The organism is Sphingomonas spermidinifaciens (genome assembly GCF_002351485.1).
GTDB lineage: Bacteria > Pseudomonadota > Alphaproteobacteria > Sphingomonadales > Sphingomonadaceae > Sphingomonas > Sphingomonas spermidinifaciens.
This window is the reverse complement of record NZ_NWMW01000001.1, coordinates 1-55,279: the sequence shown is the minus strand read 5'-3', so window position 1 is coordinate 55,279 and position 55,279 is coordinate 1. Positions and strand designations below refer to the sequence as shown.

General features: G+C 68.4%; 56 protein-coding genes and 1 tRNA gene (1 of these 57 cut by a window edge). 37 read left to right on the top strand and 20 right to left on the bottom strand.

The window, feature by feature from the left end; genetic code table 11:
- From COC42_RS00280 to COC42_RS17320, 3 genes are all read left to right on the top strand, one after another.
- Window positions 1-972, top strand: the 3' portion of a protein-coding gene (locus COC42_RS00280) for a pseudouridine synthase (RefSeq protein WP_281253060.1). Its footprint begins 378 nt before the window's first position; only the last 972 of its 1,350 coding nucleotides appear in the window; the start codon falls outside the window, past its left edge; its stop codon occupies window positions 970-972.
- Window positions 972-1,508, top strand: coding sequence for a 16S rRNA (guanine(966)-N(2))-methyltransferase RsmD (gene rsmD / locus COC42_RS00275; RefSeq protein WP_096341322.1), 537 nt, complete (start codon window positions 972-974; stop codon window positions 1,506-1,508). Before COC42_RS00280 ends, rsmD begins: the two co-directional genes overlap by 1 nt.
- Before the next feature lie 67 nt (window positions 1,509-1,575).
- The gene (locus COC42_RS17320) at window positions 1,576-1,800 is read left to right on the top strand and encodes a hypothetical protein (RefSeq protein ID WP_141395749.1); all 225 of its coding nucleotides are present in this window, start codon (window positions 1,576-1,578) and stop codon (window positions 1,798-1,800) included.
- Here the strand turns inward: COC42_RS17320 and COC42_RS00270 are convergent.
- Entirely contained in the window at window positions 1,755-3,407 is a 1,653-nt protein-coding gene (locus COC42_RS00270; RefSeq protein ID WP_096341321.1) for an inorganic phosphate transporter, read from the bottom strand. The genes COC42_RS17320 and COC42_RS00270 overlap by 46 nt on opposite strands.
- Window positions 3,408-3,579: 172 nt before the next feature.
- Between COC42_RS00270 and COC42_RS00265 the strand changes: the two genes are divergently transcribed.
- The 11 genes from COC42_RS00265 to cysS all read left to right on the top strand — a co-directional run bounded on the left by COC42_RS00265 (window position 3,580) and on the right by cysS (window position 14,068).
- Window positions 3,580-4,467: a PAS domain-containing protein gene (locus COC42_RS00265; RefSeq protein WP_096341320.1), complete on the top strand. Its 888-nt coding sequence runs from the start codon at window positions 3,580-3,582 to the stop codon at window positions 4,465-4,467.
- A gap of 107 nt (window positions 4,468-4,574) precedes the next feature.
- On the top strand, window positions 4,575-5,240 hold the full coding sequence (locus COC42_RS00260; RefSeq protein WP_096341319.1) for a DUF6975 family protein: 666 nt from the start codon (window positions 4,575-4,577) through the stop codon (window positions 5,238-5,240).
- Between the two features lie 69 nt (window positions 5,241-5,309).
- Window positions 5,310-6,152: an AAA family ATPase gene (locus tag COC42_RS00255; RefSeq protein ID WP_096341318.1), complete on the top strand. Its 843-nt coding sequence runs from the start codon at window positions 5,310-5,312 to the stop codon at window positions 6,150-6,152.
- A 71-nt stretch (window positions 6,153-6,223) separates the two neighbouring features.
- On the top strand, window positions 6,224-7,219 hold the full coding sequence (locus COC42_RS00250; RefSeq protein WP_141395748.1) for a hypothetical protein: 996 nt from the start codon (window positions 6,224-6,226) through the stop codon (window positions 7,217-7,219).
- Window positions 7,220-7,321: 102 nt separating this feature from the next.
- Window positions 7,322-7,879 carry a CHAP domain-containing protein gene (locus tag COC42_RS00245; RefSeq protein WP_096341316.1) on the top strand — a complete coding sequence of 186 codons (558 nt, stop codon included), beginning with the start codon at window positions 7,322-7,324 and terminating at the stop codon, window positions 7,877-7,879.
- 93 nt (window positions 7,880-7,972) lie between these two features.
- On the top strand, window positions 7,973-9,307 hold the full coding sequence (locus tag COC42_RS00240) for a glycosyltransferase family 39 protein (protein WP_096341315.1): 1,335 nt from the start codon (window positions 7,973-7,975) through the stop codon (window positions 9,305-9,307).
- Window positions 9,308-9,327: 20 nt separating this feature from the next.
- Window positions 9,328-10,503: a vWA domain-containing protein gene (locus tag COC42_RS00235; RefSeq protein ID WP_096341314.1), complete on the top strand. Its 1,176-nt coding sequence runs from the start codon at window positions 9,328-9,330 to the stop codon at window positions 10,501-10,503.
- A 45-nt stretch (window positions 10,504-10,548) separates the two neighbouring features.
- Window positions 10,549-10,622: transfer RNA gene (locus COC42_RS00230), tRNA-Cys, on the top strand.
- 143 nt (window positions 10,623-10,765) lie between these two features.
- Window positions 10,766-10,993, top strand: coding sequence for a hypothetical protein (locus COC42_RS00225; protein WP_096341313.1), 228 nt, complete (start codon window positions 10,766-10,768; stop codon window positions 10,991-10,993).
- A 36-nt stretch (window positions 10,994-11,029) separates the two neighbouring features.
- On the top strand, window positions 11,030-12,622 hold the full coding sequence (locus tag COC42_RS00220; protein ID WP_096341312.1) for a phytoene desaturase family protein: 1,593 nt from the start codon (window positions 11,030-11,032) through the stop codon (window positions 12,620-12,622).
- A gap of 9 nt (window positions 12,623-12,631) precedes the next feature.
- A complete protein-coding gene (gene cysS, locus COC42_RS00215; RefSeq protein ID WP_096341311.1) occupies window positions 12,632-14,068 on the top strand; it encodes a cysteine--tRNA ligase in 1,437 nt (478 codons plus the stop codon).
- A gap of 51 nt (window positions 14,069-14,119) precedes the next feature.
- Here the strand turns inward: cysS and COC42_RS00210 are convergent, their stop codons facing one another.
- The 6 genes from COC42_RS00210 to eno all read right to left on the bottom strand — a co-directional run bounded on the left by COC42_RS00210 (window position 14,120) and on the right by eno (window position 21,751).
- Entirely contained in the window at window positions 14,120-14,725 is a 606-nt protein-coding gene (locus COC42_RS00210) for a redoxin domain-containing protein (RefSeq protein ID WP_096341310.1), read from the bottom strand.
- A gap of 11 nt (window positions 14,726-14,736) precedes the next feature.
- Window positions 14,737-16,773 (bottom strand): protein-disulfide reductase DsbD family protein, encoded by a 2,037-nt coding sequence (locus COC42_RS00205; RefSeq protein WP_096341309.1) that lies wholly within the window; start codon window positions 16,771-16,773, stop codon window positions 14,737-14,739.
- 174 nt (window positions 16,774-16,947) lie between these two features.
- Entirely contained in the window at window positions 16,948-19,677 is a 2,730-nt protein-coding gene (gene secA, locus COC42_RS00200; RefSeq protein ID WP_096341308.1) for a preprotein translocase subunit SecA, read from the bottom strand.
- A 116-nt stretch (window positions 19,678-19,793) separates the two neighbouring features.
- Entirely contained in the window at window positions 19,794-20,060 is a 267-nt protein-coding gene (locus tag COC42_RS00195; protein ID WP_141395747.1) for a hypothetical protein, read from the bottom strand.
- Between the two features lie 58 nt (window positions 20,061-20,118).
- Window positions 20,119-20,439 (bottom strand): FtsB family cell division protein, encoded by a 321-nt coding sequence (locus COC42_RS00190; protein WP_245843742.1) that lies wholly within the window; start codon window positions 20,437-20,439, stop codon window positions 20,119-20,121.
- Between the two features lie 31 nt (window positions 20,440-20,470).
- Window positions 20,471-21,751, bottom strand: coding sequence for a phosphopyruvate hydratase (gene eno, locus COC42_RS00185; protein ID WP_096341306.1), 1,281 nt, complete (start codon window positions 21,749-21,751; stop codon window positions 20,471-20,473).
- Between the two features lie 145 nt (window positions 21,752-21,896).
- On the opposite strand from eno, the gene COC42_RS00180 reads away from it, so the two are divergent.
- The 6 genes from COC42_RS00180 (at window position 21,897) to COC42_RS00155 (ending at window position 24,703) form a co-directional block, all read left to right on the top strand.
- A complete protein-coding gene (locus tag COC42_RS00180; RefSeq protein WP_096341305.1) occupies window positions 21,897-22,409 on the top strand; it encodes a hypothetical protein in 513 nt (170 codons plus the stop codon).
- An 8-nt stretch (window positions 22,410-22,417) separates the two neighbouring features.
- The gene (locus COC42_RS00175; protein ID WP_096341304.1) at window positions 22,418-22,759 is read left to right on the top strand and encodes a phage holin family protein; all 342 of its coding nucleotides are present in this window, start codon (window positions 22,418-22,420) and stop codon (window positions 22,757-22,759) included.
- Window positions 22,756-23,073, top strand: a complete 318-nt coding sequence (locus COC42_RS00170) for a DUF3618 domain-containing protein (RefSeq protein ID WP_096341303.1) — start codon at window positions 22,756-22,758, stop codon at window positions 23,071-23,073. Before COC42_RS00175 ends, COC42_RS00170 begins: the two co-directional genes overlap by 4 nt.
- Window positions 23,070-23,501: a hypothetical protein gene (locus COC42_RS17830; RefSeq protein WP_245843741.1), complete on the top strand. Its 432-nt coding sequence runs from the start codon at window positions 23,070-23,072 to the stop codon at window positions 23,499-23,501. The genes COC42_RS00170 and COC42_RS17830 overlap by 4 nt, the downstream gene beginning before the upstream one ends.
- 151 nt (window positions 23,502-23,652) lie before the next feature.
- Window positions 23,653-23,883 (top strand): DUF4170 domain-containing protein, encoded by a 231-nt coding sequence (locus COC42_RS00160; protein ID WP_096341302.1) that lies wholly within the window; start codon window positions 23,653-23,655, stop codon window positions 23,881-23,883.
- A 67-nt stretch (window positions 23,884-23,950) separates the two neighbouring features.
- Window positions 23,951-24,703, top strand: a complete 753-nt coding sequence (locus COC42_RS00155; protein WP_176484519.1) for a helix-turn-helix domain-containing protein — start codon at window positions 23,951-23,953, stop codon at window positions 24,701-24,703.
- Window positions 24,704-24,824: 121 nt separating this feature from the next.
- Here COC42_RS00155 and pheT read toward each other — a convergent pair whose 3' ends face one another.
- Together pheT and pheS are read right to left on the bottom strand one after the other, a co-directional pair.
- Window positions 24,825-27,191: a phenylalanine--tRNA ligase subunit beta gene (gene pheT, locus COC42_RS00150; RefSeq protein WP_096341300.1), complete on the bottom strand. Its 2,367-nt coding sequence runs from the start codon at window positions 27,189-27,191 to the stop codon at window positions 24,825-24,827.
- Window positions 27,192-27,292: 101 nt separating this feature from the next.
- Window positions 27,293-28,372 carry a phenylalanine--tRNA ligase subunit alpha gene (pheS, locus tag COC42_RS00145; protein ID WP_096342972.1) on the bottom strand — a complete coding sequence of 360 codons (1,080 nt, stop codon included), beginning with the start codon at window positions 28,370-28,372 and terminating at the stop codon, window positions 27,293-27,295.
- 108 nt (window positions 28,373-28,480) lie between these two features.
- Here pheS and COC42_RS00140 point away from each other — a divergent pair, with 108 nt between their 5' ends.
- Window positions 28,481-29,476 (top strand): quinone-dependent dihydroorotate dehydrogenase, encoded by a 996-nt coding sequence (locus tag COC42_RS00140; protein ID WP_096341299.1) that lies wholly within the window; start codon window positions 28,481-28,483, stop codon window positions 29,474-29,476.
- Here the strand turns inward: COC42_RS00140 and COC42_RS00135 are convergent.
- From COC42_RS00135 to hppD, 3 genes are all read right to left on the bottom strand, one after another.
- Entirely contained in the window at window positions 29,466-29,837 is a 372-nt protein-coding gene (locus tag COC42_RS00135; RefSeq protein WP_096341298.1) for a Rieske (2Fe-2S) protein, read from the bottom strand. The genes COC42_RS00140 and COC42_RS00135 overlap by 11 nt on opposite strands.
- Complete coding sequence (gene hmgA / locus COC42_RS00130) at window positions 29,834-31,114, bottom strand: homogentisate 1,2-dioxygenase (RefSeq protein WP_096341297.1); 1,281 nt, start codon at window positions 31,112-31,114, stop codon at window positions 29,834-29,836. The genes COC42_RS00135 and hmgA overlap by 4 nt, the downstream gene beginning before the upstream one ends.
- A gap of 169 nt (window positions 31,115-31,283) precedes the next feature.
- Window positions 31,284-32,342: a 4-hydroxyphenylpyruvate dioxygenase gene (hppD, locus tag COC42_RS00125; RefSeq protein WP_096342971.1), complete on the bottom strand. Its 1,059-nt coding sequence runs from the start codon at window positions 32,340-32,342 to the stop codon at window positions 31,284-31,286.
- Window positions 32,343-32,473: 131 nt separating this feature from the next.
- Between hppD and COC42_RS00120 the strand changes: the two genes are divergently transcribed.
- The 10 genes from COC42_RS00120 (at window position 32,474) to COC42_RS00075 (ending at window position 40,289) form a co-directional block, all read left to right on the top strand.
- Window positions 32,474-32,992 carry a superoxide dismutase family protein gene (locus COC42_RS00120; protein ID WP_096342970.1) on the top strand — a complete coding sequence of 173 codons (519 nt, stop codon included), beginning with the start codon at window positions 32,474-32,476 and terminating at the stop codon, window positions 32,990-32,992.
- Window positions 32,993-33,318: 326 nt separating this feature from the next.
- A complete protein-coding gene (locus COC42_RS00115) occupies window positions 33,319-34,146 on the top strand; it encodes a DUF6597 domain-containing transcriptional factor (RefSeq protein ID WP_096341296.1) in 828 nt (275 codons plus the stop codon).
- 57 nt (window positions 34,147-34,203) lie between these two features.
- Window positions 34,204-34,638 (top strand): SUF system Fe-S cluster assembly regulator, encoded by a 435-nt coding sequence (locus COC42_RS00110; RefSeq protein ID WP_096342969.1) that lies wholly within the window; start codon window positions 34,204-34,206, stop codon window positions 34,636-34,638.
- The gene (sufB, locus tag COC42_RS00105) at window positions 34,635-36,113 is read left to right on the top strand and encodes a Fe-S cluster assembly protein SufB (RefSeq protein ID WP_096341295.1); all 1,479 of its coding nucleotides are present in this window, start codon (window positions 34,635-34,637) and stop codon (window positions 36,111-36,113) included. The genes COC42_RS00110 and sufB overlap by 4 nt, the downstream gene beginning before the upstream one ends.
- Complete coding sequence (locus tag COC42_RS00100; RefSeq protein ID WP_096341294.1) at window positions 36,110-36,412, top strand: hypothetical protein; 303 nt, start codon at window positions 36,110-36,112, stop codon at window positions 36,410-36,412. The genes sufB and COC42_RS00100 overlap by 4 nt, the downstream gene beginning before the upstream one ends.
- Window positions 36,413-36,442: 30 nt before the next feature.
- Window positions 36,443-37,186 (top strand): Fe-S cluster assembly ATPase SufC, encoded by a 744-nt coding sequence (sufC, locus tag COC42_RS00095; protein ID WP_096341293.1) that lies wholly within the window; start codon window positions 36,443-36,445, stop codon window positions 37,184-37,186.
- Window positions 37,183-38,256: a SufB/SufD family protein gene (locus COC42_RS00090; RefSeq protein WP_342747268.1), complete on the top strand. Its 1,074-nt coding sequence runs from the start codon at window positions 37,183-37,185 to the stop codon at window positions 38,254-38,256. Before sufC ends, COC42_RS00090 begins: the two co-directional genes overlap by 4 nt.
- Window positions 38,253-39,467 (top strand): aminotransferase class V-fold PLP-dependent enzyme, encoded by a 1,215-nt coding sequence (locus tag COC42_RS00085; protein WP_096341291.1) that lies wholly within the window; start codon window positions 38,253-38,255, stop codon window positions 39,465-39,467. The genes COC42_RS00090 and COC42_RS00085 overlap by 4 nt, the downstream gene beginning before the upstream one ends.
- Window positions 39,467-39,934 carry an SUF system Fe-S cluster assembly protein gene (locus COC42_RS00080; protein WP_096341290.1) on the top strand — a complete coding sequence of 156 codons (468 nt, stop codon included), beginning with the start codon at window positions 39,467-39,469 and terminating at the stop codon, window positions 39,932-39,934. The genes COC42_RS00085 and COC42_RS00080 overlap by 1 nt, the downstream gene beginning before the upstream one ends.
- A gap of 1 nt (window position 39,935) precedes the next feature.
- Window positions 39,936-40,289 (top strand): HesB/IscA family protein, encoded by a 354-nt coding sequence (locus COC42_RS00075; protein WP_096341289.1) that lies wholly within the window; start codon window positions 39,936-39,938, stop codon window positions 40,287-40,289.
- A gap of 110 nt (window positions 40,290-40,399) precedes the next feature.
- On the opposite strand, the gene COC42_RS00070 is transcribed toward COC42_RS00075, so the two are convergent.
- Window positions 40,400-40,813, bottom strand: a complete 414-nt coding sequence (locus COC42_RS00070; RefSeq protein ID WP_096341288.1) for a DUF2147 domain-containing protein — start codon at window positions 40,811-40,813, stop codon at window positions 40,400-40,402.
- A 53-nt stretch (window positions 40,814-40,866) separates the two neighbouring features.
- On the opposite strand from COC42_RS00070, the gene COC42_RS00065 reads away from it, so the two are divergent.
- The gene (locus COC42_RS00065) at window positions 40,867-41,751 is read left to right on the top strand and encodes an S-methyl-5'-thioadenosine phosphorylase (RefSeq protein ID WP_096341287.1); all 885 of its coding nucleotides are present in this window, start codon (window positions 40,867-40,869) and stop codon (window positions 41,749-41,751) included.
- Here the strand turns inward: COC42_RS00065 and COC42_RS00060 are convergent.
- The 6 genes from COC42_RS00060 to COC42_RS00035 form a co-directional block, all read right to left on the bottom strand.
- Window positions 41,737-42,354 carry a hypothetical protein gene (locus COC42_RS00060; RefSeq protein WP_245843740.1) on the bottom strand — a complete coding sequence of 206 codons (618 nt, stop codon included), beginning with the start codon at window positions 42,352-42,354 and terminating at the stop codon, window positions 41,737-41,739. The two genes, COC42_RS00065 and COC42_RS00060, sit on opposite strands and share 15 nt — an antisense overlap.
- 125 nt (window positions 42,355-42,479) lie before the next feature.
- Window positions 42,480-42,887, bottom strand: coding sequence for a DUF3617 domain-containing protein (locus tag COC42_RS00055; protein ID WP_245843739.1), 408 nt, complete (start codon window positions 42,885-42,887; stop codon window positions 42,480-42,482).
- A 107-nt stretch (window positions 42,888-42,994) separates the two neighbouring features.
- Window positions 42,995-43,915, bottom strand: a complete 921-nt coding sequence (hslO, locus tag COC42_RS00050) for an Hsp33 family molecular chaperone HslO (protein WP_096341285.1) — start codon at window positions 43,913-43,915, stop codon at window positions 42,995-42,997.
- 257 nt (window positions 43,916-44,172) lie between these two features.
- Complete coding sequence (argF, locus tag COC42_RS00045) at window positions 44,173-45,090, bottom strand: ornithine carbamoyltransferase (protein ID WP_096341284.1); 918 nt, start codon at window positions 45,088-45,090, stop codon at window positions 44,173-44,175.
- Between the two features lie 133 nt (window positions 45,091-45,223).
- The gene (locus COC42_RS00040) at window positions 45,224-46,420 is read right to left on the bottom strand and encodes an aspartate aminotransferase family protein (RefSeq protein WP_096341283.1); all 1,197 of its coding nucleotides are present in this window, start codon (window positions 46,418-46,420) and stop codon (window positions 45,224-45,226) included.
- Window positions 46,421-46,649: 229 nt separating this feature from the next.
- Entirely contained in the window at window positions 46,650-47,450 is an 801-nt protein-coding gene (locus COC42_RS00035) for an ABC transporter permease (protein ID WP_096342967.1), read from the bottom strand.
- A gap of 121 nt (window positions 47,451-47,571) precedes the next feature.
- Here COC42_RS00035 and COC42_RS00030 point away from each other — a divergent pair, with 121 nt between their 5' ends.
- From COC42_RS00030 to fdxA, 4 genes are all read left to right on the top strand, one after another.
- The gene (locus COC42_RS00030) at window positions 47,572-48,261 is read left to right on the top strand and encodes a GcrA family cell cycle regulator (protein WP_096341282.1); all 690 of its coding nucleotides are present in this window, start codon (window positions 47,572-47,574) and stop codon (window positions 48,259-48,261) included.
- A 152-nt stretch (window positions 48,262-48,413) separates the two neighbouring features.
- Window positions 48,414-50,939 (top strand): helicase-related protein, encoded by a 2,526-nt coding sequence (locus COC42_RS00025; RefSeq protein WP_096341281.1) that lies wholly within the window; start codon window positions 48,414-48,416, stop codon window positions 50,937-50,939.
- Window positions 50,896-51,234 carry an RNA-binding S4 domain-containing protein gene (locus COC42_RS00020; RefSeq protein ID WP_096341280.1) on the top strand — a complete coding sequence of 113 codons (339 nt, stop codon included), beginning with the start codon at window positions 50,896-50,898 and terminating at the stop codon, window positions 51,232-51,234. Before COC42_RS00025 ends, COC42_RS00020 begins: the two co-directional genes overlap by 44 nt.
- A gap of 36 nt (window positions 51,235-51,270) precedes the next feature.
- A complete protein-coding gene (gene fdxA / locus COC42_RS00015; RefSeq protein ID WP_096341279.1) occupies window positions 51,271-51,612 on the top strand; it encodes a ferredoxin FdxA in 342 nt (113 codons plus the stop codon).
- A gap of 164 nt (window positions 51,613-51,776) precedes the next feature.
- Here fdxA and alaS read toward each other — a convergent pair whose 3' ends face one another.
- Entirely contained in the window at window positions 51,777-54,422 is a 2,646-nt protein-coding gene (gene alaS, locus COC42_RS00010; protein ID WP_096341278.1) for an alanine--tRNA ligase, read from the bottom strand.
- Between the two features lie 114 nt (window positions 54,423-54,536).
- Here alaS and COC42_RS00005 point away from each other — a divergent pair.
- A partial coding sequence (locus tag COC42_RS00005) for a dicarboxylate/amino acid:cation symporter (protein WP_141395746.1) occupies window positions 54,537-55,279 on the top strand: 743 nt, incomplete at its 3' end.

Sequence of the window (55,279 nt, the reverse complement as noted above, 5' to 3'; positions counted from 1 at the left end):
GCGCTCGAGCTGCCCGCGACAAAGGTCAAGCGCACCTACCGCGCGCGCGCCTTTGGCGAGATCAGCCAGGCGCAGCTCGAGGATCTGATCGAGGGGATCGAGATCGAGGGCGTGCGCTACGGCTCGATCGACGCAAATCTGGAGCGGCGTACCGGCGCGAACGTCTGGGTCGAGATGACGCTCACGGAGGGCAAGAACCGCGAGGTGCGCCGCGTGCTCGAGCATCTGGGGCTGCGCGTCAGCCGCCTCATCCGCACGAGCTACGGCCCGGTTCCGCTGGCCGACATGCCGGTGGGCGCAGTGGACGAGGTGCGCCAGCACGACCTCATCCAGTTCCGCCGCGAATTGAAGCTGCCCGCTGACAAGCGCAGCGACACGCCCCTCGTCACAAGCGCGCGCCCGGTCAAGGCCGAGCGCGACGAGGAGGCGCCCGTCGAGCGCACGCCGCGCCGTCCGAGTGCCGCGCCTGCCGAGCGGGGGCCGCGACGCGCCCCTGGGGCCGCGCGCCCCGCGGCCGTCCGCAAGCGCGAACAACCGGAGAGGCTGGAGACCGACCGCCGTCGCCTGCCCGGGCGCGACGCGCAGCGCGGTCGGCCGAGCCGCGACGACGTGTCCCCGGATGCGGCCACGCCGGTCCGCAACCAGCGCGGCAAGCCCCGGCGCACCAGCGACAGCAAGTTCGGCGCTGAAAAGCCACGCGTAGAGCGGCCGCGCCATCCCGGCGAACGAACGGCGCGCGGCACGGCGACGGATCGCGGGGCCGGGACGCTAAGCCCGCGCGCCGAAGGCGACCGCGCCGCGCGCACCGAGCGCCCGGCCAAGCCGCGCACCGGTTCCTCGCGTTCACCCCGTGACGAAGCTGCACGCCCCCCACGCGGCGAACGGCCCGCCGGGGGCCGCCCGCCGCGCGGGGACGGATCGCCGCGCCGGCCGGGCAGTCGCCCCGGCGGCCCGCGCAAGGGGCCGCGCTGATGCGCATCATCGCCGGCACCGACCGCGGCCGTCCGCTGATCGCGCCCAAGGGCGATGCCACCCGCCCGACCGCTGACCGCGTGCGCGAGGCGCTGTTCTCGATGCTGCTCAGTCGCGTCGGCAGCTTCGAGGGGCTCGCGGTCGCCGACCTGTTCGCCGGTTCGGGCGCGCTGGGTCTGGAGGCGCTGTCGCGAGGCGCCGCCACCTGCGTTTTCGTCGAGCAGGATCGCGCCGCGCTCGACGCGCTGAAGGCGAACGGCGCGAAGCTCGGACGAAAGCTCGACATCCGCGCGCAGTCGGTGCTGGCGCTCGGGCCGGTCGCGCAGCCGCTCGACCTCATTCTGATGGACCCGCCATACGGCACCGGCGCCGGTTCGGTCGCGCTCGACCGGCTGGGCCGCCTCGGCTGGGTCGGGCCGGCCACCTGGGTGAGCATAGAGACGGCGAAGGACGAAACGCCCGAGGTGAAGGGCTTCGCGATCGATACCTCCCGCGTGCATGGCAAGGCGCGGCTGACGCTGCTCCGCGAAGGCTAAGGGCCGTTCAGCTAAGGCTCACGAACCGCAAACTAGCCCGACGCTCCGACAGCGAAGGGAGAGAGAGATGCGCGACAATCGCCGCACCGGTCGTCTGGCTTTGGCCGTCGCCGCCGCTATGTTTGCCGGCCTGCTGACCGCCTGGGCCGAACCCTCGGCACACAATCTCGACACCATCGAGCGCGAGATCGCCTTGATCGTCCGCGACGTGCGCAGCGATGCCGCGCCTCCGCTGACGGTGGTGGATCAGGCGTTGCCCGTCGCGCGCACGATTGTCAGCAAGAGCCAGTAGAGCCCGCCCGACAGCGCCATCGCAACCGGAAGCGTCAGGCACCAGGCGAGCGCCATGTTGCGGATCGTCCGCGCCTGAAGCCCCTGCCCGTTGGCGACCGCGGCGCCGGCAACGCCCGACGACAGGATGTGCGTCGTCGATACGGGCAGGCCGAAACGGTCGGCGGCGAGGATGGTGCAGGCGGCGACCAGTTCGGCCGAGGCGCCCATGCCATAGGTCAGATGCTGCTTGCCGATCTTTTCGCCCACGGTGACGACGATCCGACGCCAGCCGACCATCGTACCGAGGCCGAGCGCCAGCGCGACGGCGATCTTGACCCAGAGCGGAATGAAGCGCGTGCCCTGCTCTAGCTGCTTGGCATAACTGTCGAGCGCACCGATCTCCGCCGCGGAGAAGCGACGCTCGACGGCCTTGTCCTTCAGCGCAAGCTTGGTCGAATCAAGGACGAGGTACATGTCGGCGCGCAGATTGGGCGTTGCCGCTGCAGGGACCTTTGCCAGCGCGCCGTAGCTGCCGACGCGACCGGCGACATCACGCGACAGCGTGGCGATCGAGGCGTAGGCGTCGGGCGTGTCGACGCGCCGCGCCTGCAGCGCACCGGTCAGGATCGTCCGCGCATTTTCGACCGGCAACGGCGCCGGGCCACCCTTCGCTGCGAACACCGCGGCGGCGCGATCGGCCGACTGGACGAAGGCCGGGGTCGCGCTTTCGGGCATCGTCCGGTTGAGCGCATAGGCGGTGGGGGCGCAGCCGATCAGGATGAGCATGATGAGGCCCATACCCTTCTGCCCGTCGTTCGACCCGTGACTGAACGAAACCGCGGTGCAGGTGAAGATCAGCAGCGCACGGATCCCGCGCGGCGGCGCGGCGTCGCGTTTGGGCGCCTCGTAGAGCGCCTTGTTGCGCAGCACGCGGCGCATCGCAAATAGCAGGACGAACGCCGCGACGAAGCCGATCGCCGGGGCGATGGCAAGGCCGGTCAGCACCTTCTGTGCCTGGCTCCAGTCGACGCCCGCCGTCCCCACCTTCGACCCGGCGGCCATCAGCTGGTTGGCGACGCCCACGCCCAGCACCGACCCGATCAGCGTATGGCTCGACGAATTGGGCAGCCCAACATACCAGGTGGCGAGGTTCCACAGCACCGCTGCGAGCAGCAGCGCGAAGATCATCGCATAGCCCGCGCTAGACCCCACGTTGAGGATCAGCTCGACAGGCAGCAGCGTGATGATCGCATAGGCGACCGCGCCCGACGACAGCATCACGCCCAGGAAGTTGAAGAAGCCCGACCAGACCACCGCGAAATGAGCGGGCATCGAGTTGGTATAGATCACCGTCGCGACCGCATTGGCGGTGTCGTGAAAGCCGTTCACGAACTCGAAGCCGAGCGCGATGACCAATGCGAGCGCAAGGAAGGCGAACACGCCGAGCGCCAGCTGCTCGCCGACCTGCTGCGTGTCGATCAGGACACTGGCACAGGCAAAGACGAACCCGCCGATGAGTAGCCCCATGAACAGCATGCGGGCGACGGGATGGTGGCGGCGATCGAGATCGGGGCCTCCGCCGATAGGACTGAGCGGATCGGCGGGCTCTAGAGCGGCGGTGGCCATGGCTCTCGCCCCTGTCGCACGATGATGACCGATTTATGACAGGGCGTCGATCGATCGGCTCGGCGGCCGATCGGATCCAACCCGGATCGAATGCGCCGCCAATGGCGCCAGACCGCTCCGGAACGGAGGTGCCCCGTTCCTCGTCGCGGCAGGATGCTGCATTTTCCAGGCCATGAGCGATGTCGATCAACTGGCCGTTGGCCCCGACGCCTGCGTCACTGCCTCCGAACTCGTGCGGCAGTTCGGCCTGTGGCAGGAGCGCGCGCTTCAGCAGCCGGTGTTCGTGCTGCGGCGCGGGCGGCCCAGCCTGGTTCTGACGTCGCTCGACCTGATGCGCCGCTTATGCCTCCCGCACGAGACCGCGCCCGACGCGACGATGGCGACGCTGCTGATGGATGCCATGCGCGAGAGCGTGATCGTCGTCGATCCGGGCGGGCGGGTGCGCGAGGTCAACCGCGCCGCGCGGGTCGCGTTCGGTGCGGGCGGCGCCGGACAGCCGATCGCGCGCCTTTTCGGCGAGGCGGTGGGCCGCTTTCTCCTCGACCTCGCCGATCGGGCGCGGCGCGTCGGCACGTCCGAACAGGCCGAAATCGCGCTGCGCGAACGGCGCTACCGCATCGTCATCGTGCCGCATGGTGAGGATGCGCTGATGATCGTCGACGACGTCAGCGCCGATGACGAGGGCCAGGCGAGCGCGCATCGTCTTTCGGCGCTGGAGGCGGCGTTCGACGCGCTGGCGGGGACGGCATGGGTGCGCGTCAATTTGCGCGGCTATGTCGATGCGGTCAGCGCGTCGATGACCCCGTTGGTCGGGATCGAACGGACGACGCTGATGGCGGTCCGCTTCGTCACGCTGCTCGACGCCGCCGACCGCCACGCCGTTGCGGAGGCAATCGAGGCGGTGATCGGTGACGGTGCCCCCCGCCATGCCGCCGCACGCCTGCAACGACGGGACGGCGGGGCGGTCGCCGCAGACCTCTCCCTCGCCGCCGAGCGCACGCGGGTGGGCGTCGAGCACGTCACCATCGCGATCCGGGTCGTCCACGATCTCCACAATTGATGAACGTCGGATCAACCAGGTCTTTACGCCTCTCGGTATAGGTCCTCGGGGTACGCCAGCGCACCGCCATGTGGCGGACGTGACCAAGCAGTCGAAAAGGGGCGAAAATGTCGGCGGAGACGATTCGGGCGGATGGGTCGCGCGGCATCGCGGGGGTCATCGCTGCACTGGTCGCCGCGGACGGGACGGCGGCACATCCGCATGCCCGCACGCTGCTGTCGCCGGCGGCGCCGATGCGCGACGTCGCCGATGCGGTACACATCATCTGCATCCTGCACGGCCGCTATCCCGGTGTGCACGATCAAGCACTGGCGCACGGCCAGCCCGAGGCGGTCGTGCCCTGGCTGGAGGATGCAGCAGCCGCCTTCGTCGCCGAGCGCGAGCGGATCGCCGCGTTGGTTTCCGCCGCCGGGCCGCTCCCCAGCACGCCGGGTCAGGCCGAAAGCGAGGCCGCGGTTTCGGGCCAGCGGCATGCGCTCGACACGTTGGTGCGGTCGGACCGGGTGGGCTGCGCAATCGGCGCCGCGGCGGCGCTGGTGTTCGATTGGGCCGTGATCCGCGACGTCCTCGACGGCGCGGCCGGGCGGCTGGGGCTCGACCCTTCGCCCGCCAGTCTGCCCGACCCGGTCGCGACCGTCACCGCTCTCGACAGCGTCGCCAGCGGCCCCGCGGGCGAGCGCGCCGCGCTGTTCGGCGCGCAGCAGCTCCTCGCCCAGCAGCGCGGCTTGTGGGACTTGCTCGAGGCGCGGGCCAGCGCGCGCAACGCCGGCTGACGGCCACGCGGGCGCTTGCCGCCCGCCGCGCGCCGCCATAACCGGTCCTTTGACGATGAAAGGACCGCCATGCGTTTCGAGGGTACCAGCGATTACGTCGCCACCGACGACCTGAAGGTCGCGGTCAACGCCGCGGTGAAGCTGCGTCGCCCGCTCTTGGTCAAGGGCGAGCCGGGCACCGGCAAGACGGTGCTGGCGCACGAGATCGCCCGCGCGGTCGGCGCGCCGCTCATCGAATGGCACATCAAGTCGACGACGAAGGCGCAGCAGGGCCTGTACGAATACGACGCGGTGGCACGCCTGCGCGACGGCCAGCTCGGCGACCCGCGCGTCCACGACATCGGCAATTACATCCGCCGCGGCAAATTGTGGGACGCCTTTACCAGCCCCGCTCTGCCCGTCCTGCTGATCGACGAGATCGACAAGGCCGATATCGAGTTCCCCAACGACCTGCTCCAGGAACTCGATCGCATGAGCTTCGACGTCTACGAGACGGGCGAGCGCGTGACCGCGGCCGAGCGGCCGATCGTCGTAATCACCTCGAACAACGAGAAGGAGCTGCCCGACGCCTTTCTGCGGCGCTGCTTCTTCCACTATATTCGCTTTCCCGACCGCGAGACGATGCAGGCGATCCTCGACGTTCATTTTCCCGGCATTCAGAAGATCCTTGTCAGCCGTGCGCTCGACATCTTCTACGAACTCCGCGAGGTGCCGGGTCTCAAGAAGAAGCCGTCGACCAGCGAACTCATCGACTGGCTGAAGCTTCTGCTGGCGGAGGACATGCCGCTCGAGGTGCTGCAGTCGCGCGACAGCCGGAGCGCCATTCCCCCGCTCGCCGGCGCGCTCATCAAGAACGAGGCCGATGTGATGCTGTTCGAGCGACTGGCCTTCATGACGCGGCGCGGCGGCTAGACGACTGAAAAAAAGCGCTCGCGCGCCGCACTTTCGCGCATCACGCTGTCGCCGCGTTTGGGGGGATGCAGATGATTCGCATAGGAATGATCGCGGCGGCCTTGGTCGCGGTGCCGGCGACGGCGAAAGCGGACTGGGTCCACAAGCCGACGGGACTTCGTGTGCCCGACGCAATCGGCGACGATTTTCGGAAGGGCGAGACGCGCGACGCGAGCGACGGCAAGCAAGCGAACATCTGGGTCCAGTACGGCACCGACGAGGACGCGGCGACACTCTACGTCTATCGCTCGGCCTATCCCGATGCGGGGCTTTGGTTCCACCGGACCGAGGCGGCGATGCGAGGGAATGTCGGCCTGTCCGGCGACCTGCCGCCACCGTGGGAAGTGACCCTGTTCGGTGCCGCTGCGCCCAACGGCCTGCGCCAGGTCTATACGCTCGACGGCAGGACCAAGGGCTTTCGATCGACCGCACTGCTGATCGTCAATCATGGCGAGTGGCTGATCAAGGTGCGTCTGAGCTCCCGGTCGCTCGACGCGCAGGCGCTGGATGGGCGACTCGATCGCTTCGTCGCGGCGATGCGACTGGGTAAGGCCGACGACAACCCGCTGGCGCACATCGCGGAGTGCGAAGGCGCCGCGCCGCCCGCGACGATCAGCACGCCGGTGACCGACACGGCCGAGCAGATGCGCACGCTGGTCGAGGGTGGCGCGCTGGCGCAGATGGCGGCGCGCGGCGCGAGTGGGCCGGCAAAGGACGATAGCGGCTGGTGCCGCGTGCGCGACGACCGGCTAGCGCCCATCGCCACCGTCTTTCGCGAGCGCGACGGGGCCAACTGGGTGATGCTGATCGGCGACTCGGGTATCGCCGCGGCGACGCGCCCGACCCTGATCGACACCAAGCCCAAACTCAGCGGCCTGTTTCTCCAGACCCATGATCAGACCGCGCTGATCGAAGCCTATGACCGCCCGCCCGCACCCGAGGCTGCAATCAGCGGCGCCCTCGGCCCCGTGCTGTCGGGCCAGCGCAAGCCGATCGCTTCGATCAGCATGGACGACAAGAAGCGGTAGGCGGGTCTCAGAAGTTACCGTTGTTAACCAGAGCGCGAAACCGAATGGCGAGGTCGCTTGCATAAACTGCATGCCGTCCAGGACATCGGGGGGCGGTGAGCGATGCGTATTCTCGCGTTCTTGGTCTGCGTGCTGGCGGCGATGTTTGCCGCGGTGCAGGCGAAGGCAAACATCATCGAGCAGTATAATGGCCAATGCGTGCCCTTTGCCCGCGCGGTATCGGGCATCCAGATCTGGGGCGACGCCTGGACCTGGTGGGATCAGGCCAAGGGCAAGTACCAGCGCGGCCGCCGCCCGCGCGTGGGCGCGGTGCTCGTCTTCGCGCAGAGCAGCCAGCTTCGCCTCGGCCACGTCGCCGTCGTCAGCCGCATCGTCGAGGACCGCGTGGTCATGCTGACCCATGCCAACTGGTCGCGCTTCGCCGGCGAGCGCGGGCGCGCCGAGCAGGACGTGACGCTGTTCGACGTTTCTGACCGCGGCGACTGGAGCCGGGTGCGCGTCTGGTACCGCGACAACAAGGGGCTGGGCGGCAGCACCTATCCCACCTACGGCTTCATCTACCCCGCAGGCGGCGAGGCGCCGGCGGCGCGTGCGCTTCCCGAACTGACCGGGGCCTCGCCCGATTACGTCGGCTCCCTGATCGACGCCTACGCGCGCTGAGGTTTGGAAGAGAGACAGAAGCGGGACCCGGATCGCTCTTCGATCCGCGAAAAGCTAACGCGCATTTAACCGCGCCGGGGTACAGCGGCGAAGATGCCGTTTCCCCGCTCGACCCTGATCGCGATCGTCGCGGCGACGGCTGGCGCGTTGGCGGTGCGTATGGCGGCAGCGCGCGGCGGGCTGTGGCTCGACGAGGCGTGGTCGGCGGTGTTCGCGCGTGACGCGGCCACCGCCATCAGCGCGCTGAGGATCGGCCATGACAACAACCACGTCCTCAACACCTGGTGGCTGCAGCTCGTCGGCTGGCCGGCGTCGCCGATCGCCATGCGAGGTCTCTCGATCCTGAGCGGTACCGCCGCGGTGCCGCTCGCAGCGCTGATCGCCGGGCGCAAGGGACCACTCGCGGCCGCGTTGGCGGCGTGGCTGTTCGCGCTGTCGCCCGCGCTCGTTACCTATGGGTCGGAAGCGCGCGGCTATGCCCCGATGCTGCTCGCGCTGCTTGCCGCGATCCTGATGATCGGGCAGAGCCTCGACGCGCCGGACAAGCCGCCTCCGGTTGTCGGGATTGCCATCGCATTGGCGCTCGGCACGCTGGCCCAGCTGACGATGCTCTTCGCGCTGCCCGCGCTCATCGGCTGGGTGCTGTGGGCGGGCCGATCGCGGCAACCGCTACGGACGACCGCGCGCCTGCTGGGCCCCGGCCTGATCGCCGCCAGCCTCTCCGCGACTGCGGTACTCGCGGGCGGCATGACGATCGGCAGCTATCAACCCTTCACGATCGCCGCCTGGGCCGATGGGCTCGGCGAGCTCGCGCGCTACACGCTGGCGATCGGGTGGCCGCCCAAGGGCTGGCTCCTGGCGCTGACCGCGGCCGGCAGCTTCGCGCTGGTCGTCGCGCGGGCCGAGGATCACCGTGCCGCGCTGACCGCGCTGGCGGTGCTGGCTTTCCCGGTCGCCGTCGCGGCGCTGGGCATCGGCAATAGCGGCCTCCCGCGCTACTACCTCATCGCCGCCGCGGTGCTGCTGCTTGCGATCGCCGAGGCGCCGCGAACCGTCGCGCTGCCACTGTCGATCGTCATCCTCGGCGGCAGCGTCATCGGCGACCTCGACCTCGTACGCAATCTGCGGGCCGATCCGCGTGAAGCGGTGACCGCGATGGCGAACGCACGGCCGCAGGGCGCGACCTATGCCGTCGAGGCGAGCCGCGACGCCGCCGTGATCGAAGTAGCGGCAGCGCAGGCTCGCTACCCGATCCGCTTGGTCGAGGCCCCCTGCCCCGCCGCCGATTTTCTGTTCGTGGCGCGCGACGGCGACGCGCCCTTTCCCGACAGCCCTGCGCGCTGCGGCATCGTCTATGCGCCATTCGCAGGGGCGCGGACCACCGGCCTGTCGGGCAATCACTGGCAGCTCTACTTGCGCGCGCGCTGAAGCGCCGCCACACCGGCCCCATGTTCATCGGTTTCGTCGAGGCGCTGCGCGCCGCGGGGGTGCCCGCCAGCCTCAAGGAGCAACTGCTGCTGCTCGAGGCACTCGAGGCCGAAGTGATCGACCGCAGCCCCGAGCAATTCTACTATCTCGCCCGCGCGATCTTCGTGAAGGATGAGGCGCTGATCGACCGGTTCGACCGCGTTTTCGCGCACGTCTTTCGTGGCCTCACTGCCCCCGTCGACGACCAAGCGACAATTCCAGAGGAATGGCTGCGCGCCGTCGCCGAGAAATATCTGACCCCGGAGGAGATGGCGAAGATCGAGTCGCTGGGCTCCTGGGACGAGATCATGGCGACGCTCAAGCAGCGGCTGGAGGAGCAGGAAGGCCGACATCAGGGCGGCAACAAGTGGATCGGCACCAGCGGCACCAGCCCCTACGGCAACTCAGGCTACAATCCCGAGGGCGTGAGGATAGGCGGCGAGAGCCGGCACAAGCGTGCGATCAAGGTTTGGGAGCAGCGCGAGTTCGCCAATCTCGACAACACGCGCGAGCTCGGCACCCGCAACATCAAGGTGGCGCTCCGGCGCCTCCGCCGCTTCGCACGCGAGGGCGCCGCCGACGAGCTCGACCTCGACGCGACGATCGCCGGCACCGCGCGGCAGGGCTGGCTTGACGTTCGCATGCGGCCCGAGCGGCACAATGCGGTCAAGCTCCTGCTCTTCCTCGACGTCGGTGGGTCGATGGACCCCTTCGTCCGGCTGGTCGAGGAGCTGTTCTCGGCCGCCACCGCCGAGTTCCGGCACCTCGAGTTCTTCTACTTTCACAATTGCGTCTATGAGGGCGTGTGGAAGGACAACCGCCGCCGCTACGCCGAGCGGACGCCGATGCGCGAGATCCTGCACCGCTTCGGCCCCGACTATCGCCTGATCTTCGTCGGCGACGCTTCGATGAGCCCCTATGAGCTGTCCCAGCCGGGCGGTTCGGTCGAGCATTTCAACGAGGAAGCCGGGCTCGTCTGGCTGAAGCGGATGACCGACACCTGGAGCGCGGCGGCCTGGTTCAATCCGGTACCCGAGGCCTATTGGGGTCACACCGCGTCGATCGCCCTCGTCCGCCGCGCCATGGAGGACCGCATGTACCCGCTGACGATCGCCGGGCTGGACGCGGCGATGCGGAGCCTCGCTGCCAAGCGTTGACAGCCGGCCCGCGGCCCTCCAATAGCCCGGGCCTCACCACGCCGAGGCCCGATGGCGGAGTGGTTACGCAGAGGACTGCAAATCCTTGCACGCCGGTTCGATTCCGGCTCGGGCCTCCATTATCGGCGGTGAAGCGTTCCTGATCTGCGATATGTTGCGCACGGGCCACGCCGATTGCTTTTCAAGCAGGACGCGGCTCGGCGGGAACAAAGCACGATTCATCCGTGTTACGGTCTGAAGACCAACCACGGGAAGTCGGGAAATGCAGCTCGGTAACCTACCTGTCAGCCCCGCGGATGCGGGCTATCGCATCGCCTATCACCTCAATGAGGCGAACCATTGCCCCGGCTGCGGCCGCTCGCACTGGCTGGTTGGGCGTCTGACCGCCGAATGCGCCTATTGCGCGACGGCGCTGCCGATCCGCACGGGCCAGATGTCGGGCACCGGCCTGTTCCGCACTCGCGTTCCGTTCGTGCCGCTGGCCGCCTGATTGACGCTTCGCCGCCGGCGGGGCACCACCGGCGGCATGGATCGGTACGACGCGCTCGTCATCGGCGCGGGGCATAACGGGCTCGCCTGCGCCTTCTACCTCGCGCGCGCCGGGCTTCGCGTGAAGATGTTCGAGGCGCGGGACGTGGTCGGCGGCGCGGCCGTCACCGAAAGCTTCCACCCCGGCTTTCGCAACTCGACCGCCAGCTACACCGTCAGCCTGCTGCAACCGCGCGTGATCGCCGATATGCGGCTCCATGAGCGCGGGCTTCGCATCGTCGAGCGGCCACTGTCCAACTTCCTCCCGCTACCCGACGGGCGAAGCCTCAGCCTGGGCGGCGGGTTAGCCGCGACACAGGCCGAGCTCGCAACATTCTCGGTCCACGATGCCAAGCGGCTGCCCGACTATTACGCCGCGGTGGAGCGCGTGGCGGACCTTCTCCGCGACCTGGCCCTCCGTCCCCCAACGGGCGGCAGCTCGATCGGCGAGGCGCTGTCGCTGGCGATGCGCGCGCGGCGGATGGACGCCGCGACGCAGCGCGACGCCCTCGCACTGTTTACCAGAAGCGCGCGCGAGTTCCTGTCGGGCTGGTTCGAGAGCGATCCGGTGCAGGCGGTGTTCGGCTTCGACGCGGTCGTCGGCAATCATGCCGGTCCGGACACGCCGGGCAGCGCCTATGTCCTCCTCCACCACGTCTTCGGCGAGGTGAACGGCAATCGCGGCGCCTGGGGCCATGCGATCGGCGGCATGGGCGCGATCACGCAGGCGATGGCATCGGCGTGCCGCAATGCGGGCGTCGAGATCGAAGTCGGGGCGCCGGTCGCCCGCGTGCTGACCGAGAATGGCCGCGCGGCAGGCCTTCGCCTCGCCGATGGTCGCGAGGTCGCCGCGCCGCGCATCGTCGCCAATCTGGGACCGAAGCCGCTGTTCGAGCGGCTGGTCGATCCCGGCGATCTCGATTCCGATTTCCGCGCGCGCATCGCAAGCTACGCGGTCGGCTCGGGCAGCTTCCGCATGAACCTGGCGCTCAGCGAGCTGCCGCGCTTCACCGCCAAGCCCGAAGCCGGCGCGCATCTGTCGGCGGGCATCATCATGGCCCCCAGCCTCGATTATATGGATCGCGCCTTCGCCGATTCAAAGGCGCTGGGCTGGTCGCGCGAGCCGATCGTCGAAATGCTGATCCCTTCAACGCTCGACGAAACGCTCGCGCCGCCGGGGCAGCATGTGGCGAGCCTGTTCTGCCAGCAGTTCAACCCGGTGCTGCCCAACGACCGAAGCTGGGACGACGCGCGTGAGGCCGCGGCAGACACCATCGTCGATACGATCGAGCGCTATGCCCCCGGTTTTCGCGCCAGTATCCTTGCGCGGCAGATCCACTCACCGCTCGATCTCGAGCGCAAGTTCGGGCTGACAGGCGGCGACATCTTCCACGGGCGCATGTCGCTCGACCAGTTATGGGCTGCGCGGCCGGTGTTGGGGCATGGGCGTTACCGGATGCCGATCGCGGGCCTCTATCTTTGCGGGGCGGGCGCGCATCCGGGGGGCGGCGTGACCAGCGCGCCGGGGCATAATGCGGCGAAGGCGATCCTCGCCGACCGGGGCTTGGCGGGGCGGCTCGGCCTCCGCTAAGCGAGCGCGATGAACGCACCCCTCCGGCTCTACAATTCGCTTACCCGCTCGATTGAGGATTTCCGCCCGATCGACCCGGCGGAGGTGCGCATCTACACCTGCGGGCCGACCGTCTATAACTATCAGCATATCGGCAACATGCGCGCCTTCCTCTTCGCCGACACGCTGGGGCGGGTGATGCGATGGAAGGGCTATGGCCTCCGCCACATCATCAACATCACCGATGTCGGCCATCTGACGAGCGACGCCGATGCCGGCGACGACAAGATGGAAAAGGCGGCTCGGGCGCAGCAAAAGTCGATCTGGGATGTGGCGGCACACTACACGGCGGCTTTCAAGCATGACGTCGAGCGACTGAACATCACACCCCCCGCAAAGTGGACCGTGGCGACCGATTACGTCCCGCAGATGATCGCCTTTGCCGAGACGATCGCGGACAAGCACTGCTACCGCCTCGACAGCGGGCTATATTTCGATGTGTCGACGGTGCCCGATTACGGCCGCCTCGCGCGCGCGGCGACCGATGCCGGCGAGAGCCGGATCGACCCGATCGACGGCAAGCGCAATCCACAGGATTTTGCGATCTGGCGGTCCTCGCCGCCGGGCGAGCAGCGGCAGATGGAATGGGATTCACCCTGGGGCCGGGGGGCGCCGGGCTGGCACCTCGAATGCTCGGTGATGAGCCTTGCCGAGCTCGGCCACCCGTTCGACGTCCACACCGGCGGCATCGACCACCGCGAGATCCACCATCCGAACGAGATCGCGCAGAACCAGGCCCGCTGCGCATGCACCGACGCCGAGCCGGGGTTCACCGGCGCGAAGCTATGGATGCACAACAACTTCCTGGTGGATCGCGGCGGAAAGATGTCGAAGTCGGCGGGCGAGTTCCTGCGCCTCCAGACATTGGTCGATCGCGGCATCCACCCGCTGTCCTATCGGCTAATGTGCCTGTCGGCCCATTACCGAAGCGAGCTCGAGTTCACCTGGGAGAGCGTCATCGCCGCGCAGACGCGGCTGAAGCGGCTGGTGCAGGCGGTGGAGAAGCTGCGCGCCGCGCCCGACAAGCCCTCGCGCGGGACGGCCGATCGCTACAGCGAGGCGTTCGACGCGGCGATCAGCGACGACCTCAACACGCCGCGCGCGCTGCCGGTGCTCGACGAGCTGCTCGCCGACAAGGCGCTGTCGCCGGCGGATCGGCTGACCATGGCGGCGGCCTTCGACCGGGTGCTGGGGCTAGAACTGGCGGCCATCACCCGTGCCGACCTGCGCCTCCGCCCCGCCGACGCCGGGATCGACGAGGCTGCGATCGAGGCGAAGCTCGCCGAACGGCGCGAGGCGCGCGCGGCAAAGGATTTCGCACGGTCCGACGCCCTTCGCGACGAACTGGCCGCGGCAGGCGTCGAGGTCATGGACGGCGATCCGCTAGGCTGGGACTGGCGCCTTTAACCCACCGTCATCCCGGACCTGACCCCGGGGTGACGAAGGTTGGGCTTCCGATCAACTCTCCGCGTACTTCACCGAGCAGCCATAGGGCCGGCTCTCCGCCACCGACACCGGCTTGCCGGCCTTCAACTCGGCGAGCGCGGCGGTCACATGGTTGCGCGCACCTGTAACGTCGGCGGGGTTGGCGGTGGCCTTGTCGTCGATGCCGCCCTGATAGACGAGGCGGCCCGCGGGATCGACGATGTAGAGGTGCGGCGTCGTCTTCGCGCCATAGCCCTTGCCGACCACGCCCTTTGGATCAAGGAGGTAGCGCGTCGCCTTCGACCCGTCCCTGGCATACTGCCCCTTGGCCTCGGCGAGCGACAAATGGCCCTGCTTGCCCGGCGCACCCGAGTTGATCGTCAGCCATACCGCGCCGCCCGCGACAGCCGCCGCCTGCGTGCGCTGCATGTTGCCGCTGTCATAGTGTTTGCGCACGAAGGGGCAGCCGGGATTGTGCCACTCGAGCACGACTGTCTTGCCCTTGTAATCCGACAGCGCGACATTGCGCCCGTCCATGTCGGTCAGGCGGAAATTGCCCGCGGGCTGACCCACAATCTGCTCGGCGACCGCGGGCATCGCCAGCAGCGCCGTCGCCAGTCCCAGCATCACCGTCTTCATCGTCGCTCTCCCTATCCGCCGACTCCTGTCCTGGTCGGAAGCTCGGCCAGCATCGCCGGCGTCAGCACCTGCGGCAGCACGCGCGGCTCGGCGGCGCCAGGCGCGTACCAGAGGTAGAGGGGAACGCCCGCGCGATTGTGCCGCTCGATGAAGCGGCCGAGCGCGGGGTCGCCGTCGGTCCAGTCGCCGACCAGCACCTCGACTCCGCCCCTCTCGAACGCATCGGCGACAGTCGCCGTTTCGATCGCCGCCTTCTCGTTGACCTTGCACGTCACGCACCAGTCGGCGGTGAAATAGGCGAAGACGGGCTTGTTGCCCGCGCGGAGCGATTGCAGCGCATCCTCACTGAACGGCTTGGCGCCGAGGGCCGCGACCTCGGTTGCCGCGGCCGGCTTGCGCTCGACGAGCAGCATCCCACCGAGCGCGAGGACGATGCCGGCGGCCGCCGGCGCCCAGGCGAGGCCCCTGCCCTTCGCCTGCCGCGTACCCGTCCACCAGAGCGCCAGCGCCGCCACGAGCACCGCGCCGAGGCCCAGCACCAGTCCGTCCACCCCCGCCTGCCGCCCCAGCACCCAGGCGAGCGCGAGCGCCGTCAGGAACATCGGCACCGACAGAATGTGGCGGAGCGTCGCCATCCAAGGGCCGGGCTTCGGCAATCGCCGCCGCAGCGCGGGCACGAACCCGATCGCGAGGAACGGCAATGCCAAGCCCAGTCCGAGCCCCGCGAAGATCGTCAGTGCCGCCGCAGTCGGCAGCACCAGCGCCGCGCCCAGCGCCGCCGCCATGAACGGCCCGGTGCAGGGCGTCGCTACGAACGCGGCGAGCGCGCCGGTCATGAACGCGCCGCCCTTGCCGCCCGCCGCCAGCCGGTTGACCGCGCCGGGGGCCGACAGCTCGAACAACCCGGCGAGGTTGAAGGCGATCGCGGTGACGAGGAGGAGCAGCACGAAGATGACGCGCGGGTCCTGAAGCTGGAACGCCCAGCCCACCGTCGCCCCGCCCGCCCGCAGGCCGAGCAGGATGCCGCCGAGCGCGAGGCAGACGGCGATCACGCCCGCCGAGTAAGCCAGTGCCTCGCCCCGCGCCGCGCGTTCGTCGCCGCCGGCGCGCGCGAGGCCGAGCGCCTTGAGGCTGAGGATGGGGAAGACGCACGGCATGACGTTGAGAATCAGCCCGCCCAGCACCGCGCCGGCAAAGGCGACGAGCACCGCGCGCCAGTCGAGCGCCGCCTGCGCCGCCGCAGCGGGTACCGCACCCGGCACCGCTCGCACTTCGAAACCGCGCCCATTATCCAGCGCGAGCACGCCCTCGACCTCTCCCGGTACCTTGCCGCCGCCCTGCGTCTCGATGACGAGGGTATCGCCGGCGCGGCCGACGGTCTGGGGCGCGGCATAGGCGATCGCACCGTCGGTCAGCGGGTAGAAATAGGGGCCGTCCGCCGCCTGGTCCGCAGGCCAGGGCACGCCGATCCGCATCTTTCCGCCCTCGACCGCGAAGGTCGCGGCGCTTCCGAGCGGCTTGGGCATTGCGCGGCGCCACTGGTCGAACTGCGCGCGCCGCTCGGGTGTGATGGAGCCGTCGCCGACGGTCAACACGGTCGATAGCTGCGCGCTTTCGGGCACGCAGATCTCGTTGGTGCAGACGAGATAGTCAGCCTTGACCGCGATCGGCAGACGCGTGCCGGGGGCGAGCCCCGCGGGCAGCTTCAGCCGCACGAATTGCGCAAACGGCCCCTCATAGACGTAATTCATCAGCCCGCCGATCACGAGCCGGTGCGGCACGGGATATTCGAGCGGGCCGGCGGTCACCCCCCCGGGTAGGGTCCAGGCGAGCGTCGTCTCGATCCCCGCGTCGCCGGGGTTTTTCCAGTATCCATGCCAGCCGGGATCGGGCTTCGACGCGAGCGCGAGCGTGACTTCGCCGCCCGGTGCGGGCGAGTCGCTCTCGGCGACAAGTTCGATCGCAAGATGACGCGGCTGCGCGGCAAGTTGCGCCGCCGCGGGGGCGGCGAGGAAACAGGCGGCGAGGAAAGCGAGTAGGCGGCGCATCGCGCGCAACCTACGCCCGCGCGGACGCGAGCGCCACTAGGCCGTTGGTCGCGATGCCGCCGGCACGAGGACAGCAGAAGCGGGACGCCGGGGTCGACGTTGGCATTAAGGGTGACACTATTTCGACGTCATCACCCCGGCCGCCGCCGTGCCGGGGCCCCGCTGCTCTCCGGCTCAGGCCACCAGCGCCCCGTGGCAATGCTTGTACTTGCGGCCCGATCCGCACGGACACGGCGCATTGCGGCTCACCCGGCCTTCCCAGGCGGCGGGATCGTCGCCCAGATCCTCGAGCTCGGGCTGGGGAATCTGGAAGGGAGGAATGACGAGGCCCGACCCGTCCTGATCGTAGGTATCGTCCTCGCCCGTCAGCGGATCGAAGTGATGCGTCAGGAAGTCGGGAAGTTCGGGCAGCGGCGGCGGCGCCTGGAACTGGAACTGGGCATAGGCGAAGGTGCGCGTCACATCCTCGCGAATGCTGTCGAGCATCTTCTCGAACAGGCCGAACGCCTCCTGCTTATATTCGTTGATCGGCGTCTTCTGCGCATAGGCGCGCAGATGGATGATCTGGCGCAGGGCGTCGAGCATCGCCAGATGCTCTTTCCAGTGGTGATCGAGGTTCTGGAGCAGGATCGACTTTTCGATGCCGGCCCAGGTCTCGGGCTCGAGTTCCTTCGCCTTTTCCTCGACCAGCGCGTCGGCGGCCTGGCGGATGCGGTTCTCGATATCCTCGGCTTCAAGCCCGTCCTGCGCGGCGATCCAGTCGGCGACGGGCGCCTCGACATTGAGAACTTCGGCCGCGCGCGCCGTCAGGCCGGCAACGTCCCACTGCTCGGGATAGGTGCCCGGCGGAATGGCCTCGCCAACCAGCGCGTTGACCGTCTCGGCGCGCATGTCGGCGACGACGTCGCCCACCGTCTCGGCATCCATGATGTCGGCGCGCTGCTCGTAGATCACCTTGCGCTGGTCGTTCATCACGTTGTCGTATTCGACGACCTGCTTGCGGATGTCGTAGTTGCGCGCCTCGACCTTCTTCTGCGCGGTCTCGATTGCCTTGGTCAGCCACTTCGATCCGATCGCCTCGCCATCGGCGATGTTCGAGCGCATCATCTTGGCGAACATCGTGTCCGGGCCGAAGATGCGCAGCAGGTCGTCGTCGAGGCTGAGGTAGAAGCGGCTGAGGCCCGGATCGCCCTGACGGCCCGAGCGACCGCGCAGCTGATTGTCGATGCGGCGGCTCTCGTGCCGCTCGGTGCCGAGCACGAACAGGCCGCCGGCGGCGAGCACCTGCTGCTTCTCGGCCTCGATCTCCTCGCGGATGCGCTGGATCGCCGCGTCGCGCTCCGGCCCCTCGGGCACGTCGGCCAGTTCGTCGGCGATGCGGAAGTCGAGATTGCCGCCGAGTTTGATGTCGGTGCCGCGACCCGCCATGTTGGTGGCGATGGTGACCGCGCCCAGTCGGCCCGCCTGGGCCACGATATGCGCCTCGCTTTCGTGATAGCGCGCGTTCAGCACCTTGTGCGGCACGCCCTCGTTCTGGAGATACTCCGAAAGCAGCTCCGACTTCTCGATCGAAACGGTGCCGACCAGCACGGGCTGCCCCTTCTCGCTATGCTCCTTGATCGATCGGGCGATCGCGATGAACTTGTCCTGCAGCGTCTTGTAGAACTGGTCTTCCTCGTCGATGCGCAGCACCGGAACGTTGGTCGGGATCGACACGACGTTCATCTTGTAGATGTCGAAGAACTCGGCCGCCTCGGTCGCGGCGGTACCCGTCATGCCTGAGAGCTTCGGGTACATGCGGAAATAGTTCTGAAAGGTGATCGAGGCGAGCGTCTGATTCTCGGGCTCAATCTGGACGCCTTCCTTGGCCTCGACCGCCTGGTGCAGGCCGTCGGACCAGCGGCGGCCGTCCATCATGCGGCCGGTGAACTCGTCGATGATGACGACCTTCCCGTCCTTCACGATGTAATCGATGTCGCGCTTGAACATCACCACCGCGCGCAGCGCCTGGTTGAGGTGATGGACGACCTGCGTGTTCTCGAAGTCGTAAAGGTTGCTGCCCTGGAGCAGGCCCGCATCCTCGAGCAGCCGCTCGACCTTCTCGGTGCCGTCCTCGGTCAGGACGACCGACTTCTGCTTTTCGTCCTTCTCATAGTCGTCGGGCGTCAGCTGCTTCACGATCGCATCGACGCCGATATAGAGCTCGGACTTGTCGTCGGTCGGGCCGGAGATGATGAGCGGGGTGCGCGCCTCGTCGATCAGCACCGAGTCGACCTCGTCGACGATCGCCATCGAAAAGGGCCGCTGGACCATCGACTCGCGGTCGTACTTCATGTTGTCGCGCAGATAGTCGAAGCCGAACTCGTTGTTCGTGCCATAGGTGATGTCGGCGGCATAGGCGGCGCGGCGCTCGTGATCGGCGAGATTGGGGACGATGACGCCCGTGGTCAGGCCGAGAAAGCCGTAGACGCGCCCCATCTCCTCGGCATCGCGGCGCGCGAGATAGTCGTTGACGGTGATGACGTGGACGCCCTTTTCCGCCAGTGCATTGAGATAGACGGCGAGCGTCGCGACGAGCGTCTTGCCCTCGCCGGTCTTCATCTCGGCAATCTCGCCGCGGTGGAGAACGATGCCGCCGACCAGCTGCACGTCGAAGTGGCGCATGCCGAGCACGCGGACCGACGCCTCGCGCACCGTCGCGAACGCCTCGGGCAGCAGCGCGTCAAGCGTCTCGCCCGCCGCCAGCCGCTCGCGGAAGCGGACGGTCTGTTGCTTGAGCTCGTCATCGCTCATCGCCTGAATGCTCGGCTCGAAGGCGTTGATCTTGTTGACGATGCCGCCGAGCGACTTGACGTAGCGATCGTTCGAGGAGCCGAAAAAGGTCTTGGCAAGGCCGCCGAGCATGGGGATGTCCTGTCTGAAATCTGCGCGCCGCCGGGCGGGATGCGCGCCGGTCGGGGCCGTAACGAAATGGGTAATGCGAAGGGGGCACGCGGGTTCCCGCGGGCGGGCGGGTCAGCCTATTCGCGGCGCCTGACGGGCATGCGCTCGATCGGCAATGCGATGAGGGCGAGGACCTTCGCGACCTGCGTGCGCACCAACGCGGGCGCTGGGCGGATCGCGGCGACCGGATCGCGGCGCTTGGCCGCCTGGACGACCTGCGCGACGCCCGGCCGCGCGATCGTCGCCGCGACGGCGGGCCGCACCGCCCGCACCTCGGCAACGCCGCCGAGCGACAGCCCGGTGAGCGCGGCGAGCAGCGCGTAGAAGATCGGTAACAGGTTCACGCGCCCCATCTATGCGGCGAAAGGCTGAACGTCCACCGAATTGCCGGCGAGGGTGAGCTCAGTTGAGCGGAACGATGATCTCGTCGGGATGCGCGACGTTGAGTTCCTTGCGAACCAGTTCGTCGACCATGTCGGGATTGGCGCCGCGCTTCGGATCGAGCAGCGCGACCTGGTTGCGAAGCGCTGCCCGGCGCTTGTCCAGCTGCGCGAACTCGGCCTCGCGTTTGGCGTAGGCGCGGCTGTATTCGCGGTAGCGCAGCAGGCCGTTCGGCCCCATGACCGCATAATAGCCGAAGAAGCCCATGAAGATGATCGCGAGCGCCGGGATCCCGGCGCTTTGCAACAGGGGCGTCAGGCGGGACTTGGGCGCGCTCGGCATGTTCCGCTTATCATGCCGAACGCGCCGTTAATCAAGCGGTTCGAAGCACGTCCCGCCCGGCATAGCGGCCGACATCGCCCAGTTCCTCCTCGATCCGGATGAGCTGATTATACTTGGCGAGCCGGTCCGAGCGCGCGAGGCTGCCGGTCTTGATCTGACCGCAGTTGGTGGCGACGGCGAGGTCGGCGATCGTCGCGTCCTCGGTCTCGCCCGAACGATGCGACATGACCGCGGTGTAGCGCGAGCGGTGCGCAAGGTTCACCGCTTCCAGCGTCTCGGTCAGCGTGCCGATCTGGTTGACCTTGACGAGCAGCGAGTTGGCGAGCCCGCGCTTAATACCGTCGGCCAGCCGCTCGGGGTTGGTGACGAACAGGTCGTCACCGACCAGCTGCACCTTGTCGCCGATCAGGTCGGTCAGCGCCTTCCACCCCTCGAAATCGTCCTCGCCCATGCCATCCTCGATCGACAGGATCGGGTAGCGCGCGGCAAGGTCGGCGAGATATGCGGCCATTTCGTGCGGCGACAACGTGCGACCCTCGCCCTCAAGATGATAGGCGCCGTCCTTGAAAAACTCGGTCGCGGCGCAGTCTAGCGCGAGCATCACGTCGTCGCCGGGCTTGTACCCGGCCTTCTCGATGCTCGCCATGATGAAGTCGAGCGCATCGGGCGCGCTGGCGAGGTTGGGGGCAAAGCCGCCCTCGTCGCCCACGGCGGTGTTGAGCCCCTTCTCCGACAGGCCCTTCTTCAGCGTGTGGAAGATTTCCGACCCGCAGCGCACCGCCTCCGACAGGCTGTCGGCGCCGACGGGCATGATCATGAATTCCTGGAAATCGATCGGATTGTCGGCGTGCGCGCCGCCGTTGATGATGTTCATCATCGGCACCGGCAGCGTCAGCGCGCCGACCCCGCCGACATAGCGGTAAAGCGGCAGGCCACGCGCGTCCGCCGCCGCCTTGGCGACCGCCAGGCTGACGCCGAGGATCGCATTGGCGCCGAGGCGGCTCTTGTTCGCGGTGCCGTCGAGCTCGATCATCGCCTGATCGACATCGGCCTGATCCTCGGCATCGAGGCCGAGCACCACCTCGGCGATGTCGGTGTTCACTGCCTCGACCGCCTGCGTTACGCCCTTGCCGCCCCAGCGGCTCTTGTCGCCGTCGCGGCGCTCGACCGCCTCGTGCGCGCCGGTCGAAGCGCCCGAGGGGACCGCCGCGCGGCCGAAGCTGCCGTCGTCGAGCAGCACGTCGACCTCGACCGTGGGGTTGCCGCGGCTGTCGAGAATCTGGCGGGCGTGCAGGTCGATGATTGCGGTCACGTAACGGTCTCCCTAAGTTCGGCCGGCGGGTTCGGCGCCGCCCTTAGCCGCCCGACAGCGGGCGCGCAAACGGGGACGGGCGTCGTTTCCGATGGAACCGGCGGCAAGCCGTGCGGTTGTTCGGCAAACGACGGAGGGATTTCAAATGGCTGACACCAACAATGCCGGTTCGCCCGGCGAGCCGACGTTCGAGCCCGCAGTGCCGCTGACCGCCGAAGCCGGCGAGGTCACGTTCGAGCCCGCGACCGCCACCGAGACGCCGAGAACCGCCAAGGACACGATCAAGACCGAGGCGAGCAAGCTCGGCAGCCAGGCAGCCGAGAAGGCGCGCGCCTTTGCCGGCGACGGCAAGGCCAAGGCCTCGGGCGCGCTCAACGACTTCGCCCGCATGATGGAGGATGCCGCCGGTCAGGTCGACAAGAAGCTGGGCGAGCAATATGGCCAGTACGCCCGCTCGGCGGCGCAGTCGCTGGACGGTTTCGCGAGCCAGATCGACGCGAAGGACATCGACGAGCTGCTGGAGGATGTGCGCGGCTTCGTCCGCAAGAGCCCGGCCGTCGCGATCGGCACCGCCGCGGCGCTCGGCTTCGTGCTGGCGCGCGTGGTGAAGGCGGGCATCGAGCCGGCCGACACGACCACCACGACGCCGACCGCCTGACCGGCGTTATGGCCTCGACGCCAACCGACGAACCGGGCATCGCCGCGCTGGCAATGCAGGCGGTCGATGACGCCAAGCGATGGGCGCGCGCCGAAGTCGCCTATGGCAAGGCGCTTGCCGCCGAGCGCGGTAAGGACGCCGGCATCGGCGTCGGCCTTGCGGTTGCTGCGCTGGCCATCGCGCAGGCGGCACTGGCGGCGTTGCTCGTCGGCCTGGTGCTGACGCTGGCGCCGCAGGTCGGCGCCGGCGTCGCGACGCTTATCGTCGTCATCGCGGCACTGATCGTCGTCGCGTTTCTCGGCTGGCTGGGCGTGTCGCGAATCCGGCGAGCCTTTGGCGGTGCGGCATGAGCGCGGCCAAGGCCCGGGCGGAAGCCGACGCGGCGCGCGCCGACCTGCTCGGTGACATCGACCGGCTGAAGGCGCGCCTCTCGCCCGCGACGCTCGTCAATGATGCGGTCGAGAGTGCGCGCGAGAAGGCGATCGATGTCGCCGGACAGACCGTCGAATCCGCGCGGGCGCGGCCCGTGCTCGCCGGATCGGTCGCTGGCGGCGCATTGCTGCTCCTCGCCCGCAAGCCGTTGTTCGCACTCATGCGCAGGCTTTCGCCCGCTCCGCCCCCCGAACCCGACCCCATCGAACTTGTCGAAGGACACCCGTCATGACCGACACCGATCCCAACAAGACCAGCCTGACCGACCGCGCCCGTGAGGCCGCGACCCATGCGGTCGAGGCGACGAAGGAAACGACAACGCACGCGGCCCACGTGACAAAGGAGGCCGCGTCGAAGGCCGCGACCCGCACCGCCGACGGCATCGAGGCGAGCCCACTCGCCGCGCTGCTCGGCGGCGTCGCGATCGGCGTCGCGATCGGCGCGCTCTTGCCGCGCACGCAGCGGGAGGCCGAGGCGCTCGGTCCGCTCGGCAAGCGCCTGACCGACGGGGCCGCCGCCGCTGCTCGTGCCGCGCGCGAGGCGGGCCGGCAGGAGATCGAAGCGCTGATCCCGGATAAGGATGGCGCCAAGGAAAAGGCCACTGCGCTGCTCGGAAACGTCGCCAAGGCGGCGCGCGACGGGGCGAGGTCGGCGGCCTGAGCCCTGGATCTTGCCGTCACCCCGGCATTGAGGCGGGGTGACGGCGAAGGTCGGCACGAACCGGCCTTGAGCCACCGGCCGATTTCGCTATGCGGAGCAGCGAAGCCCGCCGCCAGTGCGGGTACAGCCCCTAGCATCGGAACCTTGGCGCATGAGCAAGCTGCATCTCGTCTTCGGCGGCCGCGTGAGCGATCCGCAGACCCTCGACTTTACCGACCTTAAGGCGCTCGATATCGTCGGCCTGTTTCCCGATTATGCCAGCGCGGAAAAGGCATGGCGCGCCGCCGCGCAGCGGACCGTCGACGATGCCGAGATGAAATATGTCGTCGTCCACCTCCACCGCCTGCTCGAGCCCGATCCGGCGCTCAATCAGGGCGGCTGAGCACGACCCTACAAGGATTTTGGGGTGGCGGGCGGCCCTGCCCGCCTCCTAGTCTCGGGCTATGCAGATGCCGGCTGCCCGCGCCCTCGACACGCTGACCGACAAGGAAAAAGCGACGCTGCGCCTCATCGTGCGCGGCCATGACGCCAAGTCGGCCGCGCGCACGCTCGACCTTTCCGTCCACACAATCAACGAACGGCTGCGCGAGGCGCGTCGCAAGCTCGCCGTGCCCAGCAGCCGCGAGGCCGCGCGCCTGCTGTTCGAGGCCGAGGGCGGCACCCTCGAAAATATAAGGGACAGCGAAATCGGGGAAGGCGCCGAGCTTCCCTCGACCGAAGAAGGCACCGCGCCGACCCGCGGCGCGTCGTGGGCCGGTCGCCCGCGGCTCTTCATCGGAGTGCTCGTCATGACCCTGACTCTCGGCCTGCTCGCCCTGATCGGCCTCTCGCAACCCGCAACCCCGCCGCTGCCCGCGACGCAGCAGGCCACCGCCAACGCCGAGGTCATCGAGGCAGCACAGCGCCTCTTCGCGCTGATCGACGCGAACGACTGGCGCGCGAGCTATCAGCGCTTCGGCGACGACTTTCACAAGCGCAATACCGAACAGGCCTGGACCGCGGCGTCCGAGAAGATGCGCGAGCGCTTCGGCCCGGTGAAATCGCGCAAGTTCGAGTCGTGGGAAGAAGTCCCAGCCCCGCCCGAGGGCTATGAGCTGGTCCGCTTCCGCACGAGCTACGCCAACAAGGCCGACGCGATCGAGCGCGTGGCGTTCGCCCGCGAGGGCGGTACGTGGAAGGTGGTCGGCGTGACGGTGGAATAGGCGTGCTGCGTTAGAGAGGGGCAGCGCTTCGACAGGCTCAGCGCGATCGATTTGGGGCGCGTGGCCCCCACTCCGTTCGGACTGAGCTTGTGGACGTCCTGCACTTCGTCGGCGTTACGCCTCAACCCCGCAGCACCGCCCCCAGCTTGCCCGCCGCGGCGACCACGCGGTCGGCGATGGCCATGAGCTCCGCGTCGGTGAAGCTCTTTTCGCCCGGCTGCAGCACGACCTCGATGGCGAGGCTCTTCATCCCCTCGCCCACGCCCGCGCCCTCGAATACGTCGAACAGACGCGCCTCGACGATCGCCGCCTTGTCCGCGCCGCGCACCGCGCGAACGAGCTGCTCGGCCGACAGCGCCGCCGGTACGACGAAGGCAAAGTCGCGGCGGACCGGCTGAAGCGCCGGCGGGGCATAAGCAAGGCGCATGAAGCCGGAAGAACGCTTGGCCGGAATTGCGTCCGGGTAAAGCTCGACCGCGGCCACCGGCCCGCCGAGGTCGAACGCCTTGGCGACAGAGGGGTGGACGATCCCGAACGCTGCCAGCACCGTCTTCGGGCCCAGCCGCAGCGTGCCCGACTGGCCGGGATGCCAGGCCTCGCCCGCCTCACCCAACACCTGCAGGTTGGCGACCGGCGCGCCAGCTGCCTCAAGCAGCGCCAGCGCCTCCGCCTTGGCGTCGAAGGCATCGAATGCCTTAGCCTTGCCGCCCTGCCAGCCGCGCGGAGTGCGCTCGCCCGCGAGCACCACCGCCAGCGTCGGCCGCTCGGCGTCGGCCAGATAGCGGCGGCCGAACTCGAAGAGCCGAACGCCCGTGGCGCCGCGCGACAGGTTGCGCTGCGCGGCGGCCAGCAGGCCGGGGAGCAGCGACGGGCGCATGACCTTCATGTCCTCGCTGATCGGGTTGGCGAGCGTCCACGCGCCGCCGCCGAAGATGTCGGCCTGAGCCGCGGGCACGAAGCTCCAAGTGACCGCCTCGTTCAGCCCGCGCGCGGCGGCGGCGCGGCGCAGGCGGCGCTCGGTGCGCTGCTCGGGCGTCGCGGTCGGGCGCGCCACGCCCTCGGCGCGGGGGAGCGGCGTCGAGGGCACATTGTCGAGCCCCTCGATCCGGATCACTTCCTCGACGATGTCGGCGGGGCCGTCGACGTCGCGCCGCCACGTGGGCGGCGTCACGTGCCAGTCGTCGGTCACGTCGAAGCCCAGCGCTTCGAGGATCGCGCGCTGGCGCTCCTCAGTGACGTCGAGACCACCAAGCGTCAGGGCGAGCAACGGGTTGTAGACGAAGCTCGCACGCTCGACCGGCGGCTGGCCCGCGCGGGTGACGCCGCTCGCGCGACCGCCGCACAGGTCGAGAACCATCCGCGTAGCGATCGCCAGCCCGTCCCCGAGGAAGGCGGGATCGACGCCGCGCTCGAACCGCGCGCGCGCGTCGCTCGTCAGGTTCAGCGCCTGCCCCGTGCGCGCGATCGCCTCGGGCGTGAAATAGGCGCATTCGATCAGCACGTCGGTCGTCGCCTCGATGACGCCCGAGTCCTCGCCGCCCATGATGCCGCCGATGTCGTGGACATGGGCATCGTCGGCGATGACGGTCATCCCCTCGGCGAGCGTATAGGTCTTGCCGTTGAGCGCGAGCACTTGCTCACCCGCCTTCGCCGCCCGCGCGACGAGACCCCCGGTCAGCTTGGCGCGGTCATAGACGTGAAGCGGGCGGCCGAGGTCGAACATCACATAGTTAGTGATGTCCACTAGCGCGGAGATCGGCTTTTGCCCGATCGCCTTGAGCCGCCGCTGCATCCAGTCGGGCGAGGCGCCGTTGGTCACGCCACTCACATTTTGTGCGAAGAACGCCGGGCAACCCGCGGGATCGTGGGTGCGAACGTCGGGCCCAGCGCCCTCGCCCGCCACCGGCTCAACCGCCAGCGGCTTGAGCGTCCCCAGCCCCGCCGCGGCGAGGTCGCGGGCGATGCCGCGCACGCCCATGCAGTCCTGGCGGTTGGGCGTCACCGCCACCTCGATCACCGGATCGCCAAGCCCGGCATAGTCGGCGAAGGGCGTGCCGACCGGCGCATCCGCCGCCAGCTCGATGATGCCGTCATGATCGTCGCCAAGCTCGAGCTCGCGGCTCGAGCACATCATGCCGTTCGATTCAACGCCGCGGATCGCCGAGACGCGCAGCTGCATCCCGTTGGCCGGCACCACCGCACCGGGCGTGCCGAGCACCCCGACCAGGCCTGCGCGCGCATTGGGTGCGCCGCAGACCACCTGAAGGGCCACGCCATCGCCGGTATCGACCGACAGCACCTGCAGCTTGTCGGCCTGCGGATGCCGCTCCGCCGTCAGCACGCGCGCGACACGGAAACCGGCTAAACGCTCGGCGGGATCGTCGACCCCCTCGACCTCCAGCCCGATGCGCGTCAGCGCAGTCAGGATCGTCGGCAGATCGGCCTCGGTTTCGAGGTGATCCTTGAGCCAGCTCAGCGTGAACTTCATTGTTTCAACCCGTCACCCCAGCAAGGCTGGGGTCTTTCCGTGATAGAGCGTTGCGCGTCGCAACGAGGCGACCCCAGCCTTCGCCGGGGTGACGTGTGTTTTCAGGCCGCCACCCCGACCCCACCCGACAGCGTCGGCACGTCGAGCGCGGCGAAGCCATAATGCCGAAGCCAGCGCAGGTCGCCGTCGAAGAAGGCGCGCAGGTCCTCCATGCCGTATTTGAGCATCGCGAGCCGATCGACGCCGGTGCCGAAGGCGAAGCCCTGCCACTCGTTGGGATCGAGCCCGCACGCCTCAATCACCTTGCGATGGACCATCCCGCTGCCCAGCACCTCGAGCCAGCCCTCGCTGCCGCCGATCACGCGCTTGCCGTTCACCATCGTATAGCCGACATCGACCTCGACCGAGGGCTCGGTGAAGGGGAAGTAGCTGGACCGCAGCCTGAGGACGATGTCGTCGCGCTCGAAAAAAGCCTTGAGGAAGGTCTCGAGCGTCCATTTGAGGTGACCGAGGGTGATGCCGCGATCAATCACCAGCCCCTCGATCTGGTGGAACATCGGCGTGTGCGTCGCATCGCTGTCGCTGCGATAGACGCGGCCCGGCGCGATGATGCGGATCGGCGGCTTGTCCTTGAGCATCGTGCGGATCTGCACCGGCGAAGTGTGCGTGCGCAGCAGCATCCGCTTCTCCCCAGCCTCGGGGAAATAGAAGGTATCGTGCATCGCCCGCGCGGGATGCGTCTCGGGAATGTTGAGCGCCGAGAAATTGTGCCAGTCGTCCTCGATCTCCGGTCCGCTCGCCACCGCGAAGCCCAGGTCGGCGAAAATCTCTGCGAGTTCGTCCATCACCTGACTGACCGGATGGACGCTGCCGGGCGCGATGCGGTCGACAGGCAGCGTCATGTCGAGCGTCTCGGCCGCAAGCTTCCCATCGAGCGCCGCGCGCTCCAGCGCCGCCTTGCGATCGCCGATCGCCCCGGTCACCGCCTCGCGCAGCGCATGGATCGCCGGCCCTTCGACCAGCCGCTCTTCCGGCGTCATGCCGCCCAGCGACTTGAGAAGGGCGGTGACCCGCCCCTGCTTGCCCAGCGCCTCGACACGAATCGCCTCGACCGCCTCGATGCTCGCCGCGCCTTCGACGCGCGCGAGGAGGTCGACCTGAAGGGTTTGAAGCTCGCTCATCATAGTCCTTTGCGGTTCCCAAGCGACCGCTCGCGCCTGCGAAACCCCATGCGGCCGCGCAAATCAACCCTAGCCTGTATCGAGGGGCGCTGGCAGTAGGCTGGGGCCATGGCCGCCCCCCTCTACCGCCCCGCCCTGTTCGCGCTCGATCCCGAAAAGGCGCACCGCCTGACGATCCGGATGCTGTCGGCCTGGGGCACGGCGGGGACGCCCCTCGCGGCGCGTCCGAAGGCGAAGCCGGTCCGCATCGCCGGGCTGGACTTCCCCAACCCCGTCGGCCTCGCTGCAGGCGTGGACAAGGATGCGGAGGCGATCGACGGCTTCCTGGGTCTGGGCTTCGGCTTCGTCGAGGTGGGGACGCTGACCCCGCGGCCGCAGGCGGGCAATCCGCAGCCGCGGCTATTCCGGCTGGTCGAGGACGAGGGCGTCGTCAACCGAATGGGGTTCAACAATGGCGGCATCGACGCCGCCCTGCCCCGCATCCGCGCAGCGCGGCGCAAGGCGGGCATCCTCGGCATCAACGTGGGCGCCAACAAGGACTCGACCGACCGCATCGCCGACTATGCCGCGGCGGTGGCGAAGGTCGCGTCGCTCGCCGACTATGTGACGATCAACATCAGCTCGCCCAACACGCCGGGCCTGCGCGACCTCCAGTCCCAGCCGGAGCTGGGCGAGCTGCTGGCCGCCAGTGACGATGCCCGGCGCGGGGGCGGCGAGCGGGTGCCGCTGTTCCTCAAGATCGCGCCCGACCTCGACTCCTCGGGCCTCGACGTCGTGGTGCGCGCGGCGATCGACCATGGCATCGACGCGCTGATCGTCTCGAACACCACGCTCTCCCGGCCCGACACGCTCCGCTCGGCGAACGCGGCGGAGACCGGCGGGCTTTCGGGCAAGCCGCTCGCCCCACTCGCGCGCCGGATGCTGGCCGACACGGTCGCGGCGACGGGCGGGCAGGTGCCGATCATCTCGGCGGGCGGGATCGATTCGGCGGCGGAGGCGCAGGCGCGGCTCGATGCGGGGGCGTCGCTGGTGCAGCTCTATTCCGCGCTCGTATATCACGGGCCGGGGCTGGCGGCGAAGATCGTGCGCGGGCTCAGGCGGTGACGATTCGCCCGTCCTGAACGGCCACGGGCCACCGCGTCAGCCGCGTGCCGGGGCATGGTCCGCCCAGGCACTCGCCGTCCTCCACCCGGAACACCGCACCGTGCCAGCTGCACACGATGCGATCGCCGCCGGGCGAGAGATAGCCGTCGAGTTGCTGCGCCAGCGGCACGCCCATGTGCGGGCAGCGATCGACATAGCCGATGACGTCATGGCCTCGCCGCACGACGAAGCCGTGAAAGCGCCCGGCGCGCAGCTGGAGCACGAAGTTGCGCGCGGCCCCGTCGTCGATCAGGTCGAGCGGCCCGAGCGTCACCCCCGCGGGGGTCGCGAACACACGCGCGCCGGCGGGCGCCTCACTCATCCGGGCAGCTTCGCCTTGGGAAACGGCGCCCAGGCCGCGTCATAGTCGGGCTGCGCGGTAGCCAGCGCATGCGGCGTCGGGCGATAGGGCCAGCAGCTTTCGACCATGAATGCCATGGTGCCATCGATCCGGTGCGGCTTCAGGTCGGCGGCGCTCGCCTTTTCCCACGTCGCCACGTCGGGACCGTGCCCGGCCATCAGGTTGTGGAGACTGAGGCCACCGGGCCGAAAGCCCTCCGCCTTGGCGTCGTAGGCACCGTGGATCAGGCCCATCGCCTCCGACATCACGTTGCGGTGGAACCAGGGCGGGCGGAACGTGTCCTCCGCCACCATCCAGCGCGGCGGGAAGATCACGAAGTCGGCATTCGCACGGCCGGGCACGTCGCTGGGGCTGGTCAGCACGGTGAAGATCGACGGATCGGGATGGTCGAAGCTGACGGTGTTGATCGTGTTGAACCGCGCTAGATCATAGCGATAGGGCGCGCAGTTTCCATGCCATGCAACAACGTCGAGCGGGCTGTGGTCGAGCGTGGTCATCCAGAGCGCGCCCATGAACTTCTGGATGACCTCGAATGGCTCGTCGCGATCCTCGAACCAGGCGACGGGCGTCACGAAATCGCGAGGGTTGGCAAGGCCGTTGGCGCCGATCGGACCGAGATCGGGCAGCCGGAACAGCGCGCCGTGGTTCTCGGCGACATAGCCGCGCGCCGTGCCGTCGGGCAGCAGCGCGCGGAAACGCACGCCGCGCGGCACGACGGCGATCTGGCCCGGCGACAGGTCGATGCGCCCCATTTCGGTCAGCAGTGTCAGCCGGCCCTGCTCGGGGATGAAGAGCAATTCGCCGTCCGCATTCTGGAACACGCGCGCATCCATGTCGCGATCGGCAGCATAGATGTGGAGCGCAACGCCCTCCAGATCGGCGGGCGGCCGATTGGTCAGCATCGTCGTCATGCCGTCGATGAGATCGACGTCGGTCGCCATCGGCTGCGGGTCCCAGCGCAGGCGGTTGGGGGCGAGCCGCGTATCGCCGGACTCAGGCGCAAACTTCCGGGCACGCTCATAGCGAATGAACGGCGGATGCTCGGCGGTCGGGCGCAGGCGGTAGAGCCATGAGCGCCGGTTCTCATGCCGGGGGGCGGTGAAGGCGGTGCCGGAGAGTTGCTCGGCATAGAGGCCGAAGGCAGGCCGCTGCGGCGAGTTGCGCCCGATCGGCAGCGCACCGGGCACCGCCTCGGTCGAGACGTGGTTGCCGAAGCCGGGGATGTAATCTTCGCTCATCGTGTGCCTCTCCCCTTCTGCGCATCCTCAGGCCCGCAGGGGCTTGGTCGGAACTGGGTGAGGGTAAGCGCCCGCGATGCTAGCGCATAATCCCTCACCCAAGCGACGCTATCTCGCTTTCGCGGCGGAGCATCGGTATCCCTCTCCCGCAACGGGAAAAGGCTTGGGTTCACGCATCAACGGTGATGACCCCGCGGCGGATCTGATCCAGCTCGATCGATTCGTACAGCGCCTGGAAATTGCCGTTGCCGAAGCCCTCATTACCCTTGCGCTGGATGATCTCGAAGAAGATCGGGCCAAACTGGTTCTCGGTGAAGATTTGGAGGAGGATGCCCTCTTTGCCCGCATCGCCATCGATCAGGATGCGGTTCCGCTTGAGGCGCTCCAGATCCTCGCCATGCCCCGGCACGCGCTTGTCGACGAGCTCGTAATAGGTCTCGATCGTGTCCTGAAGCTTGACGCCGCGCGCCCGCAGCTTCTCGACCGTCGTGTAGATATCGTCGGTGGTGAAGGCGAGGTGCTGGATTCCCTCGCCATTGTAATCGCGGATGAACTCCTCGATCTGGCTCTTGTCGTCCTGGCTTTCGTTCAGCGGGATGCGGATCGCCTTATCGGGGGCGATCATCGCCTGGCTGAACAGGCCGGTCGCCTTGCCCTTGATATCGAAATACTTCTGCTCTTCGAAATTGAAGATCCGGTTGTAGAACTCGGACCAGACGCGCATCTGGCCGCGCTTCACATTATGGGTCAGGTGGTCGAGCAGGTCGAGGCCGACCGAATTGCGCGCTTCGGCTTCCTCGGCGCCCTCGATCGGCGTCCAGTCGTCGTAGAGGCCGCCTGCCGCGCCGTGACGATCGACGAGGTACAGCATCGAACCGCCGATCCCCTCGAGCGCATAGCCCTCGCCCAGCGCGCCGCGGCTTGCGTCGGCGGGCGTCGCGCCGCGCCCTACGGCGTTGTCGAAAGCCGCCTTGGCGTCGGCGACCCGGAACGCCATGCCCGCCGCCGACGGGCCATGCGCGGCACGGAAGTCGGCGGCATGCCCTTCGGACATCCGGTTGAGAAGAAGGTTGATGCGTCCCTGTTTGAACCGGACCACGTCACGCGCCGGGTGGTTCGAGAAGGCAGTGAAGCCCATCGCCTCCAGCTGTTCCGCCATCCGGTCGGGATCGGCCGAGGTGAACTCGCAGAACTCAAACCCGTCGAGCCCCAGCGGATTGACGTCCATATGCGCCACGGCACTCTCCATAGATGGTATCAGTTGATACGAATATCGCGCGATTGCCACTGTCGGTCAAGCTAAACGGAACCGCGCACCTTCCCGCGCATTCGCAAGCCGACAACAGGCAGGAGGATTGCATGCGGAGCGGAATGACAGCGGTACTGGCGGGCGTTGCGCTCGCGGCCTGTACGATGAACGGCGGCGGCGGCGGCGCGGAGCCGACGGCTGTGGCTGACCTCATCACCGCCAATGGACAATCGGTCGGCCGCGCGACAGCAACCGCGATGACCGACGGCATCCAGATCGTCGTCGAGGGCCGCGCTATGCCGCCCGGTGCGCATGGCGCGCATGTCCACACCGTCGGACGCTGCGATGCGCCGACGTTCGAGACGGCGGGCGGTCACTGGAACCCGATGGCCAAGAAGCACGGCATGGAGAATCCCGCCGGTCCGCACGCGGGTGACATGCCCAATCTCGACGTCGGCTCGGATGGCGGCGGCGTGCTGACCGTCACGCTGCCCGGCGGCACGTTCGACGGGCTGTTCGACGGCGACGGATCGGCGATGATGATCCATAGCGGTCCCGACGACATGCGCACCGATCCGGCGGGCAACAGCGGCAGCCGAATCGCCTGTGGCGTATTTCGCCGCGCCTGATGACATAACGATCCTGCACGCAGCAGCTGGGCTAAGGCGCGGCGAATGCCGGCGTGCCGCGATTTTTGTCATTTCCGTACAAGACCGACTCGGCGGCCGACGGGTAGACGACCGCTGCGACCCAAGAGGTTCCTAACAGGGGCCTTTTTCTCGGAGCGGCCATCTCTTCACGGGATGGCCGCTCCTTTTTTATGCGCGCATTTGCTCCACATCGGATGGTTGCTTGCGCATTAGTGCTTCCCCTTGCTGATCTGGTTTAGCAAAGATCGTCGCGCGGGCGCCTCGGGGGCATCAGGGTCGCGCCGCGAACGGGGAAGCAACGCCGTATGCAACTCGAGTTTCTGCAGCCCTCGGCTGCGGTCGCGTCGCTCGTGACGATCTTCTATCTCTACCGCTCGGACGAACCCGTGATCGACGGCATCGAGCGCGCCGACGTGGGACAAATCCGCTTCATGCTCAAGGGCCAGGGGCAATTGTTCTTTCCCGATGGTCATGCCGAGCCATCCTGTCCCATCATGATCAACGGTCCGGGCACCGGCGCGGCGGCTTACCGCGTCGATGGCCCCTTTCACTGCTTCGGTGCGGCGCTCCGGCCGCAGGGCTGGGGCGCGCTGATCGGCATCCCCGCGCACGAACGCGCCGATCGCGTGACCGATGGCGAGGCCGTGTTCGGCGCGGCGGGCACGGCACTGCTCGACGCGCTCCGCGGCGAAACGTCGGTCGAGGCGATGGCGGCGCTCGTCGAACGCTTCCTTCTCGCGTGCGCCCGGTCGATCCCGCCCGAGCATCAGCGGCTTTGCGAGACCGTCCGCAAATGGCTCGCCGCAAGCGAGGCGCCGCGCGTGGCGGCGCTGTTCGATGCGATCCCCCTCTCGTCACGCCAAGTCGTGCGTCTGGTGAACCATTATTTCGGTGCCCCGCCCAAGTTGCTCGAGCGCAAGTTCAGGGCGCTGCGTGCCGCGACCGCCCTTGCCGACGGCGGCGACCCGCGCGAGGTCGCCGAACTCTTCTACGATCAGTCGCACATGATCCGCGAGATCAAGCACTTCACCGGCCACACGCCGGGCACGCTCGCCTCGCGCATGGACCCGGTGCTGGCGATGACGCTGTCACCCGCCGCGTTCAACGAGCTGTCACCGCCCGAGCAGCCTTGACCCCCTGCCCCTTCGCGCCCACATGGCAATCGGAACGAAACGATCCGATTGGAGCCGATGCGCCTTTCCGCCCAAGCCGACTATGCCGTCGTGATGATGCGCGCCGCCGCCCGCCAGTGCGGGTCGGTGCGCCTCAATGCGACGCTGCTCGCGGTCGAGACGGGACTGCCGCTGCCGACGGTGCAGAAGCTTGTCAGCCGCTTGTCGGCGGCGGGCCTCATCGAAAGCTCGCGCGGGACCGGCGGCGGCTTTCGCCTCGCCCGCCCGCCCGCCGCGATCAGCCTCGCCGACATCGTCGAGGCGATCGAGGGGCCAATCGCGATGACGCCCTGCGTCGAGCATGGCCGCCACGACTGCGCGATCGAGGGCGCATGCGAGGTGCGTCCGCACTGGGACGCGGTGAACGGCGCCGTTCGCGGCGCACTCGCCGGCGTCACCCTGAGTAACCTGATCGGCGCGCACGAACCTGCGCGTCTTGGAGCCGAAGCATGACCGACACCGCCGTCGCGCCGAAGAACGCCGAGGCGCTGGCCGCCGCCAACAAGAAGTACGAGTGGGGCTTCGCGACCGAAGTCGAGCAGGAGTTCGCGCCGAAAGGCCTCAACGAGGATACCGTTCGCTATATCAGCGCCAAGAAGGGCGAGCCCGAATGGATGCTCGACTGGCGGCTGAAGGCGTTCCGCCTTTGGCAGACGATGGAGGCGCCCGACTGGGCCAAGCTCAACGTCCCGCCGATCGACTATCAGGACGCCTATTACTACGCCGAGCCGAAGCAGAAGAAGACGATCGCCTCGCTCGACGAGCTCGATCCCGAGATTCGCCGCACCTACGAGAAGCTGGGCATCCCGATCGCCGAGCAGGAAGTGCTCGCCGGCGTCGAGGGGGCGCGCAAGGTCGCGGTCGACGCGGTGTTCGACAGCGTCAGCGTGGCGACCACTTTCCGCAAGGAGCTGGAAGCGGCGGGTGTCATCTTCCGCTCGATCAGCGAGGCGATCCGCGAATATCCCGATCTCGTCCGCCGTTGGCTGGGCAAGGTGGTACCCCAGCGCGACAATTATTTCGCGACGCTCAACAGCGCGGTCTTTTCCGACGGCACCTTCGTCTATGTGCCCGAGGGCGTACGCTGCCCGATGGAGCTGTCGACCTATTTCCGCATCAATGCCGAGAATACCGGCCAGTTCGAGCGCACGCTGATCGTCGCCGACAAGGGCGCTTATGTCAGCTATCTGGAGGGCTGCACCGCGCCGATGCGCGACGAGAACCAGCTCCATGCCGCGGTGGTCGAACTGGTCGCGCTCGACGATGCGGAGATCAAATACTCGACGGTCCAGAACTGGTATCCGGGCGACGAGAACGGCGTCGGCGGCATCTATAACTTCGTCACCAAGCGCGCGTTGTGCCAGGGCCGGAACAGCAAGGTCAGCTGGACACAGGTCGAGACCGGCAGCGCGATTACCTGGAAGTACCCCAGCTGCGTGCTTAACGGCGAGAACAGCGTCGGCGAATTCTACTCGGTCGCGGTGACGAACGGCCGCCAGCAGGCCGACACCGGCACCAAGATGATCCACAACGGGAAGGGGTCGCGTTCGACGATCGTGTCGAAGGGGATCAGCGCGGGCCGGTCGGACAACACCTATCGCGGCCTCGTCCGGGTAGCGCCGGGCGCTGAGGGGGTGCGCAACTTCACCCAGTGCGATTCACTGCTGCTCGGCGACCAGTGCGGTGCGCACACGGTGCCCTATATCGAGGTCCGCAACCCCTCGGCCCAGATCGAGCACGAAGCCACGACGTCGAAGATCAGCGAGGACCAGATGTTCTACGCGATGCAGCGCGGGCTCGACCAGGAGGCGGCGGTTGCGCTGATCGTCAACGGCTTCGCGCGCGAGGTGCTCCAGCAGCTGCCGATGGAGTTCGCTGTCGAGGCGCAGAAGCTGCTCGGCATCAGCCTGGAGGGGAGCGTCGGATGATCGCAGCGATGATCCTGGCGGCTCAGGTCACGCCGAGCGATGCGGTCGCCGCCTATGCCGACTGCCTGTCGTCGCGGATCAATGCTGATCCGGCGATGATTGATCCGCCCGCCGATGTCGCGGCCCGCCTCGCGATACACGACGCGGCGCTGAAAACGTGCGCGGCCAAGCGGAAGTCGTCGCGTCCGGAGGATGCGGCAATGTTCGACCGCGTCGACGCCTCGACCCGCAAGGTGCTCGAAGATCCCGTGGCCGCTGAACAGGACGATGGCGACCTTGCCGACGCACCAAAGCCCTGATCGTATTTGAGAAGAAGAATAGCCAAGCCCATGCTTCAAATCGATAATCTTCACGCCGAAATCGACGGCAAGCCGATCCTCAAGGGCCTTTCGCTCGCCGTGAATGCTGGCGAAGTGCATGCGATCATGGGTCCGAACGGCGCGGGCAAGTCGACGCTCGGCTATGTCCTCGGCGGGCGGGCGGCCTATGAGGTCACGGGCGGCACCGTCGCGCTCGACTGCGCCGACCTGCTCGAGATGGATGCGCATGAGCGCGCCGCCGCCGGCCTGTTCCTCGGCTTCCAGTACCCGGTCGAGATTCCCGGCGTCTCCAACCTCCAGTTCCTGCGCGAGGCGCTCAACAGTCAGCGGCGCGCGCGCGGGCAAGAGCCTCTGTCCGGCGCCGAGTTCCTCAAACTGGCGCGCGCGCAGGCGGCGGCGCTCGGTATGGATGCCGAGATGCTCAAGCGGCCCGTCAATGTCGGCTTTTCGGGCGGTGAGAAGAAGCGCAACGAGATGGTGCAGATGGGCATTCTGAACCCACGTCTCGCCGTGCTCGACGAAACCGACAGCGGCCTCGACATCGACGCGCTCAGGATCGTCGGCGACGGCATCAACCGGATCATGCGCGCGCCCGACAAGGCGGTGGTGCTGATTACCCATTATCAGCGCCTGCTCGATTATGTCCGCCCCGACTTCGTGCATGTGCTCGCCGACGGGCGGATCATCCGCTCGGGCGGGCCCGAACTCGCGCACGAACTCGAGCGCGAAGGCTATGGGGCGATCGCGGCGTGACGCAGCTGCCCACCAACCGGATGGAAGCCTGGCGGTGGACCGACCTCGCGGCGCTGGAAGCGGCCAGGGCGACGGTGCGCGGTGGCGTGCCGGCGATCGAGGGGCTGTGGATCGAGGGCGACGGTCCGCGGCTCGTGTTCCGCGATGGTGAGTTCCAGCTCGATCTTAGCACGCCGGGTGAAGTGTCGATCGAGCCGATCGCGCCTGTCACCGCGCATCCGCTCGGGTCGGCGACGGCGGGGACCGGCTGGCGGTTGACGCTCGATGCCGAGCGAGCCGTCACCGGCATCCAGATCGTCCATGTCGCGACCGGCAACGAGAACCATCTTCCCGGCCTGATCGAACTTGGCCGCGACGCCGTGGCGTCGGTCGTTGAAACGTTCGTCGGCAATGGCTGGACCAACCGACTGACGACGATCCGTCTTGCCGAGGGAGCGCGACTGATGCGGTCGGTGCGGCTGCTCCAGGCAAGCGGCTTCGTGTCATTGCGTGAAGAAGCAGAGATCGGCCAGGCGGCGAGCCTCGCGAGTGTCTTTCTCGGTGCCGGCGGCGCATCGAGCCGCGTCGACGGCGAACTCGTCGTCGCCGGTGACGGTGGGTTCGCCGAGATGGGGGGTGCGCTGCTGACCCGCGGCGAGCAGCGGCAGGAATGCGCCGTGACCGTCCGCCACGCGGCACTCGACGGGGCGAGCCGCCAGATTTGGCGCGCGGTCGCCGCCGACCGTTCGGCCGTCAGCCTGGCGGCGCGCGTCGATGTGGCGCGCGGTGCACAGAAAACCGATGGCGAACAGTCGCTTCGCGGGCTTCTCTTGCACCGGACGGCGACGGTGAACCTCAAGCCCGAGCTCGAAATTTTCGCAGACGATGTGAAGTGCGCGCATGGCGCAACGGTCGGCGAACTCGACCGACAGGCATTGTTCTACCTCCAGTCGCGCGGCCTGCCCGAAGGGCCGGCCAAGGCGATGCTGACCCGCGCCTTCGTCGCTGATGCGATCGACCGGATCGGCGAGGATGCCGTGCGCGAGGCGTTCGCCGCCGATGCCGAAGCGTGGCTGAGCGAGGCGCTATGACCACCCTAGCCGATGCCCGCCCGCTCGACCGGCTTGCCGACTTCCCGGCGATCCCGCCGGGCTGGGCCTATCTCGACACCGCCGCGACGGCGCAGAAGCCGCGGGCCGTCATCGATGCGATCACGCGCGCCTACGACACGACCTATGCCACGGTGCATCGTGGCGTGTATCAGCGATCGGCCGACATGACGCTCGCCTATGAGGCGGCGCGGCGACGGGTAGCGGGGTTCATCGGCGCGGCGAGCCCCGACGAATGCGTGTTCGTGCGCGGCGCGACCGAGGGGATCAACCTCGTCGCGCAAAGCTGGGCCGGCACGCAGCTCAAGGCCGGCGACCGCATCCTCCTGTCTCAGCTCGAGCATCATTCGAACATCGTACCATGGCAGCTCATTGCCGAGCGCGTCGGCGCCGCGATCGATGTGGTTCCGCTCACCCCCGATCACGCGATCGACCTCGACGCCATGGCGGCGATGCTCACGCCCGCGCACAAGCTGGTGGCGCTCGCCCATGTGTCGAATGTGACCGGCGCGGTGCTCGACGCGCGCCGCGCCGCTGATCTGGCGCACGGCGTCGGCGCGAAGCTGCTGCTCGACGGATGCCAGGCGGTGCCGCGGCTGTCCGTCGATGTGGCGGCGCTCGATTGCGACTTCTACGTGTTTTCCGCGCACAAGCTCTACGGCCCGACCGGGATCGGCGTTCTGTGGGGCCGCGGCGAGCTGCTCGCAGGCATGCCGCCGTATCAGGGCGGCGGCGCGATGATCGACAAGGTGTCGTTCGCCGGCACGACCTACGCCCCGCCGCCCGCGCGGTTCGAGGCGGGGACGCCGCATATCGTCGGTGTACTCGGCCTCCATGCCGCGATCGATTATGTCGAGGCGATCGGGCTTGGCGCGATCCACGCGCACGAAAGCGCACTGGTAACGCAAACGCGCGAGGCACTGTCTTCGCTCAACTCGGTGCGGCTGTTCGGGCCCGCGGACTCGGCCGGGATCGTCAGCTTCATGGTCGAGGGGGTGCATCCGCACGATGTCGGCACCATCTTGGACGAAGGACGGGTGGCGATCCGCGCGGGCCACCATTGCGCGCAGCCGCTGATGGAAGCGCTCGGCGTTCCAGCGACCGCGCGCGCGAGCTTCGGCGTCTATAACGGCCCGCGCGACGTTGCCGCGCTGGTCGAGGGAATTGAACGGGTTACACGGATTTTTGGATGATGGCTGACAACATCAAGGTCGAAGAAGTCGATGCCGTGGCGCCCCCGCCCCGCGCGCGCGTGAGCGACGCCGAGGAGGCTGCGCCGCGCGCCGAACGGACGCGCGACTATCTTGACGGCTTCCTCGCGCAGAAGCCCGAGGGCACCGCCGCCGGCCAGCCCGGCGGCGCGGTCTATGACGGGATCATCGAGGCGCTGAAGGACATTTACGACCCCGAGATTCCGGTCAACATCTATGACCTGGGCCTGATCTACGGTGTCGAGGTGTCGGACGACGGCCATGCCGCGGTCACGATGACTCTCACGACGCCGCACTGCCCCGTCGCCGAATCGATGCCGACCGAGGTCGAACTGCGCGTGGGTAGCGTGCCCGGCGTCGGCGCGGTCGACGTCAACCTCGTCTGGGACCCGCCCTGGGACCCGATGAAGATGTCCGACGAGGCGCGCCTCGAACTCGGGATGCTCTGAGATGACGACGACCACCCGCGCCCGCCCGCAGGCGATCCACCTGACCCCCGCTGCCGAGGCGCGTGTCGCCGACCTGATGTCACGTGCGCCCGAGGGCGCGATCGGCGTCAAGCTGTCGACCCCCCGCCGCGGCTGTTCGGGCCTCGCCTATTCGGTCGATTACGTAACGGCCGCCAGCCCGATGGACGAGCGGATCGAGACGCCGGGCGGCACCTTCTTCGTCGATGGCGGGTCGGTGCTGTACCTCATCGGCTCGACGATGGACTGGGTCGAGGACGACTTCACCGCCGGGTTCGTGTTCGCCAATCCGAACGCCAAGGGCGCCTGCGGCTGCGGCGAGAGCTTTACGGTCTGAACGCCCACCGCTTGCTCTCGGGCTTGTCGAAGGGCTGGCCTTCTCCTCAACACCGGAGGGAAAAGCAGTGCTTCGACAAGCTCAGCGCAGACGGAGGATGAGGCGAAGGTCTACCGCACCCTTGTCCAGGTCTGGCTGCGGCAGAACACCGCCACGCATCCCTTGACGTCGAGCTTGCCGCCCTCGGCCTTCAGGATCGAGCGATAGGTCTTGCCCGACTTGGGGTCGTAGATCTGCCCGCGCCAGTCGTCGCCGCTGTTCTTGAAATCGCTGAGAATCGTCAGCCCGACATAGGGCCGGCTGCGCAGCGCCGGGTTGGGGTTTTTGGCGTCGGTAGTCGGTCCGCCGGGCGTCGGCTTGACCACGCGCTCGATCGAGCCGCACAGGTTCGGCCCGCATGGCTTGATCGCGACGATCGCCTGGCCCCCTTCGGTCAGCCAGCGGCCGGCGATCGGCTCGGCCGCCGTGGCGGCGGTTGCGGACAAGCCCGTCAGGGCGGCGGCGAACAGGGCTTTATGCTTCATGCCGCCCTGACTAGGGCGCGGATGCTTTCACGGCAATGACTGGGGATCGGGGCATGAGCGGCTGGACGATCGGGATCATCGGCGGGTCGGGCCTTTACGATGTCGAGGGTATCGAGGACGGCCGCTGGGTCGAGGTCGAGACGCCGTGGGGCAAGCCCTCCGATGCCATCTATACCGGGCGTGTGGGCCATGTCGGCGTCGCCTTCCTGCCGCGGCATGGGCGCGGGCACCGGATCGAGCCTTCGGACCTCAACGCGCGCGCCAATATCGATGCGTTGAAGCGGCTCGGCGTCACCGACGTGCTTGCCGTGTCCTCGGTCGGCAGTCTGGCCGAGGAGCGCGCGCCGGGGACCTTCACCATCGTCGACCAGTTCATCGACCGCACCAAGGGGCGGCCGTCGAGCTTCTTCGGTACGGGCATGGTCGCGCATGTGTCGATGGCCGACCCGGTGTGTCCGCGCCTTTCCGCACTCGCCGCCGACGCGGCCGAAGCCGCCGGCGCGGCGGTGCATCGCGGCGGTACCTATCTCGCAATGGAGGGGCCGCAATTCTCGACGCGGGCCGAGAGTCTTCTCTATCGCCAATGGGGCTGCGACGTCATCGGCATGACCGCGATGCCCGAAGCCCGCCTCGCGCGTGAGGCAGAGCTACCCTACGCGCTCGTCGGCATGGTCACCGATTACGACTGCTGGCGCGAGGGCGAGGAAGCGGTCGATGTCGCCGCGGTGATCCGCCAGCTGTCGGCCAATGCCGCAAAGGCGCGGGCCATGGTCGTCGCGCTGCTTCGCGCGCTGCCTACCGAGCGACCGGCCTCGCCCATCGACACGTGCCTGGATGCCGCGCTGATTACGGCGCCCGGCGCGCGCGATCCCGAATTGCTGGCAAAGCTGGATGCGGTGGCGGGCCGCGTTCTCCACCTCAAGTCACCCCGGCCTTGAAGGTCGGGGCAAAATGCCCGTCCACTCGGCCTCGTGGCTTCCCTCATGGTTCGCCATGCCGGGCTTGGTCAGATAGCCGCGCGCGTCGGGAACATGGCTGTAGATCATCCGCGCCGGCGCCTCGTGCCAGCCGAGATTAAAGGCCCAGCGCACGGGGAAAAACTCCATGGTCGCATAGGGCAGATGGTCGTGCACCCACCAGGCCAGCCGCTTCCAGTCGCCCGGCTGGTAGAAGCGGTTGGCGAAGCTCGGCACCACGATGCACGCGGTCGCGCCCATATGGCCCTTCGCGTCCCGCACGTCCCAGATATGCGCGGCGTGGTTGCGGTCGTTGGGCGCGCAGTTATGCCCCTTGGCATTGCCCATCCGGTTGACCTCCGCCGAGCGATAGGCCGAGCGGATCGCGATCCGTCCGAAAGCATCCTGCAGCGGCTCGAGCAATTCGGTGCACAACCGCTTGCCCGCCTCGATCGCCAGGTCGGGATTGTCGGGAATGTTGGAGAGGCCATAGATCGCTGCCACTTCCGAATAGAGGAAGTCGCGCATGAAGAAATTGGGCGAAAGCTGCACGCGGCCCAGTTCGGTCAGGGCGGCGACGGTCATGGGTTTGCGCAAGGTCGGATCCCCTTCGGCCTACGCCGGGCTTAGCGTCGGCGGGCTTACCGGACCACCGACACCGCGCGCAATCGCCTCGTTCGGGCGCAATCCCAGGCTGATACGCCGCGCGTTCAGCAGCTGCCGAGCCGACGCGCCTCGATCTCGCTCTGAAAGGGAAGGCCATTGGCGAGGCCCTGGGTCCGGATCTGCACCAGCCGCGGCGTCTCGACCGCAATCGTCGTGCGCCCATGTCCCGCCCCTGAGCAGGTGTAGTGGACGGTGCCCGTGGTCGCCTGATTGTCGACGATGAAGCGCGAGCACTGGGCAGCGCCATGGTGCAGCTGGATCAGGATGCGCGGGTCGCTGACGCAGACCGCCCGCTCGGTCTTGCTGTCGATTTCGCGCAGCTGCCAGCGTCCGGGCTCGATCTGAGCCAGCACCTTGAGTGCAGGTGCCTGTGCCGGCGCGGCGGCGGCAAGGCCGGCGCCCATCGCCAGCAACGCGCCGGCCAACACGCCATACCCCCTGACCATCGCCATCCCCGAAACTCCCCGATCCCGATGCGAAGCGGCGGCGCCGATCTTTACCCGACGCCGCCGTACAGTAAATCAGATGGGAAGTCCGCCTCGCGCTTGCAAGGATCGGTTCAGCTGTCGACGATCTCGGCCAGCGGGACCGGAAACTTCGTGGCGCAAAAGGCACAATCGACCGAGATGACACCGTTCTCGTCGGCCATCTCCGCACGGTCCGCCTCGGGGAACTTGGCGATGACCGAGCGGATATAGTCCGGATCGCAGCGGCAGCCGCGCTTCAGGTCGACGCCGACTAGCGTCCGCACCTCGCGCTCCTCGTTGAACAGCCGCCAGACGAGGTTCTCGAGCGGAAGCGACGGGTCGGCGAGCTCGTCCTGCCCCATCGTCGCGGCCAGCGCCTCTACATGCTTCCATTCGGGATGATCCTCACGCGCATGCAGCCGCTCGCGTCCGACCTCGCCCTCGGGCAGATGCTGGAGGAACAGGCCGCCGGCGACGATCCGACCGTCCTCGCCCCGGCGCGAGCCGAGGGTGACGAGGCTGGGGATCTGCTCCGACTGCATGAAATAGGCCTGCGCCGCCTCCGATAGCGTGTCGCCGTCGAGCGGGACGATGCCCTGGTAACGCTCGTTGGTGGATGCCTGGTCGAAGGTGACGGCCAGATAGCCCTTGTTGAACAGCGCGTGGATCGACGGCTTCTTGCCGAGCCGCGACAGCCGCTCCGCATCGAACTGGACATAGCCGCGCAGCCGCCCGCCCTGATAGTCACAGACCATCAGGCTGACGATGCCGCGCTGCGTCTGCGCCTGGAGCGTGAGCTGGCCGTCGACGTCCTTCAGCGTCGAGCCGAGCAGCGCAGCGAGCGTCAGCGCCTCCGCCAGCAGCCGCTCGATCACCGGTGGATAGGCGTGCGCCGACAGGATCTCGTCGAGCACCGGCCCCAGCCGCGCGACGCGCCCGCGCGCATGCCGGTCGGGCAGCGTGAAGCCGATCGCGCGATCGATGTCGGTGGGGGGCAGCGGCAGGTGGGACATGTCGGATACCGTTCGGGCTGAGCTTTGTCGAAGCCCCGTCCTGCCTTGCTTCTCAGCCCGAGAAGAAAGGACAGCCCTTCGACAAGCTCAGGGCGAACGGGTTTTGATGGCGAGAGTTGTAGATAGGCGCGCCGCGAGCGTTCGCAACGGGCAGAAGAAACCGGATCTGGCTCAAGGCAGTCGTGACGGGTATGGTTAAAACGCACGCAATTCCAACTGCGCCACCTTGGACCTGATCCAGGGTCCCGCTGTCTTCCTTACCCGATCTGGCCGAAGCACCAGCGCAGGATCGATTTCTGCGCGTGCAGCCGGTTCTCTGCCTCGTCCCAGATCAGCGACTGCGGCCCGTCGATGACCTCGGCCGTCACTTCCTCGCCGCGATGCGCGGGCAGGCAGTGGAGGAACGCGGCGCCCGGCTTGGCCTTCGCCATCAGCGCGGCATCGACCTGATACGGCATCATCGCCGCGAGCTTCGCCTCGGCATGCGCCTGGCCCATCGAGATCCAGGTGTCGGTAACGACCACGTCGGCGCCCTCGACCGCCTCGTCCGGTTGGGCGACGCAGGTGGCGCGCCCCTTGCCGAGCGACAGCACCGTCTCATCCGGCTGGAACCCCTGAGGGCACGCAGACACGACGTCGAAGCCGAAGATCCCCGCCGCCTCGACGATCGAGGCGAGGACGTTGTTGCCGTCGCCCAGCCACGCGACCTTCAGCCCCGGCAGCGAGCGGCCGGTGTCGAGGATCGTCAGCAGGTCCGCCATGATCTGGCAGGGGTGCGAGAAGTCGGTGAGGCCGTTGATGACAGGCACGGTCGCATGGCGCGCCATTTCCTCTACCTTGGCATGGTCGTCGGTACGGATCATGATGCCGTCGACATAGCGCGACAGGACGCGCGCGGTGTCGGCCACCGTCTCGCCGCGGCCGAGCTGCATCGAGCCGGCGTCCATCACCAGCGCCTGCCCGCCCAGCTGCCGCATCGCCATGTCGAAGCTGACACGCGTGCGGGTCGAGTTCTTCTCGAAGATCATCGCCAGGACATGACCGGCGAGCGGCGCGTCGGCATCGACGCGGCCCTTCGTCCAGCCGGTGCGCGCCCGCTTGCGGTCGAGCGCGTCGGCGAGGATCGCAGCGCAGCCGTCGGGGCCGGCATCGGACAGGTTCAGGAAATGGCGCATTCTCATCCTCCCCGCTCGGGGGGAGGAGCACCGCGGAGGGCGGTGGAGGGGCGCCGCCCCGCCTCACCGCTTGCCGCTCTCCCCCTCCACCAGCCTGCGGCCGATTCCCCTCCCCTTGCCGGGGAGGCTCAGATCAGTCCTCGCTCACCGGCACGAACGCGCGTGCCGCATCGGACAGCTTCTCGATCGCCTCGGCGATGTGGCTTTCCTCGATCACCAGCGGCGGAAGGATGCGCACGACATTCTCGCCCGCGGCCACCAGCAACAGGCCATGATGGTCGCGGCAATGCGCGACGAAGTCGCGGCAGACAGCCGGCTCCTTGATCTTGAGGCCCAGCATCAGGCCCATGCCGCGGACGCTGTCGAACAAATGGTCATGATTGGGGATCATCTGCTCGAGCCCCTGGCGCAGTCGGTCACCCTTCGCCTTCACGCCTTCGAAAAACCCGTCCTCGAGGATCACGTCGAGGATCGCCTGCCCCGCCGCCATGCCGAGCGGATTGCCGCCATAGGTCGAGCCATGGGTGCCGAACACCATGCCCTTGGCCGCTTCCTCGGTCGCGAGGCACGCGCCCAGCGGAAAGCCGCCGCCGATTCCCTTGGCCGCGGCGACGATGTCAGGGACGACGCCGTAATGCTCATGCGCCCAGAACTTGCCCGTCCGGCCGTAGCCGCACTGCACCTCGTCGAGGACGAGCAGCAGGCCGCGCTCGTCGCACGCCTTACGCAGGCCATGGAGGAACTCGGGGGAAGCGGGGCGGATGCCACCCTCGCCCTGAACCGGCTCGACGAGGAAGCCCGCGGTGTGGTCGTCGATCAGCGCCAGCGCGCCTTCGAGATCGTTGAACGTCGCATAGGCGAAGCCCGGCAGCAGCGGCTCGAACCCGTCGCGCATCTTGGCCTGGTTGGTGGCCGAGATCGCGCCGAGCGTGCGGCCGTGGAACGCAGTGTCGAAGGTGATGAGCGTGTGCCGCTCGGGGTTGCCGTTGACGTGATGATAGCGGCGCGCGGTCTTGATCGCGCACTCGACCGCCTCGGCGCCCGAATTGGTGAAGAACACCGTATCGGCGAAGCTGTTGTCGACGATCCGCTGCGCCAGCGCCTCGCCCTGGGGGCTGCCGTAGAGGTTGCTGACATGCATCAGCGTCGCGGTCTGTTCCTGGATCGCCTTGGTCAGGTGCGGGTGGCCGTGACCCAGTGCATTGACCGCGATGCCGCTCGCGAAATCGAGATAGCGCTCGCCGCGTTCGCCGATCAGGTAGCACCCCTCGCCTCGCACCGGGCGCACATCGCACCGCGGATAGACGGGCATGAGTGCGGGCATCGGCATGGGATCACTCCTGACGTGATAAAGACCGGAACGCGAAAGGGCGACCCTCGCGGCCGCCCTGTGGGACCCTCTACGACCGGGCGTGGTTTGGGGTCAAGAAGAAGGAGATCGGGTTCATGCGGTCACACGCAAACGAGGGAAGCCGCCTGGTCGCGGCGAAGCAACTTTCGCTCACGCCCCCAAGCCACGCCTCGCACGTCGCTGCGCCTCCGCGTGATCCGAACACGCCCTAACTCTTGATTCGCCACCCGCGCCGCAGCAGCGCGTAGCAAAGCACGGCGAGCGCGATATCGACGGCCAGCAACACCGCACCGCCAATCAGGACGTTCGAATCCGCCCGCTCGAGGAAGCCGAAGCGGAAGCCGGAAATGATGTAGAAGAACGGGTTGGCGTGGCTGATCGCGCGAAACGCCGGGCTCAGTGCCTCGACCGAATAGAAGGTGCCCGACAGCAGCGACAAGGGCGCGATGACGAAGTTGGTGACCGCCGCGGCATGGTCGAACTTCTCCGCCCACATCGACGTCACGACGCCCACCAGCGCCAGCATCGCCGACCCGAACAGCCCAAACCACAGGATCGCGAGCGGATGCCGCGGCCAGACATCGACACCCCACAGCGCCATCGCCAGCCAAACCGCCCCGCCCACCAGCACCGCGCGCGTCACCGACGCGCCGACCAGCGCCGCCAGTAGCTCACCGGTGGACAGGGGCGGCATCAGGTAATCGACGATCGTCCCCTGGATCTTGCCGACGAGCAGCGAGAAGCTGGCATTGGCAAAGGCGTTCTGGAGCATCCCCATTACGATCAGCCCCGGCGCGATGAACTGCGCGAAGGGAACGCCCATCACCGTCCGCCCCGATCCGCCCAGCGCGACGGTGAAGATGACGAGATAGAGGAGCGTCGTCACCGCGGGTGCCCAGATCGTCTGGAGCTGCACCTTGAAGAACCGGCGCACCTCCTTCACATAGAGTGCCTGCAAGCCCCCCCAATTGACGCGCCGAATCACCGGCACGCCGGGCGGGGGCAGCATGTCGTCGGTGGGCAACGGCTGGGAAGGCTGGGGTTCGCTGGCCATGGCCCGGCGACTAATCGCTGGCGCCCCTGGCCGCAAGGCGACATGCGGACGATCTGGAATTGGGAAAACGACCGAAATGAGCTGGACCGAGGAACGCATCGACACGCTGACCCGGATGTGGGAATCGGGCATGACGGCGAGCCAGATCGCCGAGGAACTGGGCGGGATCAGCCGCAACGCGGTGATCGGCAAGGCGCACCGCCTGGGCCTCAAGCCGCGCCCTTCGCCGGTCAAGGCGAATGCAGATGCCGAAAAGCCTGCGCCCGCGCCCGCGGTCGAGGCGGCAAAGCCCGCAGCACCTGCGCCCAAGCCGCAGGCGCCCGCCGCCCCGCCGCCCATCGCGGCCGAAGCCGATGATGACGGGGACGACGTGTTCGACGACGGCCCCTCGATCCCGACGGCGATGCCCACCGCGCCCGCGCCGCGCCAGCCCGAGCTGCGCTCGGTCGGTCCCGGCGGCTTCGTGCGCCAGAACCCCGGCGAGCAGGCCCCGCCGAGCACGCCCGCACCGCCCCGTCGCCTCGTCCCCGCGCGCCCGTCGGAGGCGATCGCGGGCAAGACGAGCCTGCTCGATCTCAACGACCGCGTCTGCAAGTGGCCGATCGGCCATCCGGGCGAGCCCGACTTCCACTTCTGCGGTGACAAGGTGAATCCGGGCTTCCCGTACTGCGTCGAGCATTGCGGGCACGCCTATCAGGCGCAGCTCCCACGCCGCGACCGCCGCCCCCCGCCGCCGCTCCCCTATGGCGGCCCGCGGGTCCGCTGATCCCTTATCGTCATCCCGGGCTTGAGCCGGGATCCTGCTTCTCTTCCTGATTCAGGAGGAAGAAGCGGGACCCCGGAACAGGCCCGGGGCGACGAAGTGAGACAAATCTCACCCTTGCGCCCGCGCGCGTGCGGCCCGATGTTGGCCCCACCATGACGCAGTTCGCGCGTAGCCCGGTCACGGCGGTGCTGGGGCCGACCAACACGGGCAAGACCCATCTCGCGGTCGAGCGGATGATGGGGCACGCCAGCGGCATCATGGGCTTCCCGCTCCGCCTGCTCGCCCGCGAGGTCTATGACCGCGTCGTCAAGGTGAAGGGCGAGCATCAGGTCGCGCTCGTCACCGGCGAGGAGCGGATCGTCCCGCCCCAGGCCAAGTGGTTCCTCTGCACCGTCGAATCGATGCCCCTGCTAAACGGCAGCGCCGCCAAAGCGACGGGCATCGAGCGCGAGGCCGCGTTCGTCGGCATCGACGAGGCGCAGCTGGGCGCCGATCCCGAACGTGGCCATGTCTTCACCGACCGGCTGCTTCACGCGCGCGGCTATGCCGAGACGATGATACTCGGCTCGAATTCGCTGCGGCCAATGCTCAAGGCGCTGGTCCCCGATGCCGAGATCATCGGCCGTCCAAGATTCTCGACGCTCAGCTATGCCGGCGCACGCAAGCTCTCCCGCCTCCCGAAGCGCTCGGCGATCGTCGCCTTCTCCGCCGAGGAAGTGTACGCCGTGGCCGAGGCGATCCGCCGCCTGCGCGGCGGCGCGGCGGTGGTGATGGGCGCGCTCAGCCCCCGCACCCGCAACGCACAGGTAGCGATGTTTCAGGCGGGCGAGGTCGATTATCTCGTCGCCACCGATGCGATCGGCATGGGCCTCAACATGGACGTGGCGCATGTCGCTTTCGCCGGCCTGCACAAGTTCGACGGCCATCGCCGCCGCCGGCTGACCATCGCCGAAATGGCGCAGATCGCCGGCCGCGCGGGGCGGCACCAGCGCGACGGCAGCTTCGGCGCGCTGGTCGACGAGGGGCCGGGCGCATTCACCCCCGAGGAAGTTCTGGCGATCGAGGAGCACCAAGTCCCGTCGCTAGCCCACCTCTACTGGCGCGAGGGGTCGCCCGATTTCGCTTCGCTCGACGCGCTGATCGAAAGTCTGGAGCGCAAGCCGCACGACGAGGTGCTGCGCGCCGCGCCGCAGGCGGTGGACCTCGCGGTGCTCAAGAAGCTGGCGGAGGAGGACTGGGTACGCGCCCGCGCCCGCCATCCTGCGATCGTGCGCCGATTGTGGGCGGCGTGCGGACTGCCCGAATTTCGCAAGCTCGGTGTTGATCCGCACGCTCGCTTTGTCGGCCGCGTGTTCCAGCATCTGTCCGAGGGGCGCGGGCACCTGCCCCACCAGTGGTTCGCCGACGAGATCGCCCGGCTCGACCGGCTCGACGGCGATGTCGAGACGCTGGCCGGACGCATCGCGGCGGCGCGCAGCTGGGCCTATATCGCGCATCGCAGCGACTGGCTGGAGGATCCCGCGCACTGGGCGGGCCGCACCCGTGAGCTTGAGGAGCGACTCTCCGACGCGCTCCACGCCAGCCTGACACAGCGCTTCGTCGACAAGCGGACGACGGTGCTCCTTCGCCAGATCGGCGCGGGGGCCGGCCACCTGCCCGTCGTCGTCGGCCCGGAGGGCGAGGTGACCGTCGAGGAGCACGAACTCGGCCGCATCGACGGCTTCCGCTTCCGCGTCGCGCCGGAAGCACGAGCGGCGGACAAGCGGCTGCTGCTCTCGGCGGCCGAGAAGCGGCTGTCGGGCGAGTTCGCGAGGCGCGGCGCGGCACTGGTCGACGCGGCGGACGACGCGCTCGCCCTCGACGATGCGTCGCTCGCGATCGTCTGGCAGGGACATGCGGTTGCACGGCTGGAGGGCGGTCCGCTGCTGACGCGGCCGCAGGTGGTGCTCGACCGCGCGCTCGATTGCCTCGACCGACCGCTGCGCGACAAGGTGCGCGCGCGGATCGAGGCCTGGATCGAGGGGCAGGTCAAGCGGCAGGTGCCCGCGCTCGTCACCCTCGACCGGGCGGTGCGCGACCCCGATGCGCCGGGGCCGCTCCGCGCCTTCATCGCCGCCCTGTCCGATATGGGCGGCATCGCCCCGCGTGAGGCGTTGGCCTCATCGCTCGACACGCTGGACGGCGGACCGCGGAGGTGGCTGCGGCGGGCGGGGATCGTCATCGGCACGCTCGACGTGTTTGACCCCCGGCTGCTCAAGCCCGAGCCGACGCGCTGGCGGCGCGCACTGGCCGCTGCGCGCGGGGCTCTTCCGCCGGGCGAAGCACCGCCGCCGGGCGCGACCGTGCTCACTCAGCCAGCCCCCGGCTTCCGCCGGATCGGCGGCCAGTTCGTGCGCGTCGACTTGGTCGAGCGGATCGCGCGGGCGGCACATGACGCTCGCGAGGGGCGCAAGCCCTTCGTCCCCGACCCGGCGCTCGCGACCTCGATCGGGCTGGCGCCCGCGACGTTCGCGCGGCTGATGGCGATGCTCGGCTTCCGCCACGACCCGCGCGAGGGCGAGGCGCCCGCCTGGACCTGGCGAGGGCGGCCGCGGCGGCGTGAGGCGCCGGCGCCCGCCGCGCCGCGGCCAGGCAATGCCTTTGCCGCACTCGCCGGGCTGGACCTTCGCGGTGGCTGACGGGCAGCGGCTCGACCTCTTCCTCTGGTACACGCGCTTCGCCAAGACGCGGAGCGCCGCGCAGGCGATTGCCGAGGCGGGGACGCTCCGCCTCGACGGGCGGCGGATCGACCGGGCGCATGCGTGCGTGCGGGTGGGGTCGGTGCTCGCCTTCCCGCTTCACGGCCACGTCCGCGTGATCCGTGTCGAGGCGCTGCCCCATCGCCGCGGCCCCGCACCCGAGGCGCAGGGCTGCTATGTCGACCTGGACCCCGCCCGCGCCAAGGGCGTTGACGCACCGGGCGCTGCCGCATAGCAGGGGCCGCGTTTTCCGACTGGAGCTGACCCGACAATGACCTACGTCGTCACCGACGCCTGCATCCGCTGCAAGTATATGGATTGCGTCGAGGTGTGTCCGGTCGATTGCTTCTATGAGGGCGAGAACATGCTCGTCATCAACCCCAGCGAGTGCATCGACTGCGGCGTATGCGAGCCCGAATGCCCGGCCGAGGCGATCCTGCCCGACACCGAGAGCGGGCTGGAGAAGTGGCTCGAGCTCAACAACACCTTCTCCGCCCAATGGCCCAACGTCACGCGCAATGCCGGTCAGACCCCGCCCGACGCCGACGAGTTCAAGGGCGTCGAGGGCAAGTACGACAAGTATTTCTCGGCGGAGCCCGGCGCCGGGGATTGAGCGCGTCCGCCTGACGCAGAGAGGGGCGCAGCGGTCTGATCGCTGCGCCCCTTTTCGTTTGCGGAAGCGACGAAGGGACCCCGAATTAAGTCCGAGGTGACGATCGTCCGGGAGGAAACGCTCTAGTCGAAGCGTCATCCAGGATGACGCTTCTTCGTCGAGAATTACCCCGCCAGTACAGCGCGCACCGCCGCGATCGCCGCATCGCCGGCTGACCCGTCCGGCCCGCCGCCCTGCGCCATGTCGGGCCGACCGCCGCCGCCCTGCCCGCCCAGCGCCGCGACCGCCAGCTTGACCAGATCGACCGCGCTTTTCGCCCCGACCAGATCGTCGGTCACGCCCACCGCCACCGACGCGCGGCCGTCATTGACTGCCACCAGCACGACGACGCCGGAGCCGATTCGCGCCTTCTCCTCGTCCACCGCGCCGCGCAGCGCCTTCGCCTCGAGCCCGTCGAGCACGCGGCCGACGAAGTTGACGCCGCCCACCTGCTCCGGCCCCGCGACCGCCGCGCCGCCGCCGCCAAGCGCCAGCGCCTTCTTCGCTTCTGCAAGCTCGCGCTCAAGGCGACGACGCTCCTCGACCAAAGCTGCAACGCGCGCGGGGACTTCGTCGGGGCTCGCCTTCAGCACCGCCGCCGCCTCGCGAAGCTTCTCGTCCCGGCCGGCGAGATAGGCGCGCGCCGCCTCGCCTGTCAGCGCCTCGACCCGGCGCACGCCCGAGCTCACCGCGCTTTCGCCCACCACCTTGAACAGGCCGATGTCGCCGAGCGCGCGGACATGCGTCCCACCGCACAGCTCGAGCGAATAGGTCGAGCCATCGGCGGTGGTGCCCATCGACACGACGCGGACCTCGTCGCCGTACTTCTCGCCGAACAGCGCCATCGCGCCCTCGGCGATCGCGTCCTCGGGTGTCATCAGCCGGGTCGAGACCGCGCCGTTGCCGCGGATCTGCGCGTTCACATCGGCCTCGACGGCGGCCATCTGCTCCGCAGTCACGGCCGTTGGCTGCGAGAAGTCGAAGCGCAGCCGCTCGGGCGCGACGAGGCTGCCCTTCTGCGCGACATGGGTGCCGAGCCGCTCGCGAAGCGCCTCGTGCAGCAGGTGCGTCGCCGAATGGTTGGCGCGGATCGCGCCGCGGCGCGCATGATCGACGGTCAGGTGGACCGCATCGCCGACCTTCAATTCGCCCGCCTCGATCGTGGCCTGATGCGCGAAGATACGGCCGAGATGCTTCTGCACGTCGTTGACCGCCGCCCGTACGCCGCCCTCGGTCGTCAGCGTGCCGGCATCGCCGACCTGACCGCCGCTCTCGCCATAGAAGGGCGTCTGGTTGACTACCACTTCCACCGCCTCGCCCGCAGCAGCGCGATCGACACGAACCCCATTCTTGACGATGGCGACGACCTGTCCCTCGCCCTCCTCAGCCGAATAGCCGATGAACTCGGTCGCGCCGGCCTCCTCGGCGAGGTCGTACCAGAGCTCGTCCGACGCCTTCTCGCCCGACCCCTTCCACGCGGCGCGGGCGGCGCGCTTCTGCTCGGCCATCGCCGTGTCGAAGCCCGCACGATCGACCGACAGGCCCTGCGCCCGCAGCGCGTCCTCGGTCAGGTCGTAGGGGAACCCATAAGTGTCGTAGAGCTTGAACGCCGTCTCGCCGGGCAGCGTCGCGCCCTCGTCCATCCCCGCCGTCGCCTCGTCGAGCAATCGAAGCCCGTTGGCGAGCGTGCGGCGGAAGCGCGTCTCCTCCTGCTCCAGCGTCGTCTCGATCAGCGATTGCGCGCGGGCAAGTTCGGGAAAGGCAGCGCCCATCTGCGCGACCAGCCCGCCGACCAGCCGGTGCATCAGCGGGTCCTTGGCACCCAGGAGGTGCGCATGCCGCATCGCCCGGCGCATGATCCGGCGAAGGACATAGCCGCGCCCCTCATTGGCCGGCAGCACGCCGTCCGCGACGAGGAAGCCGGAGGCGCGCAGGTGATCGGCGATCACGCGGTGGCTCGCGCGTGCCTCGCCCTCGGCTGTGGTGCCGGTCAGCGCGACGCTCTCGGCGATCAGCGCCTTGAAGGTGTCGGTATCGTAATTGTCGTGAACGCCCTGCATGACCGCGGCGACGCGCTCCAGCCCCATGCCGGTGTCGATCGACGGGCGCGGCAGGTCGCCGACGATCTGGTCCGCCTCCTGCAGATGCTGCATGAAGACGAGGTTCCAAATCTCGACGAAACGGTCACCGTCCTCCTCCGCACTTCCCGGCGGGCCGCCCCAAATATGGTCGCCGTGATCGAAGAAAATCTCCGAGCAAGGCCCGCACGGCCCGTCCGCACCCATCGCCCAGAAATTGTCCTTGGTGGCGATGCGGATGATGCGATCGTCGGGCAAGCCGGCGATCTTTTTCCACAGGTCGAACGCCTGGTCGTCGGTGTGATAGACGGTGACGGTCAGCCGGTCCTTCGCCAGCCCCCATTCACGCGTGACGAGGTTCCAGGCGAGCTCGATCGCGCGATCCTTGAAATAGTCGCCGAACGAGAAGTTGCCGAGCATCTCGAAGAAGGTGTGATGCCGCGCGGTATAGCCGACATTGTCGAGGTCGTTGTGCTTGCCGCCCGCGCGCACGCACTTCTGGCTAGACGTCGCCGTCGAATAGTGGCGGCTCTCCAACCCGGTGAACACGTTCTTGAACGGCACCATGCCCGCATTGACGAACATCAGCGTCGGGTCGTTCTGCGGGATCAGGGGTGCGGACGGCACCTTCGCATGCCCCTCCCCGGCGAAATAGTCGAGGAACGAGCGGCGAATGTCGTTGGTCGAGGTCATGCTCGCCGCTTATGCGAGGCCGCGTCCGGGCTCAAGCGGCAAGCGGGAGCCGGGGTTGCGCTCCCCCGCTTTGATCGGCATCCCACCCCGGAACATCGTTGCCGGAGTGACTGCGTGGCCAAGCGCCTGACCCTGTACATCCTGATCGGCCTTGTCCTCGGCATCGTCGTCGGGCTGACGCTCAACCTCTCGCTGACCGACGGCGGCGGCGCGGGGGATGCGCGGCTCAAGGAGATCGCCGGCTATTTCTCGATCGTGACGAGCCTGTTCCTGCGGCTCATCAAGATGATCATCGCGCCGCTGGTCTTCGCGACCTTGGTGTCGGGCATCGCGCATATGGGCGACACCGCAGCGTTGGGGCGGGTCGGCGGACGCGCGATCGGGTGGTTCCTGTGCGCCAGCCTGATCTCGCTCACCTTGGGCCTGATCCTCGTCAACTTCTTCCAGCCGGGGGTGGGCCTCAACATCCCGATCCCCGCCGCCGATGCGGCGTCGGGCGTCGACAAGGCGGCGTTCAACCTGAAGGATTTCGTCACCCACATCGTCCCCGCCTCGATCGTCGAGGCGATGGCCACCAACGAGATCCTGCAGATCGTCGTCGCCAGCCTGTTCATCGGCGTCGCCATGACCGCGGTGGGCGAGAAGGCCGCGCCGCTCCTGCGCGGGGTCGAGGCGTTGGCGCAGGTCATCCTTCAGGTGACGAACTACGTCATGCGTTTCGCCCCCCTCGCCGTGTTCGCGGCGGTGGCCGGGACGCTTGCCGAGCGGGGCGCGGGGATCATCGGCAGCCTCGCCTACTTCATGGGCACCTTCTATCTCGGCATGGGGCTGCTCTGGCTGCTGCTGATCGGCGTCGG

Bases quoted from the DNA above. Each gene is read 5' to 3' on its own strand.
- rsmD (WP_096341322.1), top strand. From the start codon at position 972: ATGCGCATCATCGCCGGCACCGACCGCGGCCGTCCGCTGATCGCGCCC.
- COC42_RS17320 (WP_141395749.1), top strand. From the start codon at position 1,576: ATGCGCGACAATCGCCGCACCGGTCGTCTGGCTTTGGCCGTCGCCGCC.
- COC42_RS00270 (WP_096341321.1), bottom strand. From the start codon at position 3,407: ATGGCCACCGCCGCTCTAGAGCCCGCCGATCCGCTCAGTCCTATCGGC.
- COC42_RS00265 (WP_096341320.1), top strand. From the start codon at position 3,580: ATGAGCGATGTCGATCAACTGGCCGTTGGCCCCGACGCCTGCGTCACT.
- COC42_RS00260 (WP_096341319.1), top strand. From the start codon at position 4,575: ATGTCGGCGGAGACGATTCGGGCGGATGGGTCGCGCGGCATCGCGGGG.
- COC42_RS00255 (WP_096341318.1), top strand. From the start codon at position 5,310: ATGCGTTTCGAGGGTACCAGCGATTACGTCGCCACCGACGACCTGAAG.
- COC42_RS00250 (WP_141395748.1), top strand. From the start codon at position 6,224: ATGATTCGCATAGGAATGATCGCGGCGGCCTTGGTCGCGGTGCCGGCG.
- COC42_RS00245 (WP_096341316.1), top strand. From the start codon at position 7,322: ATGCGTATTCTCGCGTTCTTGGTCTGCGTGCTGGCGGCGATGTTTGCC.
- COC42_RS00240 (WP_096341315.1), top strand. From the start codon at position 7,973: ATGCCGTTTCCCCGCTCGACCCTGATCGCGATCGTCGCGGCGACGGCT.
- COC42_RS00235 (WP_096341314.1), top strand. From the start codon at position 9,328: ATGTTCATCGGTTTCGTCGAGGCGCTGCGCGCCGCGGGGGTGCCCGCC.
- COC42_RS00225 (WP_096341313.1), top strand. From the start codon at position 10,766: ATGCAGCTCGGTAACCTACCTGTCAGCCCCGCGGATGCGGGCTATCGC.
- COC42_RS00220 (WP_096341312.1), top strand. From the start codon at position 11,030: ATGGATCGGTACGACGCGCTCGTCATCGGCGCGGGGCATAACGGGCTC.
- cysS (WP_096341311.1), top strand. From the start codon at position 12,632: ATGAACGCACCCCTCCGGCTCTACAATTCGCTTACCCGCTCGATTGAG.
- COC42_RS00210 (WP_096341310.1), bottom strand. From the start codon at position 14,725: ATGAAGACGGTGATGCTGGGACTGGCGACGGCGCTGCTGGCGATGCCC.
- COC42_RS00205 (WP_096341309.1), bottom strand. From the start codon at position 16,773: ATGCGCCGCCTACTCGCTTTCCTCGCCGCCTGTTTCCTCGCCGCCCCC.
- secA (WP_096341308.1), bottom strand. From the start codon at position 19,677: ATGCTCGGCGGCCTTGCCAAGACCTTTTTCGGCTCCTCGAACGATCGC.
- COC42_RS00190 (WP_245843742.1), bottom strand. From the start codon at position 20,439: ATGCCGAGCGCGCCCAAGTCCCGCCTGACGCCCCTGTTGCAAAGCGCC.
- COC42_RS00180 (WP_096341305.1), top strand. From the start codon at position 21,897: ATGGCTGACACCAACAATGCCGGTTCGCCCGGCGAGCCGACGTTCGAG.
- COC42_RS00175 (WP_096341304.1), top strand. From the start codon at position 22,418: ATGGCCTCGACGCCAACCGACGAACCGGGCATCGCCGCGCTGGCAATG.
- COC42_RS00170 (WP_096341303.1), top strand. From the start codon at position 22,756: ATGAGCGCGGCCAAGGCCCGGGCGGAAGCCGACGCGGCGCGCGCCGAC.
- COC42_RS17830 (WP_245843741.1), top strand. From the start codon at position 23,070: ATGACCGACACCGATCCCAACAAGACCAGCCTGACCGACCGCGCCCGT.
- COC42_RS00160 (WP_096341302.1), top strand. From the start codon at position 23,653: ATGAGCAAGCTGCATCTCGTCTTCGGCGGCCGCGTGAGCGATCCGCAG.
- COC42_RS00155 (WP_176484519.1), top strand. From the start codon at position 23,951: ATGCCGGCTGCCCGCGCCCTCGACACGCTGACCGACAAGGAAAAAGCG.
- pheT (WP_096341300.1), bottom strand. From the start codon at position 27,191: ATGAAGTTCACGCTGAGCTGGCTCAAGGATCACCTCGAAACCGAGGCC.
- pheS (WP_096342972.1), bottom strand. From the start codon at position 28,372: ATGAGCGAGCTTCAAACCCTTCAGGTCGACCTCCTCGCGCGCGTCGAA.
- COC42_RS00140 (WP_096341299.1), top strand. From the start codon at position 28,481: ATGGCCGCCCCCCTCTACCGCCCCGCCCTGTTCGCGCTCGATCCCGAA.
- COC42_RS00135 (WP_096341298.1), bottom strand. From the start codon at position 29,837: ATGAGTGAGGCGCCCGCCGGCGCGCGTGTGTTCGCGACCCCCGCGGGG.
- hmgA (WP_096341297.1), bottom strand. From the start codon at position 31,114: ATGAGCGAAGATTACATCCCCGGCTTCGGCAACCACGTCTCGACCGAG.
- hppD (WP_096342971.1), bottom strand. From the start codon at position 32,342: ATGGACGTCAATCCGCTGGGGCTCGACGGGTTTGAGTTCTGCGAGTTC.
- COC42_RS00120 (WP_096342970.1), top strand. From the start codon at position 32,474: ATGCGGAGCGGAATGACAGCGGTACTGGCGGGCGTTGCGCTCGCGGCC.
- COC42_RS00115 (WP_096341296.1), top strand. From the start codon at position 33,319: ATGCAACTCGAGTTTCTGCAGCCCTCGGCTGCGGTCGCGTCGCTCGTG.
- COC42_RS00110 (WP_096342969.1), top strand. From the start codon at position 34,204: ATGCGCCTTTCCGCCCAAGCCGACTATGCCGTCGTGATGATGCGCGCC.
- sufB (WP_096341295.1), top strand. From the start codon at position 34,635: ATGACCGACACCGCCGTCGCGCCGAAGAACGCCGAGGCGCTGGCCGCC.
- COC42_RS00100 (WP_096341294.1), top strand. From the start codon at position 36,110: ATGATCGCAGCGATGATCCTGGCGGCTCAGGTCACGCCGAGCGATGCG.
- sufC (WP_096341293.1), top strand. From the start codon at position 36,443: ATGCTTCAAATCGATAATCTTCACGCCGAAATCGACGGCAAGCCGATC.
- COC42_RS00085 (WP_096341291.1), top strand. From the start codon at position 38,253: ATGACCACCCTAGCCGATGCCCGCCCGCTCGACCGGCTTGCCGACTTC.
- COC42_RS00080 (WP_096341290.1), top strand. From the start codon at position 39,467: ATGGCTGACAACATCAAGGTCGAAGAAGTCGATGCCGTGGCGCCCCCG.
- COC42_RS00075 (WP_096341289.1), top strand. From the start codon at position 39,936: ATGACGACGACCACCCGCGCCCGCCCGCAGGCGATCCACCTGACCCCC.
- COC42_RS00070 (WP_096341288.1), bottom strand. From the start codon at position 40,813: ATGAAGCATAAAGCCCTGTTCGCCGCCGCCCTGACGGGCTTGTCCGCA.
- COC42_RS00065 (WP_096341287.1), top strand. From the start codon at position 40,867: ATGAGCGGCTGGACGATCGGGATCATCGGCGGGTCGGGCCTTTACGAT.
- COC42_RS00060 (WP_245843740.1), bottom strand. From the start codon at position 42,354: ATGACCGTCGCCGCCCTGACCGAACTGGGCCGCGTGCAGCTTTCGCCC.
- COC42_RS00055 (WP_245843739.1), bottom strand. From the start codon at position 42,887: ATGGCGATGGTCAGGGGGTATGGCGTGTTGGCCGGCGCGTTGCTGGCG.
- hslO (WP_096341285.1), bottom strand. From the start codon at position 43,915: ATGTCCCACCTGCCGCTGCCCCCCACCGACATCGATCGCGCGATCGGC.
- argF (WP_096341284.1), bottom strand. From the start codon at position 45,090: ATGCGCCATTTCCTGAACCTGTCCGATGCCGGCCCCGACGGCTGCGCT.
- COC42_RS00040 (WP_096341283.1), bottom strand. From the start codon at position 46,420: ATGCCGATGCCCGCACTCATGCCCGTCTATCCGCGGTGCGATGTGCGC.
- COC42_RS00035 (WP_096342967.1), bottom strand. From the start codon at position 47,450: ATGCTGCCCCCGCCCGGCGTGCCGGTGATTCGGCGCGTCAATTGGGGG.
- COC42_RS00030 (WP_096341282.1), top strand. From the start codon at position 47,572: ATGAGCTGGACCGAGGAACGCATCGACACGCTGACCCGGATGTGGGAA.
- COC42_RS00025 (WP_096341281.1), top strand. From the start codon at position 48,414: ATGACGCAGTTCGCGCGTAGCCCGGTCACGGCGGTGCTGGGGCCGACC.
- COC42_RS00020 (WP_096341280.1), top strand. From the start codon at position 50,896: ATGCCTTTGCCGCACTCGCCGGGCTGGACCTTCGCGGTGGCTGACGGG.
- fdxA (WP_096341279.1), top strand. From the start codon at position 51,271: ATGACCTACGTCGTCACCGACGCCTGCATCCGCTGCAAGTATATGGAT.
- alaS (WP_096341278.1), bottom strand. From the start codon at position 54,422: ATGACCTCGACCAACGACATTCGCCGCTCGTTCCTCGACTATTTCGCC.